At 59.2% G+C, this 48,876-nt stretch carries 46 protein-coding genes (1 of these 46 only partly in view); 28 read left to right on the forward strand and 18 right to left on the reverse strand.

The window, feature by feature from the left end; translation table 11 throughout:
• Together phaeop14_RS17930 and phaeop14_RS17935 are read left to right on the forward strand one after the other, a co-directional pair.
• Positions 1-892: the 3' portion of an AraC family transcriptional regulator gene (locus phaeop14_RS17930; protein WP_096790453.1), read on the forward strand. It extends 116 nt beyond the left edge of the window; the window shows 892 of its 1,008 coding nt (coding positions 117-1,008); the start codon falls outside the window, past its left edge; it ends in the stop codon at positions 890-892.
• A gap of 97 nt (positions 893-989) precedes the next feature.
• Positions 990-1,598, forward strand: a complete 609-nt coding sequence (locus phaeop14_RS17935) for a TetR/AcrR family transcriptional regulator (protein ID WP_096790454.1) — start codon at positions 990-992, stop codon at positions 1,596-1,598.
• Between the two features lie 2 nt (positions 1,599-1,600).
• Here phaeop14_RS17935 and phaeop14_RS17940 read toward each other — a convergent pair whose 3' ends face one another.
• Together phaeop14_RS17940 and nirK are read right to left on the reverse strand one after the other, a co-directional pair.
• Positions 1,601-2,359: a formylglycine-generating enzyme family protein gene (locus phaeop14_RS17940; RefSeq protein ID WP_244905844.1), complete on the reverse strand. Its 759-nt coding sequence runs from the start codon at positions 2,357-2,359 to the stop codon at positions 1,601-1,603.
• A 37-nt stretch (positions 2,360-2,396) separates the two neighbouring features.
• The gene (gene nirK / locus phaeop14_RS17945; RefSeq protein WP_040175728.1) at positions 2,397-3,620 is read right to left on the reverse strand and encodes a copper-containing nitrite reductase; all 1,224 of its coding nucleotides are present in this window, start codon (positions 3,618-3,620) and stop codon (positions 2,397-2,399) included.
• A gap of 212 nt (positions 3,621-3,832) precedes the next feature.
• On the opposite strand from nirK, the gene phaeop14_RS17950 reads away from it, so the two are divergent.
• Positions 3,833-4,522: a Crp/Fnr family transcriptional regulator gene (locus phaeop14_RS17950; protein WP_040175762.1), complete on the forward strand. Its 690-nt coding sequence runs from the start codon at positions 3,833-3,835 to the stop codon at positions 4,520-4,522.
• Positions 4,523-4,596: 74 nt separating this feature from the next.
• Here the strand turns inward: phaeop14_RS17950 and phaeop14_RS17955 are convergent, their stop codons facing one another.
• Positions 4,597-4,824 (reverse strand): DUF1858 domain-containing protein, encoded by a 228-nt coding sequence (locus tag phaeop14_RS17955; RefSeq protein ID WP_040175731.1) that lies wholly within the window; start codon positions 4,822-4,824, stop codon positions 4,597-4,599.
• Between the two features lie 130 nt (positions 4,825-4,954).
• On the opposite strand from phaeop14_RS17955, the gene phaeop14_RS17960 reads away from it, so the two are divergent.
• The 9 genes from phaeop14_RS17960 to phaeop14_RS18000 all read left to right on the forward strand — a co-directional run bounded on the left by phaeop14_RS17960 (position 4,955) and on the right by phaeop14_RS18000 (position 13,119).
• On the forward strand, positions 4,955-5,407 hold the full coding sequence (locus phaeop14_RS17960) for a c-type cytochrome (protein WP_096790456.1): 453 nt from the start codon (positions 4,955-4,957) through the stop codon (positions 5,405-5,407).
• A gap of 12 nt (positions 5,408-5,419) precedes the next feature.
• The gene (locus tag phaeop14_RS17965) at positions 5,420-6,778 is read left to right on the forward strand and encodes a cbb3-type cytochrome c oxidase subunit I (protein WP_040175734.1); all 1,359 of its coding nucleotides are present in this window, start codon (positions 5,420-5,422) and stop codon (positions 6,776-6,778) included.
• Positions 6,779-6,781: 3 nt separating this feature from the next.
• Positions 6,782-7,576 carry a CbbQ/NirQ/NorQ/GpvN family protein gene (locus phaeop14_RS17970; RefSeq protein WP_096790457.1) on the forward strand — a complete coding sequence of 265 codons (795 nt, stop codon included), beginning with the start codon at positions 6,782-6,784 and terminating at the stop codon, positions 7,574-7,576.
• A 4-nt stretch (positions 7,577-7,580) separates the two neighbouring features.
• Positions 7,581-9,512, forward strand: a complete 1,932-nt coding sequence (locus tag phaeop14_RS17975) for a nitric oxide reductase activation protein NorD (RefSeq protein WP_096790458.1) — start codon at positions 7,581-7,583, stop codon at positions 9,510-9,512.
• A 1-nt stretch (position 9,513) separates the two neighbouring features.
• Positions 9,514-9,696 carry a hypothetical protein gene (locus tag phaeop14_RS17980; RefSeq protein ID WP_040175739.1) on the forward strand — a complete coding sequence of 61 codons (183 nt, stop codon included), beginning with the start codon at positions 9,514-9,516 and terminating at the stop codon, positions 9,694-9,696.
• The gene (locus phaeop14_RS17985; RefSeq protein WP_096790459.1) at positions 9,693-9,923 is read left to right on the forward strand and encodes an NnrT protein; all 231 of its coding nucleotides are present in this window, start codon (positions 9,693-9,695) and stop codon (positions 9,921-9,923) included. The genes phaeop14_RS17980 and phaeop14_RS17985 overlap by 4 nt, the downstream gene beginning before the upstream one ends.
• Positions 9,924-9,948: 25 nt before the next feature.
• A complete protein-coding gene (locus phaeop14_RS17990; protein ID WP_096790460.1) occupies positions 9,949-11,172 on the forward strand; it encodes an NnrS family protein in 1,224 nt (407 codons plus the stop codon).
• A gap of 154 nt (positions 11,173-11,326) precedes the next feature.
• Positions 11,327-11,671 carry a hypothetical protein gene (locus tag phaeop14_RS17995; protein ID WP_244905845.1) on the forward strand — a complete coding sequence of 115 codons (345 nt, stop codon included), beginning with the start codon at positions 11,327-11,329 and terminating at the stop codon, positions 11,669-11,671.
• Positions 11,672-11,730: 59 nt separating this feature from the next.
• Positions 11,731-13,119, forward strand: coding sequence for a PepSY-associated TM helix domain-containing protein (locus phaeop14_RS18000; protein WP_096790462.1), 1,389 nt, complete (start codon positions 11,731-11,733; stop codon positions 13,117-13,119).
• 1,221 nt (positions 13,120-14,340) lie between these two features.
• Here the strand turns inward: phaeop14_RS18000 and phaeop14_RS18005 are convergent.
• Genes phaeop14_RS18005 through phaeop14_RS18035 form a run of 7 tightly spaced genes read right to left on the reverse strand, consistent with a single transcriptional unit; the run spans position 14,341 to position 19,231 of the window.
• Positions 14,341-14,685: a hypothetical protein gene (locus phaeop14_RS18005; protein ID WP_052463964.1), complete on the reverse strand. Its 345-nt coding sequence runs from the start codon at positions 14,683-14,685 to the stop codon at positions 14,341-14,343.
• The gene (locus tag phaeop14_RS18010; protein WP_014881835.1) at positions 14,682-15,068 is read right to left on the reverse strand and encodes a response regulator; all 387 of its coding nucleotides are present in this window, start codon (positions 15,066-15,068) and stop codon (positions 14,682-14,684) included. The genes phaeop14_RS18005 and phaeop14_RS18010 overlap by 4 nt, the downstream gene beginning before the upstream one ends.
• Before the next feature lie 35 nt (positions 15,069-15,103).
• Complete coding sequence (locus phaeop14_RS18015; RefSeq protein ID WP_040175746.1) at positions 15,104-15,967, reverse strand: CheR family methyltransferase; 864 nt, start codon at positions 15,965-15,967, stop codon at positions 15,104-15,106.
• Positions 15,964-16,452, reverse strand: coding sequence for a chemotaxis protein CheW (locus phaeop14_RS18020; protein ID WP_040175748.1), 489 nt, complete (start codon positions 16,450-16,452; stop codon positions 15,964-15,966). Before phaeop14_RS18020 ends, phaeop14_RS18015 begins: the two co-directional genes overlap by 4 nt.
• On the reverse strand, positions 16,436-18,571 hold the full coding sequence (locus phaeop14_RS18025) for a chemotaxis protein CheA (RefSeq protein WP_040175750.1): 2,136 nt from the start codon (positions 18,569-18,571) through the stop codon (positions 16,436-16,438). The genes phaeop14_RS18020 and phaeop14_RS18025 overlap by 17 nt, the downstream gene beginning before the upstream one ends.
• Before the next feature lies 1 nt (position 18,572).
• The gene (locus phaeop14_RS18030; RefSeq protein ID WP_014881839.1) at positions 18,573-18,947 is read right to left on the reverse strand and encodes a response regulator; all 375 of its coding nucleotides are present in this window, start codon (positions 18,945-18,947) and stop codon (positions 18,573-18,575) included.
• A complete protein-coding gene (locus phaeop14_RS18035; protein ID WP_096790463.1) occupies positions 18,944-19,231 on the reverse strand; it encodes an STAS domain-containing protein in 288 nt (95 codons plus the stop codon). Before phaeop14_RS18035 ends, phaeop14_RS18030 begins: the two co-directional genes overlap by 4 nt.
• A gap of 391 nt (positions 19,232-19,622) precedes the next feature.
• Between phaeop14_RS18035 and phaeop14_RS18040 the strand changes: the two genes are divergently transcribed.
• The 7 genes from phaeop14_RS18040 to phaeop14_RS18070 all read left to right on the forward strand — a co-directional run bounded on the left by phaeop14_RS18040 (position 19,623) and on the right by phaeop14_RS18070 (position 28,023).
• Positions 19,623-22,040: a methyl-accepting chemotaxis protein gene (locus tag phaeop14_RS18040; RefSeq protein ID WP_096790493.1), complete on the forward strand. Its 2,418-nt coding sequence runs from the start codon at positions 19,623-19,625 to the stop codon at positions 22,038-22,040.
• A 156-nt stretch (positions 22,041-22,196) separates the two neighbouring features.
• A complete protein-coding gene (locus phaeop14_RS18045; protein ID WP_052463820.1) occupies positions 22,197-23,138 on the forward strand; it encodes a CheB methylesterase domain-containing protein in 942 nt (313 codons plus the stop codon).
• A 24-nt stretch (positions 23,139-23,162) separates the two neighbouring features.
• Positions 23,163-23,717, forward strand: a complete 555-nt coding sequence (locus tag phaeop14_RS18050) for a chemotaxis protein CheD (RefSeq protein WP_040182304.1) — start codon at positions 23,163-23,165, stop codon at positions 23,715-23,717.
• Positions 23,718-23,906: 189 nt separating this feature from the next.
• The gene (gene modA, locus phaeop14_RS18055; RefSeq protein WP_096790464.1) at positions 23,907-24,722 is read left to right on the forward strand and encodes a molybdate ABC transporter substrate-binding protein; all 816 of its coding nucleotides are present in this window, start codon (positions 23,907-23,909) and stop codon (positions 24,720-24,722) included.
• A gap of 9 nt (positions 24,723-24,731) precedes the next feature.
• Positions 24,732-25,430 carry a molybdate ABC transporter permease subunit gene (gene modB / locus phaeop14_RS18060; protein ID WP_096790465.1) on the forward strand — a complete coding sequence of 233 codons (699 nt, stop codon included), beginning with the start codon at positions 24,732-24,734 and terminating at the stop codon, positions 25,428-25,430.
• A complete protein-coding gene (gene modC, locus phaeop14_RS18065) occupies positions 25,424-26,515 on the forward strand; it encodes a molybdenum ABC transporter ATP-binding protein (RefSeq protein ID WP_096790466.1) in 1,092 nt (363 codons plus the stop codon). Before modB ends, modC begins: the two co-directional genes overlap by 7 nt.
• A 206-nt stretch (positions 26,516-26,721) precedes the next feature.
• Positions 26,722-28,023, forward strand: a complete 1,302-nt coding sequence (locus phaeop14_RS18070) for an NAD(P)/FAD-dependent oxidoreductase (RefSeq protein ID WP_096790467.1) — start codon at positions 26,722-26,724, stop codon at positions 28,021-28,023.
• On the opposite strand, the gene phaeop14_RS18075 is transcribed toward phaeop14_RS18070, so the two are convergent.
• Positions 28,017-29,063 carry a zinc ABC transporter substrate-binding protein gene (locus phaeop14_RS18075; RefSeq protein ID WP_096790468.1) on the reverse strand — a complete coding sequence of 349 codons (1,047 nt, stop codon included), beginning with the start codon at positions 29,061-29,063 and terminating at the stop codon, positions 28,017-28,019. The two genes, phaeop14_RS18070 and phaeop14_RS18075, sit on opposite strands and share 7 nt — an antisense overlap.
• A gap of 94 nt (positions 29,064-29,157) precedes the next feature.
• Between phaeop14_RS18075 and phaeop14_RS18080 the strand changes: the two genes are divergently transcribed.
• Genes phaeop14_RS18080 through phaeop14_RS18090 form a run of 3 tightly spaced genes read left to right on the forward strand, consistent with a single transcriptional unit; the run spans position 29,158 to position 31,210 of the window.
• On the forward strand, positions 29,158-29,640 hold the full coding sequence (locus phaeop14_RS18080; RefSeq protein WP_040169677.1) for a Fur family transcriptional regulator: 483 nt from the start codon (positions 29,158-29,160) through the stop codon (positions 29,638-29,640).
• Positions 29,637-30,413 carry an ATP-binding cassette domain-containing protein gene (locus phaeop14_RS18085; RefSeq protein ID WP_096790469.1) on the forward strand — a complete coding sequence of 259 codons (777 nt, stop codon included), beginning with the start codon at positions 29,637-29,639 and terminating at the stop codon, positions 30,411-30,413. Before phaeop14_RS18080 ends, phaeop14_RS18085 begins: the two co-directional genes overlap by 4 nt.
• Positions 30,413-31,210 (forward strand): iron chelate uptake ABC transporter family permease subunit, encoded by a 798-nt coding sequence (locus phaeop14_RS18090; protein WP_096790470.1) that lies wholly within the window; start codon positions 30,413-30,415, stop codon positions 31,208-31,210. The genes phaeop14_RS18085 and phaeop14_RS18090 overlap by 1 nt, the downstream gene beginning before the upstream one ends.
• A gap of 131 nt (positions 31,211-31,341) precedes the next feature.
• Here phaeop14_RS18090 and phaeop14_RS18095 read toward each other — a convergent pair whose 3' ends face one another.
• Positions 31,342-33,621, reverse strand: coding sequence for a response regulator (locus phaeop14_RS18095; RefSeq protein ID WP_096790471.1), 2,280 nt, complete (start codon positions 33,619-33,621; stop codon positions 31,342-31,344).
• A 20-nt stretch (positions 33,622-33,641) separates the two neighbouring features.
• The gene (locus tag phaeop14_RS18100; RefSeq protein WP_369808877.1) at positions 33,642-34,574 is read right to left on the reverse strand and encodes a PhnD/SsuA/transferrin family substrate-binding protein; all 933 of its coding nucleotides are present in this window, start codon (positions 34,572-34,574) and stop codon (positions 33,642-33,644) included.
• Positions 34,575-34,915: 341 nt separating this feature from the next.
• On the opposite strand from phaeop14_RS18100, the gene phaeop14_RS18105 reads away from it, so the two are divergent.
• Both phaeop14_RS18105 and phaeop14_RS18110 read left to right on the forward strand, forming a co-directional pair.
• A complete protein-coding gene (locus phaeop14_RS18105; protein WP_416011609.1) occupies positions 34,916-38,776 on the forward strand; it encodes a PEP/pyruvate-binding domain-containing protein in 3,861 nt (1,286 codons plus the stop codon).
• 106 nt (positions 38,777-38,882) lie between these two features.
• Positions 38,883-39,791 (forward strand): MurR/RpiR family transcriptional regulator, encoded by a 909-nt coding sequence (locus phaeop14_RS18110; RefSeq protein ID WP_096790473.1) that lies wholly within the window; start codon positions 38,883-38,885, stop codon positions 39,789-39,791.
• A gap of 25 nt (positions 39,792-39,816) precedes the next feature.
• Here phaeop14_RS18110 and tviB read toward each other — a convergent pair whose 3' ends face one another.
• The 5 genes from tviB to phaeop14_RS18135 all read right to left on the reverse strand — a co-directional run bounded on the left by tviB (position 39,817) and on the right by phaeop14_RS18135 (position 45,488).
• The gene (gene tviB, locus phaeop14_RS18115) at positions 39,817-41,088 is read right to left on the reverse strand and encodes a Vi polysaccharide biosynthesis UDP-N-acetylglucosamine C-6 dehydrogenase TviB (RefSeq protein ID WP_096790474.1); all 1,272 of its coding nucleotides are present in this window, start codon (positions 41,086-41,088) and stop codon (positions 39,817-39,819) included.
• Positions 41,089-41,209: 121 nt separating this feature from the next.
• Entirely contained in the window at positions 41,210-41,992 is a 783-nt protein-coding gene (locus phaeop14_RS18120) for a dimethylarginine dimethylaminohydrolase family protein (protein ID WP_096790475.1), read from the reverse strand.
• A gap of 3 nt (positions 41,993-41,995) precedes the next feature.
• Entirely contained in the window at positions 41,996-43,654 is a 1,659-nt protein-coding gene (locus phaeop14_RS18125; RefSeq protein WP_096790476.1) for a 5-guanidino-2-oxopentanoate decarboxylase, read from the reverse strand.
• A gap of 2 nt (positions 43,655-43,656) precedes the next feature.
• Complete coding sequence (locus phaeop14_RS18130; RefSeq protein WP_096790477.1) at positions 43,657-44,844, reverse strand: pyridoxal phosphate-dependent aminotransferase; 1,188 nt, start codon at positions 44,842-44,844, stop codon at positions 43,657-43,659.
• A complete protein-coding gene (locus phaeop14_RS18135) occupies positions 44,841-45,488 on the reverse strand; it encodes a TetR/AcrR family transcriptional regulator (RefSeq protein ID WP_040169694.1) in 648 nt (215 codons plus the stop codon). Before phaeop14_RS18135 ends, phaeop14_RS18130 begins: the two co-directional genes overlap by 4 nt.
• A gap of 104 nt (positions 45,489-45,592) precedes the next feature.
• Between phaeop14_RS18135 and phaeop14_RS18140 the strand changes: the two genes are divergently transcribed.
• From phaeop14_RS18140 to phaeop14_RS18155, 4 genes are read left to right on the forward strand one after another with little or no spacing between them, the layout of a single operon-like run.
• Positions 45,593-46,438 carry an ABC transporter ATP-binding protein gene (locus phaeop14_RS18140; protein WP_241770507.1) on the forward strand — a complete coding sequence of 282 codons (846 nt, stop codon included), beginning with the start codon at positions 45,593-45,595 and terminating at the stop codon, positions 46,436-46,438.
• A 41-nt stretch (positions 46,439-46,479) separates the two neighbouring features.
• Complete coding sequence (locus phaeop14_RS18145; RefSeq protein ID WP_082035375.1) at positions 46,480-47,259, forward strand: transporter substrate-binding domain-containing protein; 780 nt, start codon at positions 46,480-46,482, stop codon at positions 47,257-47,259.
• Positions 47,260-47,268: 9 nt separating this feature from the next.
• Entirely contained in the window at positions 47,269-48,021 is a 753-nt protein-coding gene (locus tag phaeop14_RS18150) for an ABC transporter permease (RefSeq protein WP_096790478.1), read from the forward strand.
• Positions 48,018-48,794 (forward strand): ABC transporter permease, encoded by a 777-nt coding sequence (locus phaeop14_RS18155; RefSeq protein ID WP_096790479.1) that lies wholly within the window; start codon positions 48,018-48,020, stop codon positions 48,792-48,794. Before phaeop14_RS18150 ends, phaeop14_RS18155 begins: the two co-directional genes overlap by 4 nt.
• Positions 48,795-48,876 lie beyond the last annotated feature (82 nt).

A 48,876-nucleotide genomic window follows, 5' to 3' on the forward strand; every position in this document is an offset into this window, starting at 1 on the left:
ATTAGATATTGCTCAGCGGCATCAAGACCTCGCAGTCCGCCACAACCACGTGGCCGGGCGACACAGTTCAATCAACTACCTGCACTATGGTGCCGATGTGACCATTGATCCGGGCATGTTGGATTCCTTCTATTTGCTGCAGATCCCGCTGTCCGGGCAGGCCAGTGTTCGGCATCGCGGCTCGGATATTGTTGCAAATGAAGGCACCGCGACGCTGCTCAATCCGGACCGGGACACGACAATGCAGTGGGGCGCGGACTGCCGCAAACTGCTGCTACAGATCGACCGGGGCTATTTGGAAACCGTGGCGCGTCAGATCATTCGGGCAGAACTGCCAGGACCAATCCGCTTTGCCAGCCGCGTCGATCTCTATTCCGAGGGTGGGCAGCGCCTGAGGCAGATGGTCTGCGCCTGTGTGCAAGCGGCTGAGGCTGGGGTTCTGTTCCAAGGCGCGCTAAGTGGCTCCGATCTCCGGGTGGAGGAGGATTTGGCACGCGCGCTGCTGACACGGCTTCCCAGCAATATTTCTCATATCATCGAACGCGCTGACCACGGTTCACTGCCACCTGGCATTCGGGCGGCAGTGGAGTACATTCACGCCAACCTGAGCAATCCAATCCAGCTGAGCGATATCGCAGCCCATGTGGATCTGAATATCCGCACGTTGCAAAACGGGTTTCGCCGTGCATTTGGCGAAAGCCCGATGCGGGTGCTCCGCAACGCTCGGTTGGATGCGGCGCATTATCACCTGATGGCACAGACCGACACGCCGGATGTGACCACCGCTGCCTTTTCCAACGGGTTTTCACACCTTGGCCGCTTCGCCCGCGATTACAAGGTCCGCTTTGGCCACTCGCCCAGTCACACCGCCCGCCAGCAGGACTGCGGCTAACGTCCCGGCCTTGCTTGCCTTTGACGGTGGAGCTACATCATGCTGCAGATCGCATGGGTGAGCGCCGATGCGACGGAGACACCAGCCAAGGACACAGATGTCAGACGGCCCGCGCAAACCCACCCGGATCGAGACCACCGCCAAACGACGGCAGCAGATCCTCGAAGCGGCGATCATGTGTTTCCTCGAAACCGGCTACCACCAGACCGGTGTGCGCGACATCGCAAATCGCGCAGGCGTCAGCCTCGGCAATCTTTACAATCATTTCCCCGGCAAACATGATGTGCTGGTGGAGATTGCCGCTCTGGAACGTGCGGAACTTGTCCCCTTTATCGACGGGCTTGCACAATCACGCGCCCCGATGAAGCTGCTCGAGAACTTCGTGAAAGCCTATGCGAAATACCTCGCAGTGCCGGAGAATGTCATTCTGGGGCTGGAAATCACCAGCGAAGCCATCCGCAAACCGGATATCGCCCGCCTCTTTCTCGACAATCGCAACGCATTGGTCACCGCGCTTACCAAGGTTCTGGAACGCGGGACACACGCGGGTGACATGAGGAGCCAGCTGGCCCCCAAAGAAACGGCGCAGATGATTGTCGAACTTATTGAAGGCAGCGCCTATCGCAGCGTGCTGGACAACCTGCCAATGCGACAGCTCCGGGGCAGTCTTCTGGCTTTCATCCTCGCGGCGGTGCGCCCGGACTGAGGCTAAAGCGGAGTATCCCGGACCAGCCTCAGGCCCAGATGTGCTGGCGGCGATCCTACGGCACAGCCACCCCGTGCCGGGTCGCGGACAAGGAATGGTACGGCTGCCAAATGTTCGCCTGCCACAAAATACGCCGGACAGCGGCTGGAACTGGCCCCGGAGGCACCGGCATAGCAATCCTGCGTCCACTCCCAGACGTTGCCGTCGAGATCGACAATCCCATCCGGTGATGTCGTATAACTGCCTTGCGGACGCAGCGCCCGGCTCTTTTGTTCGCCCAAGAGATAGGTCGACGCCCAGGTGAGATCTGGATCTGTGAAGATCGGATCAGGTTCTTCCGGGAGGACGGGTGCTGCGAGATGCTCCCATTCCGCCACGCGCGGCAGGCGATATCCGCCATCGCTGCGGGCGTTGATCCAGGCCAGATACTCGCCCACGTCAAGATAGCTCAGCCCGGTTGCAGGCGTGGTCGCGGCATCCTGATTAGGGCGTGTGCGCAGGTTCAGCGCACACACGCCGTCGGCATGGCAGCGGTTCCACTCGGCTACCGTGACCTCATGTTTCATGACGTAGATAACATGCTGACCGCCATGCTCTGCCACCGCAGGCACCAGCTCTGGCTGAAGGATGTCCTTCCCCGCAGGTCCGACAGACACGCGGGGGAGGAATATGGCGACCAACAGGACCAGCGCCGCCACAAGGGCGCCCAGACCCAACAGGACAATCCGGTCAGCAGGGCGGTGCAATGTGGCAGCAATCATTGTGCTCTCCTATGGTCGTTATACGCAGTGGGTCCGTTCAGGTTTCAAAGCTGCGCGGCGCAACTACCTGTTCCATCAGCGCATTATCCCAGGCGCCATCGACGACGAAGTGGGCAGTGGCCCCCAGCAGAACCGCCTCAATCAGATTGTGGTTCACATAGGCATAAACGCCAGGCTGTTCGAAGGTGTACATCGCTGCCATGGCGCTGCCGCCACGCACGAACCAGCTCTCGATACCTGTGAGCGGCGCATCGGTGAAAGATCCGGTCTCCCAGACATAATTGCCGTGGCCGCCGATCAGGTGCGGACGGGAGTCGCGGTTGGCCTGATTGTGGATCATCAGAACCGTCTCGCCGACCTTCGCGCGCAGTGCATTGTCGCCGGTCAGGGCACCGACAGCGCCGTTGAAAACCGAATGGGTTGGCACCAGCGTCCGCATCGCGTCCATACTGTCAGCATAGTCGTCGCCTGCCAGTTCATAGGTGCGATAGTCGCCGTTTTCGTCCATCGGCAGGTAGTAATCCTGCTCACCGATATAGGCGATGCTGTCATAGCGCAGCGGATTGCCCTCACCGTCTTTGAGGCCATCGCGCGGCAGCACCATGATGGCACCATTCATCCCATGGGTAACGTGATAGGGGATCATCGCGCCGCCAGGCGCGCAGTGATAGGTGAAGCAGCCGGGTTTGGTTGCTTTCCAGCGCAGAACAGTTTCTTCGCCCGGGAAAACATGGGTGAGACCGCCGCCCCCCAGCGCCCCGGTGGAGGCGTGAAAGTCGATGTTGTGTTCCATCTGGCTGTCTGTCGGATTGCGCAGGGTGAGTTCGACATAATCGCCCTCATGCACGATGATCAGCGGGCCGGGAACAGACCCGTTGTAGGTCAGCGCCCAGATCTCGGCGCCGGTGTCCTCATCCACCACCATCAGCCGCTCTTCGGTGATCAGTTCGATCTCGACGATTTTCGGCCCTCCGGATGCTACCTGCTCATGTTTGGGAGCAAACGGCGGCGCCACCAGTTCCTGTTTGACGCGGGTGTATCCCGACAGATCCACCGGGGCTGCCTCCGCCTGTGCCTGCGCTTCGGCTTGAATGAACTGGGGCGCCGCGCCGCGCAATGGCGGCACCGCTGCCCGACGACCGGCCCCGTTGGCCGAGGAAGCCAGCCCACCGGTCATCGCCGCAGCACCGGCCAGAACGGTTCCGCGCAGCACATTGCGACGGCTTGTTTGCGCAAGCCCGGGGTTGAAACGTTTGGTCATTGTCGCTCTCCTTGTCTTAGGCGTGGTCCGCCGTGGGCGAGCCGCGTTTGCTGATGTCGCGATAAATTTAGCTGATCACCACATTCGGGACGTTGCGGCAGCGCAAAGACAGCGGCGGTTTTTTGGCTGACCAACCCGCGGTCAAAGCACCGCGCGGGTGACGCCCCCCCGGTTTTGTTTTAGGATCATGACAACGCTTGTTCGGAGATGCCGTGCGCCACCTACATGAAAGCCTGCTTCGCCCGCTGCCACCATTCTCGCAGCTGGCCGACGCGCAGATCCGCACGATCCTTGATCACGCCAGCAGTCGTGGCGTTGGGCCTGGGCAAACGGTTTTTGCCGAAGGTGATCCTGCGGAGACATTTTACCTGCTGCTAGATGGCACCATTCGGGTCGTACGGATCTCCAGCGACGGTGAACAGGTGACCTCCTTGCATATTCCGCCCGGCCAGTTGTTCGGAATTGCACGGGCACTGGGGCGCGACAGTTATCCAGCCACCGCCGTTGCCGCGAGCGAGGCGCTGATCCTCTCCTGGCCAACCGCGCTGTGGGACAGTTTCATCGCCGACTACCCAGGCTTTGCCACAGAGACCTATAAAACGGTCGGCGCCCGTATTGGCGAGATGAACACCCGCATCATGGAGATGTCGACACAACATGTCGAACAACGGGTTGCCCGGGCTTTGCTGCGATTGATCAATCAATCCGGGATCAAGGTCGCGCAAGGAATCGAGATCGGGTTTCCGATCACCCGTCAGGATGTTTCAGAACTCACCGGCACCACTTTGCACACGGTCAGCCGCCTGCTCAGCGCCTGGGAGAAAGACGGGATGGTCAGCAGCAAGCGCAAGAAAATCACCATCTGTGACCCTCATCGGCTGATGCTCCTCAGCGATCCATAACGGTGCCACCGGCGCGGAGCAGGCGTGGTGTGCCTCCGCTGCACCGAATCTTCTGATCGGATGGAAAACCGGGATCAGCCCCGGTTCTGGCGCGCGAGTTCAACGGCGTCTGCCAGCGCGGCGCGAAACACCTCTTCATCCAAATGATATTCCGCGCAGGCTTCGCTGACGGAATGAAACGGGCTGACCATGCAGCCAACGCACAACATGTCGTGGTCCATGAAGACCCGGACCGTCTCCGGCCAGGTCGTCATAAGGATATCCAGCGGCAGGTCGGGGTCGTCCAGTTTTGGCGGCGGCATGACGGGTCAATCCTCTCTCTGAGGTCAGGCTAGCAGTGGCAATCGCGCCAAACCTTGCGCTTGCACAACCTTTGCCTCTGCTGCCCGGGCTATCACCAAGCGATCAGCAACTGCCGGAAAGGGCCACGCCATGGCTGAATTTCTGACCAAGTCGCGGGCGCGCAATGTGTTCTACGGAGGATCGATTTTCTTCGTTGTGGTGTTCATTGGCATGACCGTGCACAGCCACCGCTATGTGGTGACAACCTCCACCGCAGGAATGCCCCTGACCGAAGCCGTCACACTGGGCAAACGGGTCTGGGAACGACACTCTTGCATCAACTGCCACACGCTACACGGCGAGGGGGCATATTTCGCGCCGGAAGTCGGCAATGTGATGACCAGATGGGGTGTTCAGGATGACCCTGAGGAAGCCTTTGAAATCTTGAACAGCTGGATGGAGAGCCAGCCCAGCGGTGTCGAAGGGCGCCGTCAGATGCCTCATTTCGAGTTGACCGAAGAGGAAACCCGCGGCCTGGCCGAATTCCTGCGATGGGCCGATCAGACCGACACTCAGGGCTGGCCGCCGAATGACGCGGGCTAAGGGAGAGACATCATGAAATATCAATCTCAAAAGGTCGCTCAGGCCTATTTCATCTGCGCGATGGCGCTATTCGCAATTCAGGTCCTCGGCGGGTTATTGGCAGGTTGGGTTTATGTCTCACCCAATTTCCTGTCTGAACTGCTGCCCTTCAATATCATTCGTATGCTGCACACCAACGCGCTGATCGTTTGGTTGTTGCTTGGCTTCTTCGGTGCGGCCTATTTCCTGATCCCGGAGGAATCCGAGCGCGAGATCTACTCGGTCAAACTGGCCTATCTGCAGCTTGCGATCCTGATGATCGGCACACTTGGGGCGGTTGGGTCCTATCTGGTCGGCATCCACGGAGGGCGCGAATTTCTGGAGCAACCACTCTGGGTGAAGTTTGGTATCCTCGTCGCTGCGCTGATCTTCCTCTTCAATGTGTCGATGACAGTGCTGGCGGGGAAGAAAACCGCGATCACCAATGTCTTGTTGATGGGGCTATGGCTGCTGTCGCTGCTGTGGATCTTTGCCTTCATCAACCCGGAAAACCTCTCTCTGGACAAGATGTACTGGTGGTTTGTTGTCCACCTCTGGGTGGAAGCAACCTGGGAACTGGTGATGGCGGCGATCCTTGCCTTCCTGCTGCTGAAGCTGACCGGGGTCGACCGTGAAGTGGTTGAAAAATGGCTGTATGTTATCGTCGCCACCGCTCTTTTCTCGGGCATTTTGGGCACCGGTCACCATTTCTACTGGATTGGTTTGCCCGGCTATTGGCAGTGGGTTGGTTCGATCTTCTCAACGTTTGAGGTGATCCCCTTCTTCCTGATGATGTCCTTTGCCTTTGTGATGGTCTGGAAGGGACGCAAGAACCACCCAAACAAGGCTGCTCTTTTGTGGTCGCTCGGGTCCAGCACCGTTGCCTTCTTCGGTGCGGGTGTCTGGGGATTTCTGCACACGCTGCATGGGGTCAATTTCTACAGCCACGGCACCCAGATCACCGCTGCACATGGGCATCTGTCCTTCTACGGGGCTTATGTGGCGCTGAACCTCGCGATCTTTACCTACGCGATGCCAATGCTGCGTGGACGGGCGCCATATAATCAGGTTCTGAATATGGCCAGCTTCTGGCTGATGACCGGCGGCATGGCGTTCATGACGTTCGTGCTGACCTTTGCCGGAACCATTCAGACCCATATGCAGCGCGTCATCGGGGACTATTACATGGATGTGCAGGACAGCCTGTCGATTTTCTATCTGATGCGGTTTGGGGCCGGCGCTGCGGTTGTGATCGGGGCCTTGCTGTTCATCTACGCGCTTTTGGTGGTGCGCCGGGATGAGGTGATTGCACCCGGACCGGCGCATAAGACCGGCACGGTTGCGGGGGAGTAAGTCATGAACATGCATGCTCCCCGCCCGATCCCGCATTACCATGAAATTGCTCAGGAATGCGCATTGTTCGAAACCGCCCATGCCCAAGGCCTGCCCCTTCTGTTGAAGGGGCCGACCGGCTGCGGCAAGACACGGTTTGTCGAACATATGGCAGCCCGGCTCGATCGGCCGCTGTATACCGTTGCCTGCCATGATGATCTCTCCGCCGCTGACCTGATTGGCCGGTATTTGTTGAAAGGGGGCGATACCCATTGGGTCGATGGTCCACTGACCCGCGCCGTGCGCGAGGGGGGGATCTGCTATCTGGATGAGGTTGTCGAGGCGCGTAAGGACGTCACTGTGGTGCTTCATCCACTGACCGACAACCGCCGCACGCTGATGATTGACCGCACCGGCGAGGAACTGGTGGCGCCGCCCGGCTTCATGTTGGTTGCCTCTTACAATCCCGGCTATCAGAACGTGCTGAAGCGGCTCAAACCTTCGACACGGCAGCGGTTTCTCTCTGCCAGTTTCGATTTTCCCGACCCGCAGTCGGAATGCGCCATCGTCGCTCAGGAAAGCGGGCTGGATGTGTCGAAGGTGCAACCGCTTGTACGGTTGGCCGGTCATATCCGCGCCCTGTCGGGCATGGATCTGGAAGAGGGCGTGTCGACACGGCTGCTGATCTATACCGCCAGTCTGATCCACCGCGGCATGCCAATTGAGCCAGCGCTGGAGGCTGCGATCATCGAACCTCTCACCGATGAAGAGGACATCAAACAAGCGCTGCGCGATCTGATCGCGACGATCTACGGGTAGCGTTATGAAATTGCTCGACCTGATGGAGCCCGAGGAAACTGTTGGCAACCTCTGGCACGATATGGCCAGCAATCTCGCCGGTGAGGTCGCAGAGGATGGCGCGACGCTATCTGCTGCGGCCTGCCGGTTGCAGGACCTGAGGCCCAGCCTTGCAGTGCTGTTTCGCGCCTTGGGCGGGGCAGCGTCGGTCGATCTGGTCGAGGCACCTGCCACGGTGGCACAGCACCGGCGATCCCTGACGCACCGGGTTGCGGCAGATCGGATGCGCGAGTTTATTCCACGTTACGACGGTAGGCGATTGGCCCTGCCCCCGGTGATGGCCTGCTTTCCCCGCTATGAGCTGAACCGGGCTGCCTATTTCTGGCTGGTCGCACAGGCTGCGGTCGCTGATCCCGCAGAGCTGCAACCGCAGCCGCCCAATTCAGCCCGCGCCGCCGATCTGGCCCGGATCCGGGCCACCCTTGCCGCCAGCCACCGTGCCGCCGGGTATTGCCCTGGCCTGCGGCAAACCTACCGACAAATGGCAAGCCTGTGCCTGGAACAGCGCAAGGCGCAGCCAGCCCATGCCGCTGATCGGATGGTCGCAGAACAGGTTCTCGCGGCTTTGTCTCAAGATCCTTGGGAAGTCGCGACCGACCAACCGCTGAGCACAGATTTGCCAACGGAGACGGGGCGCTATCTGCCGTTTGCGCCGGTACCGTTCTGGGTCCGTTTTGAGGCTCCCGGCCACGCCGCAATGGCCGCAGAAGAAGCCGCCGAGCAGGCGACCGCGCTGCCGACTGCGGCAAGTAGCAGTCGCAAGCTGGGCGCGCGCATCGATCAGGATCAGGCGCGTCGTAAGGACAGTTTTATCCTGCATCGGTTTGAATCCATCCTGTCCTGGGTGGAGTCGATGAATATCAACCGCAGTGTTGATGATGATGACCCTGACAATGCCCAAAAGGCCGCAGAGGATCAGGATCTTATCCCGCTTACCAAGCATGACCGTCGGCTGGCGTCCCGGTTGCGGCTGCATCTGGATCTATCGCCCGCAGATGCCGAACACGAACGGCTGAGTGCGGAATACACCTACCCCGAGTGGAACCATCTCAGCCAATGTGAGATGACGGATCACTGCCGCGTGCTTGAGGCGGATGCACAGCCTGACGCGCAGCATCCCTTTCGACCCGACCCCCGCCAGATCCGGATGGTGCGTCGCCAGTTCGAAGCGTTGCGTCCGCGCCGCATCCTGCAGCCACGGCAAGTCGACGGCGCCGAGCTGGATCTGGATGCAGTTATCTCCAACCAAGCCGATCTGGCGGCAACCGGGCGTGGCAGCGATCGGCTTTGGCAGAGCGCACGCCAACAGCAGCGCGACCTCTCGGTTGCCTTTCTGATCGACACCTCGCGGTCCACTGAAGCCGCGATTGCTGACAGCAGTGTGATCGACATTGCCCGCAACGCTATGGCGGCGCTGGCTCTCGGGATTGACGTTGCAGGCGACAGATTGGCGATCTGGGGCTTCTCATCCCTGCGCCGCGACCGGGTGTTCCTAACCCGCTGCAAGGGGTTTGACATGCCGATGTCCGATGCTGTCACCGCCAATATCGGCGCGCTGCAACCGGGCCACTACACCCGTCTTGGGGCCGCGATCCGCCACGTCAGCGCCCAGCTGGCGGCAGAGCCATCCAGCCGTAAACTGCTGATTGTCCTAACAGATGGCAAGCCTAATGATCTCGACCACTACGAAGGCCAGCACGGTATTGAAGACAGCCGCATGGCCGTACGTAGCGCCCGCCGCGCGGGCCAAAGCCTGCATGGCATCATCATCGACGAAGACGGTCAGGACTGGTTCGCCCGGATTTTCGGCCGCGGCGGGTTTTCGCTCCTGCCGAACCCTGCCCGACTGTCACGGGCCTTGCCCGACATCTACCGTAGTCTGACACAGGAGAGCTGACATGCGTTATATCTTATCCGGAATAGTCTGCGCCGCGATCACCGCCCTGCCCGCGCTGGCCACGGGTTTCGACCGCCCGGCCCCGCAGGCGCAGTCCGCAACCGCTGAGTTCTGGTTTGCGCTGGCCTGTATTGCGCTGGTGCTGGCCCTTGCAGCGGTGCATGTATTGGTGGCAAGGCGATGACATCGCAGGCGGGCTGGTCGCGCAGGCGTATCGCAATCGCACTTTATCCTTTTGGTGTAGGCGCGATGGCGGTCAATGTCTTCTTTGCCTCCCTGATCACCAGCTGGCTTGGGTTGCCGGTGTTGGGAACCGGCGCCTCCATCGCGATCGGCGCGCTGATTGCGGTGCCTGCCACTTACGCCTTCGCCGGACATATCCGGCGCCTGATGGACTCAGCGCAGCCCTAAGTATTTTAAGAAACGGATCTGACCTATGACAGTGACAACAGACGCAGGTCGCATGGATATAAACGCGCCAACTTGGCCCCCCGCCATTCTCTCCTACGGCTTCCGGCCATTTTTCTTCCTCGCAGCGCTTTGGGCCGGGCTGGCGATGATCGCCTGGATCGGACTGCTGAGCGGCGCGCTGACGCTCCCGATCATGCTTGATCCGGTCTCCTGGCATGCCAAGGCATTCCTGTTTGGATACCTCAGTGCGGTGCTGGCTGGCTTCCTACTCACGGCGGTTCCAAATTGGACCGGGCGGGCGCCGCTCAAAGGCTGGCCGTTGCTGGGTTTGGTGCTGCTCTGGCTCGCAGGGCGCGTCACCACCCTATTTGCCTCAGATCTGTCTGCTGTCGTTGTGGCCTTTGTCGATCTGAGTTTTCCACTGATCCTCGGATCGGTGATCCTGCGCGAGATCATCGCGGGGCGCAACTGGCGCAACCTTGTTGTTCTGCTGTTGCTGGGGCTGCACACATTGGCGCTGCTGCTGGTACATCTGGAAACAGCAGGAGGCGGATACCCGGCGCAAGGCCTTGGCATGCGTTTAGGATTGGCAACGGTGATTGGCATGATCTGCCTCATCGGTGGTCGCATCATCCCCAGTTTCACGGGCAATTGGCTCATCAAAACGGGCGTTGATGCCCGTCCCGCCAGCCCGATGCAACGGTTAGACAAAGCTGTCTTGGCTATCAGCCTGCCCGCCCTTGGTATCTGGGTGGCGATGCCTGATCATCTTGCGGCGGCGGTCGCATTGACGATCTTCGCAATAGGGCACCTGCTGCGCATGGGGCGCTGGCAGGGACACCGCACGGCGTTAGAACCATTGCTCGCGGTGCTGCATCTGGCCTATGCGATGATCCCTGTCGGCGCGGGTCTCATAGCTATGGCGCAAATACCGCAGGTGCCACTGGACGCAGCCGCAGCACAACACCTCTGGATGGCAGGCGCCATTGGCATGATGACCCTTGCGGTAATGATACGTGCCACGCTGGGCCATACCGGGCGACCGCTGGTGGCTTGCCCTGGCACAAAACTGATCTTGCTGGCGCTCTTGGTGGCAAGCATCGCTCGAGTTGTCGCCGGGATCGGCGTAGGCAGCGCCGATTGGCTCTATCACCTCTCGGCTACGGCCTGGTGCGCCGCATTTTTTGGATATGCGCTGGTCTATGGGGCTGCTCTTTTTTCAGCCAGACGGGCCGCCGGGCAGGCATAGCGCGTTGTCAGACCCCGGGCGCGCCATCGCACAGCGCATGGCCCTTTCGGGTTTCAAAGCCCTGTTTCCACCGCAGAACCACTCGCAATTAAACCTCAGTCACACTACGACACTCTTTATGCGATTCGCGGTTCATATTTTTCCACGACTGGCCATGATTCTGGCGCTCGTGTTGGCCTTGGCCAGCACTGGTTTTGCGCATACGATTGAGCGCGCCGAAGACTCCCCCGACTACGCAGCCTTTGTCGCGGCAGGCGGTGCACTCAGTGATCTATGTGGCGACAGTCAGGATCCGGGGCACGGCACTCTCGCACAATGTGAAGCCTGCCGACTGGTTGCAGCCGCGCTGATACCCGGCCATCCGGCAACACCCGGCGTCGCATGGGTGCAACGACCAACGGCCTCCGCGCCATTGGCAAGGCGACCGGACAGCTCGCTTTGGCGTGATCCGGCCCATGGCAGCCGCGCTCCTCCCGCGCATTTGACAACTCTTCTCTGACGTCAATTGCAACTCAGGTGCTGTGCTAACAACAGCATCCAAAGGCCTGGAGCCAACCCATGAATATGCCCAATTCTACCGCGCAGCCGCAGGGCAGCGCGCAAAAACTCTATTTTGCCGCCTGGCGGTGGCACTTCTACACTGGACTGTTTGTCATTCCGTTTCTCGCTGCACTTGCGGTTACCGGCCTCGCCATGCTTTGGATCGCTTGGATCGATGGCCGCGATGGTGAGCGTACGCCGGTGGTTGCGCAAGAACAGGTTCAGCCGCTCTCAGTGCAGGCCGAAGCCGCGCAAGCACGCCTGCCAAACGGCGAGCTAAGGCAATATGTGGCCCCCCGCGCCGCCGATCGCGCAGCGCTTTTCCGTGTCGATCACGAGGGTGATGCCATCATGATCGCGGTTGATCCCTATACTGCGGAGGTTATCGAGACCTTCCCGCGCCGCAGCGGATGGTATGATTTTGCGGATAATCTGCACAGTGATCTGATGCTTGGCGTCAGTGGTGACCGCATTCTGGAAACCGCGGCCTCATTGGCGTTGGTGCTGATTGCAACCGGCCTTTACATGTGGTGGCCCCGGACGATTGGGTGGCGTCGCGCCTTGCTGCCCAGCCTGGGACGTGGTCGCAGCCTGTGGAAATCACTGCATGGTGTGGTTGGCATCTGGATCTCACTGTTTCTTGTGCTGTTTCTCATTTCCGGCCTAGCCTGGGCTGGCGTTTGGGGGGGCAAAATGGTGCAGGCCTGGAGCCAGTTCCCGGCCGAAAAATGGGACAATGTCCCGCTGTCCGACGATATTCATGCCAGTATGGATCACGCCCGTCGCGAGGTTCCATGGGCGCTGGAACAAACGCCGATGCCCGCGTCGGGCAGCGATGTGGGGCTGGTTGGTGTGACTACTGCTCTCATCAACCTCGACAGCATTGATGCCTTCGCCCGCCGCATCGGGTTTGAGGAGCGATATCAGCTGAGCATTCCGCGCGGCGACACCGGTGTCTGGACCCTCAGCCGGGATTCAATGAGCACAGACAGCACCAACCCCACCTCCGACCGGACCGTTCATATCGACCGCTACACAGGCAAGATACTGGCCGATGTCCGGTTTGCCGATTACTCTTGGGCGGGCAAGGCGATGGCGATTGGCATCGCCCTCCACATGGGGACGTTGGGTCTATGGAGCGTTCTTGCAAACACGCTGGTTTGCCTGTCCGTCCTGTTTCTGTGTCTCAGCGCAATTGTGCTCTGGTGGAAACGCCGCCCGACCAAGGCTGGCCGTCTTTCGGCACCGCCAATGCCAAAGGAGCTGCCCCTCTGGCAGGGCGCAGTCTTGGTTGGCCTGGCCGTGTCCATGGCGTTTCCGATGGCTGGGCTGGCGTTCCTGACGCTGCTTGTTGTTGACTGGATGATCCTGTCCCGCCTCCCGGCTCTGCGCCACAGGCTGACCTAATGTCTCCCTCCCATGTGCGCTGTCGAATTCCGGCGGGCATGGGAGGAAAATATAGCTATGAACCAAATGGTGATTTGAATTTTGCAAACATTTTGTCCAAGCAACCCCAAAGCATCGGCCTTCCCCTTACGGTGATGATTGTGTTGCTCACCCGGTCGTGCCTTGTCTTCTGACGGGTTACGGATCACTCAAAAATTCACTCTGCACAGGCGGCTACGGCGAACCCTCTTTGCAGAATATGCAGAAGAAATCGGCTTGGAAAACCGACTTCGCTGCGTTGAAATATTTAGCGGTCAGATCTAGGAGTCAGAAGGGCATATCCATTCTTTTGTATCCGCAAACAGCTCGACAGTTCCTGCCTGAGAATTGAGGTCGATGGTCGAAGGTGACGACCAACAGCGACATCAGATGAAACGGTACACCGTAGTTCTCGGGCCTCAAATTCGTCTCGGTGAAATCAGAACGTAAGTAGATCAATGGTGTCAGCTACATTTGCGTAACAATGGCAGTCTGTCTCTCAGTGACGCCAGATCCGCGTTCTCTTAGGGTGATGGGTAAGTCAGTGAGCCGTTATAACAAGCGCGATCTAACTTTTTATTCCCCTCGGCCTCCGCGTGGCCCCCGAAAGGCCGCAGCCAATACTGGACCCATGGTGCCAAATAATTCTTTCACAACTGTAAGAAACTTCTGCACCTGCATATCGTCAAGGGATCAACGTGGGGAAAGGACAATATCAGTACATGTCACCTGAACGCTCTTCCATCCATAAGCGCAGAACTGACTTGGTGGCGCGCCTGGGTAAGCCGCTGCGGGAAGAGACAGCAATCAATGACTACATCGATGGGGACTACAAGACGCATCCCAGGTGCGTGGCACCGGGAAAGGAAAGGTAGTGCCAGCAATTAGAAAGTCACAGAGTCGAGCACATCGCGCGGAGCTGGGGCGGGACAGGTTCAATCTCTGCCAAGAAGTCAGCAGCGCAAACAAGCGTTAGCCAACTAGCGTAAGTGTTAACTGCCAGTCGGCGTACTGGTTCTCGCTGACGGTCCGCCCGCCATTCGAAGAACGTGGTGCGTCGACCAATTCACGCAGGCTAGCCAAGAGTTAACGTCTTACTGTCGAAGAGGTAATTCGGCATATCAAAGACGACAGGTGTAGCGACGATCAAACATTGAAGACCTAAGCCAGGCCTGCACCGCCGAGACGACGGTGCAGAATTTTTTAGTGCTGAGCTGCGCTAGCAGGGTCGCGCAGCCGGTCGCGCAGCTTGTGCAATGTCACAACCGCACTGCTATCTTCGAGGTTGATACCACCAGTATCCGCCGCAAGTTTTCTGAGTTCCTCGTAGAACTTCACCATTGCGGCCAGTGTCTGCACAATCAAGTCGAAATCCTGCAGAGACTGCCGTTCTTCGCGGGTCGGAGGCGTTCCGCGTTCAAAGATGGTCAACACAGTATCCTCAAGCAACTGCACCTGCTCTTGCAGCCGCTTCATCTCAGCGCGCGACACATCGCAAAGGTCACTGATTGTGTGGCCTCTCGGCGGTGGTGTCGACTGCATGTTCATAGACGACCAACCACTTGCTCAATCGCCTGCTTCATCGTGGCAACGGTGAAGGGTTTGCGGATAATGTTGTTCATCGCGAGACGGCGACCAACCTCGACGATTTCGGGAGTTGGCTTACCTGTCACCAGGATGAAACCCACCCGTTGTGTCACCCGATGTTCTCGCAGTGCCTTCAGCAGACCAAGCCCATCCATGCCCGGCATGTTGTAGTCTGATAGCACTAGGTGCACCGGATTGGCGACGAGCTTCTGAAACGCGGATTGTCCGTTATTTTCAACCATATAATTACTGACACCTAGCTCATCCAGGCATTGGGTCAAGATACCTCGGCTGGTCGACATATCATCGACAACCATCACGCGCAGGGAGTCTTTCAAGCTCATTTTTTGTTCCTCGTTTTCTTATTGTGCCGGACTGCTCAGGTGTTCCGACCGGCAGGAGAGTTTAAGTAAGTGGTGATTCCAACGGTCTGCAGCGCAGATGCCGCAGGCCCGGACATGCGTTCTGAATGGCCGATAAACAGATAGCCGCCAGGGTTCAGGCTGCGTTGAAAGGCATGCCAGACCTTCTGTTGCGTCGGCGTGTCGAAATAGATCGCCACATTCCGGCAGAAAATCGCATCGAACTTGCCTTTGAAGGGGAAAGGCTCAATCAGGTTGAGCACCCCAAATGTCAGCAGTCCGCGTAGATCATCACGGATCGCCCCATCCTGTCCTTCGATCTTGTAGTATCCGCTGTATTTTTGCGGGATTTGCGACAGCTCGTCAGCGGAATACCTGGCTGCGGATGCCTTGCGTACAACCACAGGATCAATATCCGTGCCAAGGATTTTCACATCCAGCCTTTCCACGTCAGGACAGAGCTCTTTCAACACCATGGCTATGGTGTAGGGCTCCTGCCCATTGGAACATCCTGCAGACCAGATGCGCACACGATCCCCGCGACGTGCTTTCTCCAGCAACGGCGGCAGGACATCATCACGCAACGTATCGAAGTGATGCGGTTCGCGAAAGAACTGCGTCACGTTTGTGGTCAGCAGAGACAGCAACTCGCTGCGTTCTGCATCCGCGTTGGGACCATTCAATTCCTGAAGGTAGGATTTGAAATCAGTGTAATTCAGCTTGCGCAACCGCCGCGCCAAGCGTGAGGAAACCAGAGGTTTCTTGCTGCTCGACATAGCCAGCCCAAAGTGCTTGTGCGCAAAATCGGCGATGGATTCAAAATCCTGATCAGACAGGGTGAAACCATCCGCACGAGTATCAATGGGGTTAGCAAAAGTCACGAGATCACCTGTTCCGGCGCAGTGATGACAGCATCCAGGTTGATGATCCGCACCATCGTCTCATCGTGCGAAATAATACCCTGAATGTAATCCATCGTATTACGGCTATCGACCGGCGGCGTGTCTTGAATATCATCTGGATTGATCGAGATAATCTCAGAAACAGACTCAGCCAGCAGGCCAACTGGCTTGCCATGTACCGAGACGACAATCACGACATTTCGCTCACTCGCTTCGGTCTGCTGGAGCCCGAAGCGCGCTGAAAGGTCATAGATCGGGATCACGGCGCCCCGCAGGTTCATCACGCCTAGGACGTCCGCCGGAGCATGAGGTAGGATCGTAACCGGGGACCAGCGCCGGATTTCCCGGATCTGGGTGATTTTCAGACAGAACGCCTGGCCAGCAACGGTGAAACTGACAAATTCGCTGTGCTCGGCGTGTTTGATTTCCGAGTCGTCATACTTGGCTTCAGCTTGCGATTGCATTGCTTATTCTCCGCTCTGTGTCGAAAGCGGCTGCAGAAGGCGAAGCCGCAAGAATACTTTCTGGATCAAGGATCATGGCAATCTTGCCGTCACCAAGAATGGTTGCTGCCGCAACGCCGGGGATATTTCCGCACACTCCGTCTAGGCTCTTGATGACGACCTGACGCTGGTCATGGATGTCATCCACGGCCAAGGCACTCCGCTGACCGGTCTCTGTCTCGACCAGAAGATAAACCCCGGGAGGCTGATCCTGATCACCCTTGGACAGTCCCAATGCGCCACCAACATCGCAAACAGGTACGAAGTTTCCTCTGATTGACAGCAATGTGCCATCCGCGCCTAGGTTGTTGACCATGTCGTCGCTGCCCCGCATCGTCTCGACGATCGAGGTAATCGGAACCACCATGGTTTGATCTGCGACGGAAACGACCATCCCATCCATGACGGCGAGTGTCAGCGGCAGGATAATGGTGAAAACCGAGCCCTTTCCCGGCGTGGAGGAGATATTGATCCGCCCGCCCAAGGCTGTGACTGCGTTTTTAACCACATCCATTCCGACACCGCGTCCGGAAAGATTTGAGATCTCCTTTGCAGTGGAAAAACCCGGCAGGAACAGCAAGTTGTCGATCTCGCTATCAGTTAGATCCGCGTTCTCCGGAATGAGCCCTTTATCGATAGCGATCTGCTTCACGCGCGGCCGATTGACACCGGCACCGTCGTCTTTGATCTCAATGCAGACGCTGCCGGAGCGATGAGATGCCGATAGCCGGATTTCACCGCTCTTGGTTTTGCCGCCCGCTTCGCGATCTTCGGGCTTTTCGATTCCATGGTCGACTGCGTTGCGCAGGATATGGGTCAACGGATCGGACAGTCGCTCAATGACGGTCTTATCGACTTCGGTGCCCTCACCCTCGGTGATCAGCTTGGCAGTTTTTCCAGTCGCCGCGGAAGCTTCCCGCACGATCCGCGCCATCCGCTGAAACAGCGGTTTAACAGGTTGTGCGCGAATGGACATGACACCTTCCTGGATATCACGGGCCAGATTTTTGAAGCCCTCCAGCTCGGTTTCCACGTCCCGTAGATCTGCGACGTCAAGGTTGGCAATCTGTTGTGCCAACATTGAATGGTTGATGATCAACTCGCCAACAGCATTGATCAACCGATCGACCCGTTCCAGGTCGACCCGCAGCGTCGGGTTTGGCCCACGCTGATCGGATTTCGCGGCCTCAGCTTTTGGTGCCGCCGCCTTGGCGGCCACCGGGGCTGCCACAGCCTCCGGTTCTGGGGCTGAGACCGGCGGTTCAAAAGGGGCAGCCACCTGATCACCACCTTCCTCCGGGGCTGTACCAAATGCAGCCTCCAGCGCAGCCAGGGCATTAGCGTCGTCCTCTTCATCCATATCGGATTCGATTGACAGCTCACACAGCCCTTCTACAAACTCAAAAACTGACTCGATTGCCGACTTTGACTCTGTCGTCGTGAGCGTCAGCGCCCAGATCAAGTAGCTTTCATCGGTATCCAGTGCATCGAAACCGGGCAGCTCACTCTCGTCCAACGTGACCTCAAGCGTGCCGAGGTCGGCCAAGGTCTGGAACAAGAAGTAGGGTTCGTTGCCCGTACCGTACATATCTTTGAGAGGGTGAAAGCGGATGTTGTAGATCCGCTCTTTTTCCACTTCGATCGGCGCCATTTCAAAAGCGCCGCCCAAACCCATCGGCTGAAACACCACCTCTTCTTCGTCCTCGTCAATATACTCCTCAAGAGCTGACACGAGCACGTCGTTATGCGCCTCATCTACACTGCCACCATCACGGGAGGTCGCCACAAGATCGGACAGGTGATCGCTACAGCGCAGCAACAACTGAATTAGCTTAGTATCGAGTCCAAGCCGGTTTGCGCGCACTTCGTCGAAGACGGTTTCAAATTTATGGGCAAACGCGACCAGCTCATCCAAACCGAATGCACCCGCGCCCCCTTTGATCGAGTGAACCGCCCGGAAGACAGCATTGACCACCTCAGGGTCATGATCGCCTCCTTCGATAGCGGTCAAACCCTCATCCATTGCTTCAAGGAGCTCTTCGCACTCCTCGAAGAATGTGTCCTGTATCGACCCCGCCATCTCAGGCCGCAGCCCCAGTAACGCGCTTCAGCGCGAAAATCAGAGACGCATCGTCAAAGGGCTTGGTGATCCAGCCAGTCGCACCAGCGCCACGGGCGCGGGCTTTCAACTCGGGTGCGCTCTCGGTGGTCAGAACCAAAATCGGCACCTTCGAATTGATGCCATCACCGCGCAGCTCTTCAATGACGCCAAAGCCGTCCAGGTTTGGCATGTTGATGTCAGTGATCACCACATCCGGCGCCACATCGGCATACATGTCTACGCCTTCACGGCCATCTACGGCGCAATGATATTCGAAGCCGGCTTCTTCGAGCGCGGCGGCCAGGAGATTCCGGATAGTGCGGGAATCGTCAATTGCCAGAACTTTCGTCTTCATGCTGTTTCCTCGTCTTCAAATCGGTTGGGCTCGAGCCCCAAAAGAGTGAGCGATTTCCGGCACCCTTCGGTGACCTTGGCCACTGAAAAGCCCAGCCCCTCTGACCGCCATTGTTGTTCTGCACTCAGCAGAAGCTGCAGGCAGCGCGACGGCATAACCGCCACATTGCTGCAATCAATCTCCACTGTTTGAGTGCGCGCCCCGCGCAAGAATGCGATCAACGGATCCAGATCCGAGAAGGCATTGGGCAGGTCCAAAGTGTGTGTTTGCGTTTCCGTCGTCATGGTCAGCGATTCGCACCCCCGTATTCGGCGACAGGTTTCAAGTCGATAGGGTAGGAGTAGACCGCGGGCCTTAATATTTGATTGCCGAAACCCACGCTGACCGCCCGCAATCAGCGTGGAATTGGCCGTAAAAACCAGCCGGAATTTCGCTAAATTTTAGCCGTTCGCCAACAGCCGTCACAATTGAAGGCGCATGGATCTCCCGGATGAGCAACCCGCACCAGGAGGTATATATATACGGACTCACTCACCTCCTGAGTTGATGATCTTTACCGAGAAATTACCGTGAAAAACCAACCTCGCGTAAGGTCGAAATTAACTCCTAGCAGGCATCAAAGGATACAAGGAGAGGGCCTCCACCCGCTTCCTGTGCCTGTGAATGGAGTATCCGATGAAAATAATTCCCAACCTGCGCTTGGCATATAAGCTGCCCCTGTTCATCATAGGGTTCAGTGCGCTGGTCACCGCAATGTTTGTGACAATCAGCTCGCTTGCTTTTCAGCGAAATGCGATCGCCCATGCTGAGGAACAATTTCATGCCATGACCGAGGACCGCAGCATGGCGCTGAAGGCGTTGGTAGAGGGAATTCGCGCTGACGCCTCAACCTTGGCCGCAATCCCCTCAACGGCGACGGCGCTGGAATGGTTCACCATGACATGGGAGGGGATCGAGGGCGATCCGGCAAAAACACTTCGCAATGCGTATATCGATGCAAACCCCAATGCAGCAGGCGAAAAACATCTGTTGAACCGCGGCATCGGTGATTCACCCTATCATATGCACCATGCCCGATTTCACCCTTCGCTGACGGCAGTTCTTGAGAATAAAGGATACTATGACGTTTTCCTGATCAATACCGCTGGGGATGTCGTTTATTCCGTCACCAAAGAGGCGGACTACGCCTCAAATCTTGTCGATGGTTTGTTTGCAAGTTCAGGGCTCGGAAAGGCTTTTAGGACAGCCATCGACATGTCAGCAGGTGACGTCGTATTCGCGGACCTTGAAGCATACGCTCCGAGCAACGGCGCCGCCGCTGCCTTTGTGGCAAGTCCGGTTTTTGACGCCGCTGGTGATTTGCAAGGGGTTATCGCCCTTCAGGTACCGGTCAATATGCTGACCAAAATCGTCAATCCGATCACCGACATGAATGAGACGCTAGATGTGTTTATCGTCGGCCAAGATCTGAAAGTACGCACCAACTCGCGGAATGATGACGTGCACCAGGTCTTGGAACAATTGCCAGAGACAGAACAGATTTCGGCCGCCCTTGCCGGTGAAAGCGGCTTTTACGCAAATGCAGTGAATTCGCACGGTACCTCAGTTGTCGCATACTCCGAACCGGTCGGCATGCCGCAGGCCAATTGGGCTATTGTTGCGGAACAGGATCGCGCGGAATTATTCGCTCCTGTTGTGCGGGAACGCAATCTTATGCTGCTGATCTCCCTGATCTGTTCAGCTGTTATGTCGCTTGTTGGCTGGCTCTTCGCCCGCTCAATCACCCGGCCTATCAATCGTATATGCAACCGCATCGAGGAAGTCGCATCAGGCAATCTGGACACAAATGTTCCGGAAGCAGGGCGTAATGATGAAATCGGCGACATCGGCAGACAGCTGATCAGCCTGCAAGATGATCTCAAGCAGGCGCGCTCAGCTGAGCTTGATCGTGCAGAGCTGCAACAGCAACAAGAGGTTGTTGTCGAACAGCTGAGTTCAGGCCTGGTGCGCCTCGCAACCGGGGATTTTTCTCAGCCCATTTCCGATCCTTTCCCGTCGCACCATGAAAAACTCCGCGAGAATTTCAACCGCACAGCCGAGACATTGAGCACGACCGTGACCCAGGTGATCGACACCGCCGAGAGCATTCGCAGTGGCGCAAATGAAATTAGCCAGGCCTCCGACGATCTGTCGAACCGCACCGAAAGCCAGGCCGCCACGCTGGAGGAAACCGCGGCCGCCCTTGACGAGATGACGGCCAGCGTGAAATCCGCCGCCGAAGGCGCGCGCAGCGTCGAAGGCATCATGCAAGAGGCCAAGCAGGAAGCCGAAACCAGCGGTGAAGTGGTTCAGAGCGCAGTCTCTGCCATGACCGAGATCGAGCAATCCTCGACGCATATTTCGCAGATCATCGGGGTGATCGACGATATCGCCTTCCAGACCAACCTTCTGGCGCTCAATGCCGGGGTGGAAGCGGCGCGCGCCGGTGAGGCTGGCAAAGGCTTTGCGGTGGTTGCCAGCGAGGTGCGCGCCCTGGCGCAGCGCTCTTCGGATGCGGCGATGGAGATCAAGACGCTGATCGGTGACAGCACCAAACAGGTGGAGCGCGGCGTGGATCTGGTCGGCAAGACCGGCGATGCACTGCAAAGCATCGTCGAGCGGGTTGGCCATATCTCGAAACTGGTGTCTGGCATTGCGACCGGTGCCAGCGAGCAGTCCACCGGCCTGCATGAGATCAACACCGGCGTGACCCAGTTGGACCAGGTCACCCAGCAGAATGCCGCCATGGTTGAAGAGGCCACTGCCGCCGGGCACATGCTGAATGCGGATGCCAGCAAACTGGCTGAACTGGTCGCGCATTTCCGCGTGGCAGCGGGCGGGCGGCAGGCAGCGGCGCCGGTTCGCAAATCCGCAGCGGCGCCGGCGCCAGCTCAGATCCAGGTTGCCGCGCAAGATACTCCCCCCGCCGCCCCCAGTGCCGCCCCCAGTGCCCATGGCGATGATTGGGACATCGAAGCGGTCACACCCAAGCCGGCACCGGCCGCTGCCAGCAGCAGTGGCAATGCCGCCAAGGACATCTGGCAGGATTTCTGATCCCGCCAAACGCCCCCAGCCCCATTCCAGGGTTGGGGGTCGTACATCTGAAACACTTCGGCCTTTGTCCGAACGCAACAAGCGGAATGAGCATTGTCACAGAGCCTATTGATCATCACCACGGACCGGCGTTTTGCGCAGAACCTACAACAACATATGGAGGCCACTTACCCGGGCCTTCAAGTGCTTTTGGCCAACAATCTGATGATGGCCTACAATCAGGCGGAGGCGGGTCAGCCCACTTTTGCTTTCGTCGAGGATGGGTTTACCAAACTGCCCGAATTCGAAATGATGCTGGCTCTTTTCTCAGCGCTCGATATCCGCTGGGTGTCTGTGATGGACAACCATAGTTCAACACCGGCACGGAGCTCCTCGCCCTTGCTGGATGTTGGTGCCGGCATCTTCGAGCTGACGAAATCCGATAACCCTCGTGATTTTGCAAGCTACTTCGACATGATGGTCAAGGCACCACGCAGAGATCAGCGCTCCCCCTTGCAAAAGCAAACCGCAGGCGCCGCCTCAGGTCCCGGCAGCGACAAAATCATCCTAATCGGTTCCTCCACCGGCGGCGTCGAAGCTCTGAGAAATGTACTGGTTGGATTTCCGCTGAACTGTCCGCCAACCCTGATCGTTCAGCACACCGGCAAGAACTTTGGTCGCGGACTGGTCTCTCTTCTGGACCGCATCTGCCCGGCCAAGGTGCTAACTGCGGATGACAACATGACGCTGTCTCCCGGCCATGTATATGTTGCGGCCGGTCAGCCACGCCACATGGGCATGACGCCCCGAAAGCCCTATCGCACACGGTTCAAGGAAGGCCCGCCAATTTCGGGGCACATGCCATCCGTCGATGCACTGTTTATGTCCGCCGTTCCCATTGCGAAAAGCGTTGTTGCCACAATTTTAACAGGTATGGGACAAGATGGGGCGCAAGGGCTGCTGGAACTGCGCAAGGCCGGGGCAAAAACCTTTGCGCAGGACGAGAAAAGCAGCGTCGTCTACGGGATGCCACGGGTTGCCTGGGAAATGGGCGCCGCGCAGCAACAGGTCTCGCTCGCGCGAATGGCCGGAACATTGATTCAGGCTTGCAAGACCTGACAGATAACTGGGAAGGAAATCACCTTGAGCGTATTTGCTAACTCCACCACGGTGACCGTTCTACAGGGCGAGTATCGCGTATCGACATCCCCGACAGTGGTCTTCTCCACCGTCCTTGGATCCTGTATTGCCGCATGCATCTACGATGACAAAGTAGGTGTCGGCGGCATGAACCACTTTCTGCTGGCGTCCTCAACCGCCAGCGACAGTGTGAATGCGCGCTACGGCATCCATGCCATGGAACTGCTGATCAACGGGATCATGAAAAAAGGGGCGCAGCGCGAAAACCTGAAAGCCAAGGTTTTCGGTGGGGCCAAAATGTCGGCTAACCTCTCAGATATCGGCGCTTCGAACGCCGATTTTGTCCAGCGCTTCCTGCGGGACGAGGGAATCTCGGTGGTATCATCCAGCGTTGGTGGCACCTCTGCGCGGCGTGTCCGTTTTCACGCAGCTTCAGGGGCTGCGCAGCAAACGCAGGTCAAAGATGACCGACGTTTGGGCGAGCAGGAGCGTGTTGCTGCGCGGCCGGCACCCGCGGCCAAACCAGCAGCAGATGTTGGCGCGGTTACTCTGTTCTAAGCACGCTGACACCAGAATCTCTGCCTGAAACATAGGTACAGATACGAAATCAGGTTTTTTTGAGAAGGGTCCGGCGCAGACGGACCCTTCTTACGATACAGACGTCTCGGCATAGCCGCCGAGTTGCACCTTGCCGCCTCTTCACTTGACCCGTTATCATCCTGATTTCATGTGACGACAGGACGTAGCGTGCAGAGCCAACACCAAACGGATTGCCCCATAGGACCGGGACCGCGGATAAGCCGACATCTCGCATGCCTCGCTGTGGTTCTGGCCCTGTTCCTGCCGGGATCCGCACTCGCCGACCGCCTCACCGTTTTTGCTGCAGCAAGTCTCAAAAACTCGCTTGAGGAGATCGCCGACGTCTATAAAGCCGAAACCGATACCACCATTGACTTGTCTCTTGCCGGGTCTTCCCTATTGGCGCGGCAGTTGCAGTACGGCGCGCCAGCGGATGTTTTCATCTCTGCCAACGCCGCTTGGATGGATTGGGCCCAGTCGCGAAACCTGATTGCAGCCGAGACACGCATTGATCTCCTCGGCAATTCCCTCGTTCTGATCGCGCCAACCGTAGCCCCAGCAACCGTGCCCTCCCTCTCCTTGCAAAATGCCTCCGCACTGCATGCTCAGGTACAGAATCGCCCACTGGCGATGGCCCTGGTGGAGGCGGTTCCCGCTGGGATTTATGGCAAGTCTGCGCTGCAAGATATCGGCCTTTGGGATCAACTGCAGCCATATGTTGCGCAGACCGACAATGTGCGCGCTGCTCTTGCACTGGTTGCCCGCGGGGCTGCTGGTCTGGGTGTGGTCTACGGATCCGATGTGATCGGCAACCCCACTGTCACCGTTGTGGACCGGTTCCCGCCGGACAGCCACGCACCAATCATCTACCCCGCCGCCGCAACCCATGACGGGCAGGAGGCCATTGATTTCCTGAACTTCCTCAGCAGTCCGATTGCGAAAGAGATCTTTGTCGGGCAAGGTTTCACCGTGCTAGTGGAGTGACCCAACAGAATGCAGTGGCTTGGCCCCGAAGAATGGCAGGCGGTGGCCTTGTCCCTGAAGGTATCGTTCTGGGCAACCCTTCTGTCGCTGCCGCTGGCGCTGTTGGTGGCGCTGGCGCTGGCGCGCGGGCAGTTTCGGGGCAAGGCATTGCTGAACGGGGTGGTTCATCTGCCATTGATCCTGCCGCCGGTGGTTACTGGCTACATCCTGCTCATCGTCTTCAGCGGCCCCAGCCCGGTTGGGACTGCACTGAACGCAGTCGGTATCGTCTTTGCCTTTCGCTGGACCGGCGCGGCCCTCGCTGCTGCAATCATGGGGTTTCCCTTGATGGTCCGGGCCATACGTCTATCGCTGGAGGCGGTGGACCCCAGGCTGGAACAGGCCGCCGCAACGCTGGGTGCCTCGGAGATCTGGGTGTTCGTGACCATCACCCTGCCCCTGATCCTGCCCGGCGTTCTGGCTGGAGCCGTCCTTGGCTTCGCCAAGGCAATGGGTGAGTTTGGCGCAACCATCACCTTTGTTTCCAATATTCCGGGCCAGACGCGGACGCTCCCCTCAGCAATCTATGCTTTTCTTCAGGTGCCCGGTGGTGAAACCGCGGCGTTGCGGTTGGTGGTCATCTCCGTTGCCCTCGCCATGGCGGCGCTGCTGGCGTCAGAATGGCTGGCACGCCGGGTCGCAGACCGGGTTCGGGGCGCCAGATGTTAGACGTCAGGCTAACGCATCAGCTGGGGCAGTTGGCCTTGGATGTGGATTTTTCGGCCCCTGCCGGAGTGACCGTTTTGTTCGGCCGTTCCGGTGCCGGCAAAACCACTGTCGTCAATGCTGTGGCAGGTCTGCTGAAACCCGGAACCGGCAAAATCTGCCTCAGAAACCGCGTTGTTCTGGACACAGAAGCCGGGGTAGATACCCCCCCGCACCGTCGTCGCATTGGCTACATCTTTCAAGATGCCCGGCTTTTTCCCCATATGAGCGTTTCTAAAAATCTTATGTATGGCCAAAGGTTTATGCCCAGAAACCGAGAAGCAGCGACATTTGACACCGTGGTCGAGATGCTCGGATTGGGCGCCTTGCTGAACTGCCACCCAGCCACTCTTTCGGGTGGTGAAAAACAGCGTGTCGCAATTGGCCGCGCCTTGCTGTCGGCACCGGATATGATCCTGGCGGACGAACCGCTGGCCGCCCTGGACGAGGCACGGAAGGCCGAAATTCTGCCCTATCTGGAACGGCTGCGCGACGAAATCACGCTTCCTATTCTCTATGTCACCCATTCAGTTGCTGAGGTCGCCCGGCTGGCAACCACCGTGGTTGTTCTGCAAGACGGCCGCTGTATCCGCAGCGGCCCTGCTGATCTGGTGCTGGCCGATCCGACCATCATGCCAACCGGCGTGCGTGGTGCCGGTGCTATTTTGCAGGCAACAGTACAGCAGCATCACGCAGATGGGCTGAGTGAATTGAACGCCGGTGGCCTCGCCCTGTTCCTTCCCCGGGTGCCCCATCCGCCGGGCCATGCCGTGCGTGTCCGCATCTCCGCCCATGAGGTGATCCTGTCACGCCAGCGCCCCGTTGGCCTCTCTGCATTGAACATTCTGCCGGGCCGCGTCACCGCACTACGCAGTGGCGAGGGGCCGGGCATTATGATCTCTTTGCAGACCCCTGCAGGAGCTTTGCTGGCGCGTGTCACCCGGCGATCTGCCGCCGCATTGGATCTGGCCATTGGCACGGACTGCCATGCGATTGTGAAATCCGTATCGATCGCGCCAGAAGATGTGGGCGGAACCCGCACAGGCTGAGCCGCTGCACCCCGTATCGTACTAGAAACCACCATCAAACGGCTGATTTCTCTCGGCAACTGCGGCCCTCTGCGGTATGCCAAAATCAATCATCAGGCGGATCACAGCACCACAGGTCCGGATGAGAACCAGCGAACTGCGGAGGGGCATATGCGGCAACACCAGATTTTGAGGCGATGTGCTCCCTTCACAGAGGACACCTGGATATGACGCCTGACCGGAACCGCAGCCTCTGGCAGGCGACCTGCCGTGAGGGCCTCTCCGCTACGGCCCTGCAAGATGATGTTTCAGCAGATTTGGTTGTTGTCGGCGGCGGGTATACCGGTTGTTCGGCGGCTTTGCGCGCGGCGGAGCTGGGGGCTGATGTGCGCTTGCTGGAGGCGGAGACCTTTGGCGCGGGCGGATCCGGACGGAATGTCGGATTGGTCAATGCAGGGCTGTGGTTGCCGCCTGAGGAGATCAACGCCACCCTCGGAGAGGTCAACGGCGCCCGGCTGTCCACTCTCCTTGCAGCCGCGCCCGCAGCGGTCTTTGAAGTGATCAAGACCCATCAGATCGATTGCGAACCGGTGCAGACCGGAACCCTGCATTGCGCCCATGCGCATTCGGGGCTGAAAGATCTGCAAAAGCGGTACCGCCAACTGACGGCGATAGGTGCGCCGGTCACGCTCCTGTCTCGTGGCGCTGCCATCGCGCGTGTTGGCAGCGATGCCGTTCATGGCGCCCTGTTCGACCCCCGCGCCGGAACCATCCAGCCGCTGGCCTATGCCATCGGACTGGCGCGCGCCGCAGCTGCGCAAGGCGCCAAACTGCATGCAAACTCACCCGTTGTCGGGATCACACGCGAAACAGATGGCTGGCGGGTCAGCACACCCGGTGGCACAGTCCGCGCCCGTCACTTGATCATGGCCACAAACGCCTACACGCTGCCCATCACGGGATATGCCACCCCCGCCACCATCCCCGTCAGCTATTTTCAGGCCGCAACCGCGCCGCTTCCTGCCGATCTCGCGGGGCAGATCCTGCCTCAGGCAGAAGGCTGCTGGGATACAGGCCTGATCATGTCGTCCTGGCGACGCGACCGCGCCGGACGGTTGATCATCGGCGGTATGGGCGCCTTGTCCCACCCGGCGCGCAGCATTCATAGAAACTGGCTGCGGCGGAAGCTGGCAGTCATGTTCCCTGCCCTCACAGATCATCCGTTTGAAGCCGAGTGGGCCGGTAAGATCGCGATGACAACCGAACACATCCCAAAAATTATTGATTTGGGTCAGGGATTTGCCTGTTTTGGATACTCAGGGCGCGGTATCGGCCCCGGCACGGTTTTCGGCCGACGCATGGCCGAGGCCCTGATCCATGGAGACAGATCGCTCCTTCCCATTCCGGTGAGCGACGACCACAGGTTGCCCTTTGCCGGGGTGCGCGGCGCCTATTATGAGACCGGCGCCACACTGGTTCATTTCCTGTCGGAACGGGTCGGCCAGACGCCGACCACCACCGATCAGTAACAGCCCGCGATCGCCTCACCGACTGAGGTCAGAAGCTGCGGATAGAACTGTGGTCCCGGCTCCAGCTTGACGCCAAGCGGATCAACAACCGCCGTGCCTGCATCGGTTCCATCCAGTACCGTTGCAACCAGACCGGAGTTGAACTGTGGCTCGGACAGAACACAACGCACCTTCATCTCCTGAACGATTGCGCGGACCTCAGCGATGCGGGCCGGGCTGGGATCCGATGCATCACTTAGCGAAATTGCCGCTGCAGCCTCAATCCCGAACCCGGTTTCAAAATACTGATACGCATCGTGAAAAACGACAAAGGGCTTGCCTGCTACAACGTCCAGTTTGGTTGCAATCTCGGCAGCGGCTGTCGCAATCTCGGCCTGCCCCTCTGCGGCGTTGCGCATGTAGAGCGCGGCATTCTCCGGATCAGCAGCCGCCAGAGCCTCGGCTATGACCTGCAGCCAGGCGCTGCCGTTTTCCGCCATCAACCACGCGTGGGGATCAAGACTACCGGCCTCGTGGCTGTGCCCATGCTCATCTGCATGCGCTGTTTCGGCGTCGTGATCCTTATCATGTTCGCCTGCGTGATCTCCGTCGTGATCATCATCGTGATGGGCGTCGTGATGCTCCTCATCATGCCCGTCGTGATGATCATCAGCGTGATCGTCGTCATGCCCCTGCCCGAACTGAACGCTCTCCCGCACCATCAGCTGCTGTGTCGCCTCGGCGTCGAGCAGAGCAATCACCGTGGCATCAGACGCAAGCGTCGCAATAGGCCCCTCCAGCCACGGTGTCAGCATCGGCCCAACCCAGAAGACAAAATCCGCCTGATCCAGCGCCCGCGCTTCCGAAGGGCGCATCGAATGGCTGTGCGGCGACGCGCCGGGCGGAACCACCAGGTCAGGCGTGCCAACACCCTGCATCACACGCGATACGAGGCCGTGGACCGGGGTAATGTCGGCAGCGACGGCTGGCACCTCGGCAAAGGCAGCCGTCGCTGCGGTCCAAACTGTTGCGGCAGTTGCTAAAAAGCGGATTTGTCCCATGACGGCCCCATGTAATTGTATAACATTACGGCGGTTGATAAACGTCATAACATAACATATCAACCCCGAAAGAGATCGCCCAACGGAGCCTCAGATGGACCCCATCGGATTTCACGCACACGACCACAGCCACTGTATCAGCGATGGGATCGCCGTCGCTGATGCACATTGTCGTGCGAATGGCCTGCAATTTACGCCAGTGCGGCGCCGGGTGCTGGAAATCTTGCTTCAGGCCCATCGCGCTATGGGCGCTTATGATCTTCTGGACATTCTGCGCAGCGAAGGTTTGGGATCGCAGCCTCCGATTGCCTATCGGGCGCTGGATTTTCTGGTGAAGAACGGCTTCGCGCACAAGATTGAACGGCTGAACGCTTTTGTGGCCTGCAGCCACCCCGGTGACGATCACGCCCCGGTCTTTATGATCTGCCGCACCTGCAATGCGGTTGCAGAGGCACCGTCCCAAACCTCAAACGGCCGCCTTGGGGCCGCCGCCCGTGAAGCGGGGTTTCTGATTGAACGCACGGTCATGGAGGCGGAGGGTCTTTGTCCTAAATGTCAGGCGGACGACGCGTCATGAGCTTGGTCAAACTTACCGGTGTCAGCGTAAGGCACAACGCCAACCCCGTGCTGCACAATGTTAATTTTGCGATTGATCGCGGAGAAATCGTGACCATCGTCGGCCCCAATGGCTCGGGGAAATCCACCTTTCTGCGGACGATCATCGGCGCGTTGCGGCCAACGCTTGGCGCTGTGTCCCGGGCGCAGGGGCTGCGCATCGGCTATGTTCCGCAGAAGCTGCATATCGATCCAACCTTGCCTCTCAATGTGCGCCGGTTCCTGAGCCTGCCGCATTCCGTGTCGGATGCCGCTGCGCAGAAGGCGCTGGAGCAAGCTGGCGCCGGACAGTTGATGAAACGCCAGATGACCAAATTGTCAGGAGGTCAGTTCCAGCGTGTTCTGCTGGCGCGCGCGTTGCTTTGTAATCCGCAGCTGCTGATTTTGGATGAGGCCACGCAGGGGCTGGACCAGCCCGGGTCCGCCGCTTTCTATCAGCAAATCGAACAGCTGCGCCGCGATTTGGGCTGTGCCATTCTGATGGTCAGCCATGAATTGCACGTGGTTATGGCCGCCTCCGACCGTGTGATTTGCCTCAATGGTCACATCTGTTGCGAAGGCGCCCCCGAACATGTGGCCTCCGCCCCGGAGTATCGCGCCCTTTTCGGAACCGGGACGCAGGGCGCCCTGGCTCTCTATCGACACGAACACAACCACTCGCACGATCACCGCTGCGGTCACGACCACGCGCATGATGCGCAGACCGCCAATGCCGATATGACCGGACCCCACTGATGATGATTTTGGACAGCTTTCTGATCCGCGCCGCGCTTGCAGGCGTCGGCGTCGCAATTGCCGCGGCCCCCCTTGGGTGTTTTGTGGTCTGGCGCCGGATGGCCTATTTCGGCGATGCAACCGCACATGCGTCGATCCTGGGGATCGCGCTCGCCCTCAGTTTCGACACCTCGATTTTCGTCGGCGTGCTCGCGATGGCCCTGATCATGGCCACGGTTGTCTCGACACTCAGCGGCAGAGGCTACGCGGTTGACACGCTTCTGGGCGTACTGGCCCATTCGTCTCTGGCGTTCGGCCTCGTGGCGGTGTCCTTTCTGCAAGGCGTGCGGCTTGACCTGATGGCCTATCTGTTTGGTGATATCCTCGCGGTAAATGCCAACGATCTTATGGTGATCTGGGGCGGCGCCGTCTTGGTTGTGGGGCTGCTGTGGTGGCGGTGGTCAGCGCTGTTGACCGCGACGCTGAACCCTGACCTTGCGCATGCAGCGGGGATTGATCCCCGACGTGAGCAGCTGGTCCTGACCCTGGCGCTGGCGGTTGTGGTGGCCGTTGCGATCAAGGTTGTCGGCGTGTTGCTGATCGCGGCCCTGCTGATCATCCCGGCGGCAACCGCTCGGCCTTTTGCTGCAACGCCCGAACGCATGACCATCATCGCAGCCGTCACCGGTGCAGTCTCAGCACTGGGAGGTTTGCAACTGGCCTTCATGTTCGACACACCAACCGGACCAACAATTGTCTGTCTTGCGGCCGGTCTCTTCGCCCTGTCGAGCCTCAAGCAGCTGCTGAGCAAGACATGAGCCAAGGCTGACGCATCACGAAATCACATCCCTATGGCTGGCAGGATACTATAGCCACCAGAGGGACCTTAGATCGCGCGCAGAAGATTGAGAATGGCGAGCTGCCTGATCTCTCCGCCAGCTTGGGGGTGTCAGGTTCCGGTTTTCAGCAAAGGTCCGCAATCAACCCATTTGCCGACCGCCCCAAGCAGCGCCTTCTTGTTAATCGGCTTGCTCAGAAAATCATCCATGCCCGCCGCAAGACATTCCTCACGATGCGATTGCAGCGCGTTTGCCGTCAACGCAACCACGGGGCAGCGACCTAGACCGTTGTCCTTCTCCAGCTGACGTATCTCAGCTGTGGCGTCGAGCCCGTCCTTCACCGGCATCATCATATCCATCAGCACGATATCCGGATGGTGTTCCTGAAACATCGTCACCGCCTCTTCCCCGTTGGCTGCGATCAAAACTTCGATCGGAGCGGCCTTCAACATGCGCGAGACAACCAGCTGATTGGTTCTGTTGTCCTCTGCGAGCAGCAATTTCACCTCTGGAGCTGCGGGGGAGTCGACGCTCCGCGTCGGCATGGTTTGGACAGGACTTTCAGAGGACGTCTCCAGCACGCGGGCCATAACCGATCGCAGCTGCGCAGCCCGCAATGGTTTCAGGGCGACCTCACAGCGCCCCAGATGTTCGCGGGCCTCCCGGTCAATGGTATTTTCAACGGAGGATAGGATCACGATTGGCAAATCGCAGTATTCCGGGATCTCCCGTATGCGTTCCGCCAGCTCCTTGCCGTCCATACCCGGCATCTGGAAGTCTTGCAAAATAACGTCGTAGTGAGTGCCATCGTGACGTGAATCCAGCAGCAACTCCAGCGCCTGATGGGCTGAGCCGGCGGTGACGCTTTGCACGCCCCATGTTGCCAGCCGTTCAGTCAGAATAATTCGGTTGAGCTCAAGATCATCAACCACCAAGGCTCTGAGACCGTTGAAATCGCGGACATCCTGCGCCCGTTTCGGCTGGCTCGGCCGAATCCGAAGCGGCAGTTCAATGGTGAACACAGACCCCTTTCCAAGAACCGACTGAACAGAGATCCGCCCTCCCATCAACTCCAACAACCGGGTCGAGATCGCCAGGCCCAAACCGGTGCCTTCGTAGTTACGCGTGGCGGCGCCATCAGCTTGCTCAAACGCGTTGAAAATTCGATCCAGACGGTCACCCGGTATGCCAGCGCCAGTATCGGTCACCGAGATGCGCAGAGCTGTCCGATCATCGTCAGTCTCTCCGGAAACCTCGATATAAACATACCCCTTGCCGGTAAATTTGACCGCATTGCCTGCAACATTGGTCAAAATCTGGCGAATACGCCCAACATCGCCTTCGTAGCACTCTGGCAAACTGGGATCATAGCGAAGAGTCACCTCGACGTTTTTCTCGGCTGCTTTCGGTGAAAGCAGCGTCACCACATCCTCAATCGCGGTCTGCAAATTGAAGGGCGCGCGCTCCAACTCCATCTTTCCAGCTTCGATTTTGGAGAAGTTCAGGATATCGTTGATAATGGTCAGCAGCGCCGATCCCGATTTTGAGATCGTCTCGGCATACATTGTCTGATCTTCATCCAGATCGGTTTCAAGGATCAGCTCAGCCATGCCGATAACCCCGTTCATCGGCGTCCGGATCTCATGAGACATATTTGCTAGGAATTCAGACTTCGCCCGGTTCGCGATATCGGCGGCCTTGCGGGCCTCATCCAATGCGTATTCGCGTTCATCCCGCTCGAAGAATGTGTCTTCGAGCACGCCAACGGAGAAATTCAGCGCCCGAAACTCGCGCGAACCAAACCACGGCAGGCGGGCCGGCTGTCTCGAAAGGCCGGAAATTGCATCCGACATCCGCTGATGGATGATATGCAAAGGGCGCAATGCCAGGACGCTTACCAGAAGCAACACCAGCAGCGACAGCACCGCCACCGCAACCACTGTCCACATGATGGTCTGACTGACCTTGTGCTGAACCATCGCCTGGCCTTCACGTGTAGACCAATGGACAACCATGCGGCCGAAGTCGAATCCATCCAAGGTAATGGGGCGGTCATACATAACAAAGTCCCCCACCCCGACCTGATCAACCTGGCCCGCCTCGGCAATCGGAGTACCCGCACTATTCTGAATCTGGATCTTCAAGAGTTTGGGATTACGAGCAATCGCCTCGAACAATCCGGTTTCAAGAACCGGCACATCTTCAACGATGATCGACTCTAGCATCAGCCCGCTCAGCAGCGAAATCGTCAGCTCAGCCTGTTCTTTTAATTGTGCCTGGAGATTTCCGGTCTCGTAGCGGCGCGCGACATCACCGATTGCAGCCGCGACCAGCAACGCCGCCAGCGACAAAGACAACACGATCTGAAAGAGTATGCCCGTGCGTTTCATAAGGATCCCCGGTGAAGGCACTAAAATGCCTGGCTCTGCTCCATCGCATCGCGGATCAGGTCGTAATCGGAATCAGAACCCTGAAGAAAGCCGTTTTTGGACACCCGTCGAACGATCTCCTCGTTTTCCGAGGATAACATGACCTCACGCATGGCCAGCAGCACATCCTCCGGCAGATCCGATGCGGCAAGCCAGGGTTTGGTCACGTTGTCAAAACTGGTCAGCACCCGAATCGGCACACCTTTAGCGATTAGCTTTTTATAAGTACTCTCTTTCAATGCACCTGCAGTAAACTTGCCAGCTCCGACCGCTTCCCCCACCAAATCGTGACGACCAAGGTAATCGTAGGTATGCAGATCACCGCTGTCGATTCCGGCCTCCAGAAGATGGCTTTGCGCCAAGTAGCGGCCAATCGTCGACAGCTCATCACCAAAGGCAAAGCTCAGGCCCGCCAGATCCGACAATTCGTTGATAGCGCTGTCACGGTGGACAACAATCACGCCTTTGAAACGCTTACGTCCTTTTTTCGATTCCATGGCCACAATCTGAATGTCGGGGTTCTGCTTCATGACATGGACATAGGAGGCTGGGCCAAAGCGCGCGAAATCAACCTCCCCGCTGGCAAGTTGATCGATACCCTCTTGATATTCCTTGGCAACCGTCATCCGAATGATAACTTTTTCGCCTAAAGCCTCCCCCAAACGATTGGACAGAAACGTCAAAAACGGGCGGTATTTCTTCACCGTCACCGTGGGTTTATCTGCAGCATAGGTGCCAAATGTCAGCGTGATATCGGCGCGCGCCGGCATTGACGTCATCAACATCAACAGACAGACGCAAAAAATCGTATACAGGCGCAGGACGCCCCCGGTCTCACTATGATTTTTAGAAGCGGTTCGCATCATCGTCTCCAGACTGAACCCGGGTTTCGCCGGATCGGTGAATTCGCACATCTGTTTACCCTGAATAGTGAGAAAATTTGGTTAAGTGACCCTGAAATTGTATAAATAATTTTCCGGCTCACTCCGACGTGTGTCATAGATATTAACGTTTCAGTAACGATTTCAGCGCTCTTGTATAAAATTCGTCACAAATTTGAAGATCGGGCACAAGCTCGGCAGGACCTCCCGTGATACCACAATGCATTCACACCCGCTCATCCGTTTCTCGCCTGTTACTGGCGGTGCTTTTCTCGTCGGCGCTGGCGCCCGCAGCGGCTTGGGCCATTCCCTCACCGGAGCTGGTGATTGGCTCGGTCTCTTCTCTGTCGCAGGTGTTGGCGGTGGGGGTCGCAATGGTGTCCGGTCTTGGTGCGGTGGTCGCAGCCAAGCTCGGCTTGCAACCAAAGGGCAAGACCGAATCGAAGCGATACCCGGTCAAACTGATCACCGGCTTGGTGCTGGCAGCGCTGGCCCTGGCGATGCTGAACTACTGGCAGTTCACGACCCAACGCGCCGTTGAACAGGCCCGTTTGCAGGCCACCCTGGTGCGACCTGCGCAATTCGACGGCACCAAGATCAAGGATGCGACACTCAAGGAAACCAGTTTCTCGCGCCAATCAGATCACCCGTTGGCTATGTCCACCGCTGATGCCGCTACCGCGCTCGACGATGGTCAAACACTGTTCTACGACATCCGTGAAACCGGTGAGAACGCCATGGGCACCCTGCCTGGCGCAACCCATATCCGCTTCCCCGACTTCCTGCAGTCGCGCCCGGTGCAGCCAGGTCAGAAGGTCGTGTTGTTTTGTCACAATGGCAACCGCAGTTCCGAAACCTGCGCCAAACTGGCGGCGATGGGCATTGATTGCAGCTTTATCGCGGGTGGTATCGAAAAATGGATCGTCGAAGGGCGGGATTTCTCCGACAAGGATGTGAAAACCCTTTCCGATCTGCGTGCGATCCCGGACTATCCCGGCCGCGATGTGCTCCTCAGCACAGCCGATTTCACCACCTTGATGACCACCGAAGATCTGCAAATCGTCGATACCCGCTATCCCGGAGATTTTGACGCGGGCCATCTGCCAGGAGCGGTCAACATTCCGATCCGCAAGATGACCACCGCCGATCTGATGCAACGGATCAGTGAGCTGGATCCCAGCAAACCAACGCTGGCCGCCTGCTATGATCGACGCAGTTGTTTCATGAGCCAGGTTCTGGGTCTGGAATTGGCGCAAAAGGGCTTTGATTTCCGGGGACGGTACACGTTGCCATGGGAGTATTTTATCGCACCGGCGCCCAAACCGCATGTTCAGGCCTGGCTTGCCGACCAGCAGAGCGGCCTATGGGACAAGGCGATCTCCGGCCTCGCGACCGCCCTCCTCTGGGTGCATGAACGCAGTCACATTCTGCTGGGCCTACTGGCGTTGTCGCTGATCACCCGGATCATGATCCTGCCGGTCGCGCTGAAATCCGAGCGTGACCAGATCACCACTGCCGAAACCGCGGATGAGATGAAGGCGCTGAAAGAACGACTGGCCGATGATCCCGTACGCAAGGCCCGTGCAGTGCAGGCATTTTACGCCGACAAAGGCCTTACACCGATGAAAAACCTCAGCGCGTTGTTGTTCCTGCCGGTGATGATGCTGGGCGTCTCCGCCGCACAAGAGGCCAGCGCCAGCCTGCAGACGCCATTCCTGTGGATGGCAGACCTCGGCCTGCCCGATCCGCTGTTCATCATGCCGGTGCTTTTCTGCGCGCTTGCTGCGGTTTACCTGTTGTGGGCCGTCGCCAAAACCAAGCGCCAGAAACTGCTGTGGATGGTGCTGGGCATGCCTGCGCTCTTTGCCATGGTGTTCAGCCTGTCGGGTGCGGCCAATACCTATCTCTGCTTCAGCCTGACGCTGTTGCTGGTGCAGCGCGCCTATGTGACAGGCATGCACCGCCAGCTTGGCGACGCCATCGCCTTGCGCGCCCACAAACGCCGCCTCGCCAAACTGCCGCGCGGCGTGATCCCGATGGGTTACACAGAGGAGCTGGAACACGCCGGCAACAAGGCCCTGCGCCTGTCGATTCTGCGCAACGCAGGCCTGCCGGTGCCCGGCGGCGTGATCGTGCGCTCTGATGCGATCCACGACTACCGCGACATGTCCGACGCCCAGAAAGACGCCTTTGCGGCCAAGGTCTTCGGCCTAGCTGGCGGCAAACCGGTCGCTGTACGCTCCTCTGCCAGCAATGAGGACGGCGCCGATCAGAGTTTTGCCGGGGTTTTCGAATCCGTCCTCGATGTGACCGCCGACAGCATGCGCGCAGCCCTTGATGAGGTGGTGACCAGCTTCTCCTCAGACCGCGCCGCCAGCTACGCAGGAGATGGCGACAGCACCGATCAGGGTAATATCGTGGTTCAGGAAATGGTGCAGGCTGAATATGCCGGTGTCCTGTTCACACAGGATCCCATGGCGCCGGGCATGTGCATGATCGAATGGGTCGAAGGCTGCGGAGAGGATCTGGTCTCCGGCCGCGTCACCCCCACCAGCCTGCGGTTTGGCCGCTACACAGGATTGCCTGCATCCGAGGATCAGGACCAGACGCTGGACATGGCACCGCTTCTGGCGCTTGGGCAACACATCGAAGAGACCTTCGGCGCCCCGCAGGATGTCGAATGGGCCTATGCCAACGGTCAGTTTCAGATTGTGCAAAGCCGCGACATCACCACGCTATCGCTCGGCACCGAACAGGAGCAAACCCGTCTGGCCGAATGGCGTGATCTGCTGGACCACTACGCGGACGCTGATCCGGACCAGACCATTCTGGAACAGGACGAAATGTCGGAGGTTCTGCCGCGCCCGACACCCTTGTCATTCTCGCTGATGGGCAGTCTCTGGTCACCGGGGGGCAGTGTTGATCTGGCTTGCCGCGCCCTGTCGGTGCCCTACAATCTGCCCGAAGGCCGCGCCGGTCACCTGGTGAACCTCTTTGGCAAGACCTACGTCGATGTCGACCTCAAGGAGCAGATGACGCTGAAGTTGACCGCAACCAAGGCCAAGCAGCTGCGCAAACAGGCCCGTCCGATGATCGACCGCTTCCACGCGGAGGTTCTGCCCCGGCTCAGCGATCAACTGGCGTTCTGGCAGGCCGTGGACTACGCCGCCCTGCCGCTGCCCAAGCAACTGGAGGCGATTGCGACTCTGCGCGACCTCTTTGTCACGGACATCTATGTCGAAGCTGAGAAGGTGAATATTCTTGCAGGCTTCACCATGGGCGAGGCCAGCGCCGCCGCATCAGGTGACTCTGCGCTGCGTGCCCATCTGATGCATGCCGAACTGCCCAATGCACCGTCCAGCCTGCTGGCATCCTGCACCGGGCCGATGGCCGAAAGCCGCGCACAGGTTCTGATGGGGCATCGGTCAATCTTTGACTATGAGCTGTCGGCACCACGCTACAAGGAAGCCCCCAGCCTGCTCGCGTCGCTGCTCGACAGTTCGGTAGAGCCGATCAGTGGCACCGTCACTCCCCCGGCAAACCTGCCCGAGGATCTGCGTGACACGCTGGATCTGGCGATTGCCTATCAGGATCTGAAGGAGCAGGCCAAGCACGAGGCCCTGCGGGTTCTGGCAGAGTTGCGCCGGGCGTTGCTGGCACTTGGTAGCCGCTCCGGTCTGGGTGACTTGGTATTTTATCTGGACATGGATGAGATCATGATCGGCAACTGGGACCAGCCCACAGCGCTGAAAGATCAGGCCACAGCCCGCAAGCACCGTGAGGAGCTGCGCAAGCCATCCGCGCCGACCGCAGTCAGTCTCACGCTGCGCGACTGTGAACTGCTGTCACTTGGGGCGCAGGCGGGATCCGGTGATGGCAGCCTCGGAGGCACCTGTGTCGCGGGCAGCGGCAGTGTTGAGGCCCGCGTGTTCTGGATCGAGGATGAAACCGCCATTGGCCCTGATGTCTTTGACGGTTTTCAGGATGGCGATATCCTCGCCTGCCGCATGATCAACCCCGCTTGGCTGCCCTATGTGCAGCGGTCGGGAGCCGTCCTCAGCGAGGTTGGCGGCTGGCTCAGCCATATGGCGATTGTCGCGCGTGAGAAGGACATTCTGATGCTGGTGGCCTGCAAGGGGCTCGACCAGCTGGCCCATGGTGAACGGATCACCGTGGCAGAGGATGGATCAATCACGCAAAGCAACGCGTCAGACCTGCAAGTGGTATCCGCTTAACAGATCAACGCATCTGCCCCCGCCGGACCGACCAACGGTCCCCCGGCGGGGGCAAAACATATGTTCCGCCTTGCACTCTATCACACAAATGGTCTGAACTGCCGGTATGGACCCGCACCTTGATCCCCGACAGACCCATCGCCTGCTCGATCAGCTAAGAACCCAGATCGACAGCCTGCCCCCGGCCCTCTCGGCGGCGGCGAAATACATCATCGACACGCCCGGAGACTTCGGGCTTGATCCGATCCGTGTCTCCGCGAGCAAGGCCGGCGTCAGTGCCAATTCACTTGTCCGGCTGGCCGCACATCTTGGTTTTGACAGTTTCGAAGCCCTGCGCGCTCCCTTTCGTGCCGCACTGACCACCGAACGCGAGGGCGGTCTGGGTCTTGGTTGGCTGGATCGGTTGGAACAGACCGCCGACACCGCCCGTCACGGTCGCATTGCCCGCAATGAGGTAAACATCGTGGCCAGGTCCCTGCGGCTGATGACCCCGGACCGGACCGCCGCCATTGTCACCGCACTCAGCTCGGCGCGGCGCTGCTATGTGACCGCGACCCGCGCCAGCTACGCCCTGGCCTATTATTTTCACTACGTCGGGCGCATGGCCTTGCCCAGTCTGGATCTGGTGCCCCGTCACATGGGTGCTGCGGTTGACGAACTGATGGAGATCGACGCAGAGGATTGCCTGATCGCCATGACCTTCGCCCCCTATTCCTCTGAAACGTTGCAAGCCCTGCGGCTGGCCCGCAGCAAGGGGGCGACGCTGATCCTGATCTCCGACAGCGAAGTTATCGCGCCGGGACTACAGCCGGACCACCTGTTACTGGTCGCGGATAACGCGTTGCACCCCTTTGGCGGCTACGCCGGCGCGATGGCTGTTCTGGATTGTCTGCTGACCCATCTCGTCGATGCCGGAGGCCGGGATGCACAGGACAGGATCCGCACCTATGAGGCGCTGCGCGAAGACACCGGCGCCTATTGGCGCGGGGGCAAGCTGCCGAAGGTTCCAAAATAGTCTGTATTAGAGACTATGCCGCCGTTCAGAGCCGCAGGTCTGACTGATCCGGCATCAGCACATACTTCAGATCATAGAGCAGCGCATCAGCCCGGCCCAAGGCCCGGATCTGCGCAGCGCCCATGTCGCGAAACTCCTGATGGGCCACCGCCAGGACCATGCCATCATAACTGCCCGCCTGCGGCTCAGCGACGAGATCCACGCCGTATTCAGCCCGTGCTTCATCAGGGTCCGCGTGGGGATCATAGACATCCACTGTCAGGCCAAACTCCTCAAGGCAACGCACGACGTCGATCACCCGTGTATTGCGCAAATCAGGGCAGTTTTCCTTGAAGGTCAGCCCCATCACCAGCACCCGCGCATCAGCAACCGCCATCTTGCGTTTCAGCATGGACTTGACCATCTGGCTGGCAACATAGGACCCCATTCCGTCATTCAGACGCCGCCCTGCCAACAGGATTTCGGGGTGATAGCCCAGCTTTTCTGCCTTGTGGGTCAGGTAATAGGGGTCAACGCCGATGCAGTGTCCGCCCACCAAACCCGGGCGAAAATTAAGAAAATTCCACTTCGTCCCCGCCGCGCGCAGAACCGCTTCGGTATCGATATCCATGCGATTGAAGATCTTGGCCAGCTCATTGATCAGCGCGATGTTGATATCACGTTGGCTGTTCTCGATCACTTTGGCGGCCTCGGCCACGCGAATGCTCTCAGCCTTGTGGGTGCCCGCCGTCACAATCTCACGGTATAGCGCGTCCACCCGATCCGCTGTCTCCGGGGTCGAACCGGAGGTGACTTTGACGATATCCGGCAGGCGGCGCGTCTTGTCACCGGGATTGATCCGTTCCGGGCTATAGCCCGCATAGAAATCACGGTTGAAGGTCAGTCCGGACAAGTGTTCCAGAACGGGCACGCAGTCCTCTTCGGTGGCGCCGGGGTAGACCGTCGATTCATAGATCACCAGATCGCCGGGTTTCAGCACTCGCCCAACCGTTTCAGACGCGCGCAGCAGCGGCGTCAGATCCGGCCGGCGGCTGTCGTCGATCGGGGTCGGGACGGTCACAATGAAGATCGTGCAGTCGGCGATCTCCGCAGGGTCAGCGGTCAGTGTCAGATGCTCAGCGCTGGACAAGGCCTCGGCACTGATCTCGCGGGTGCTGTCCTGACCGGCCCGCAACGCGTCAATACGCTCGGCGCTGATATCAAACCCGACCACCGGACGGGATTTGCCAAACTCAACCGCCAGCGGCAGCCCGACATAGCCAAGCCCGATCACGCAAATCCGTTCTGTCCCGCTCATGCCGCTGCCTCAATGGTCTTTGTCCGCCCGATTGCCTTTCATAAGGGGCCTCAGCGCCAAGTTTCAACCATATGCGGGCAGATCCCTCCCGAAACCGGGAGAGATCCACGTTTGGGCTGCTTCAGAAGCGCAGCGACAGGCAGGACATGCCGCCGTCAAGCTTGGCACATTCCGTGTTGCTGATCTGAACGACCTCAAACCCCTCCCGGTCCAGCATCTCTGCCGTGCGTGGGAAATCCGCCGCCATCAGCACCAGATTGTTGTAGCGGATGGCGTTGGCAGCTGCTTCTTCACCCTCAGCCACATGCAGCACCCGGTAGCCCTCAAAACAACCGGACGCATCCAGCCGTTTGGTGGACAAAATGGTCTCACCGTCCATCAACGAACAATCTGTCTTGAAGTGCAGCACCTCCTCTGGTGTGAAAACTTCGCGCAGGCTGTGGCCCCAGTCGGCGACAATCTCCGCCAGCTCCGCAACGCCCGCCGCATCAGTCCTAGCCGAGCGACCGACAAGGATTTCGCGCTCCGTGACCAGAATATCGCCGCCTTCGATAAATCCAGGGCCTTTGATCTCGCGCACCTCATCATAGCACTGGCGCAGGGTTGGCGCCATTTCGGCCACCTCTCCCAGTCGCGACGGCGCGCCGGGACGCATCAGCACCGCGCCTTTCGGCAGGCAAAGCGCTGTGTCCTCCACAAAAACCGCATCCGGGAAGGCTTCCAGCGGCGGCAGTTCGATCACCTCGGCACCCGTGCTTTTCAGGGCGGCGACATAATCGGCATGGGCGGCCAGCATCTTGTCCAGATCGGGGGTGCCGATGTCCTCCGCGCGCAGCCCATCCGTGATGCTGGAGGCCGGGCGGCGGGTGATGGCGCGGGTGAATTCATAGGTAGGGTTGGTCATATCTCAGTCCTTTGTCGCCAGTGTTGGCAGGAATTTGGGGGTGGTGATTTCGATCATTCGGGGGCCGGTTTCCATCGCCGCGCTCTTCACTGCGGCGGCAACCTCCTGCGGATCCGCCGAAACTGAACGATGCGAGATCCCGAAGGAGCGTGCCGTTGCTGCAAAATCCGGTGGTGTCGGATCGCAGCCAACCACCGGCACGCCGACATCCTGCATGGACCGGGCAATTTCCTGATAACCGTGGTTGTTCCAGACGATGAACGTGATCGGCAAAGCCTCATCAACCGCCGTCATAATCTCGGGCAGCGAAAACTGCGCGCCGCCATCGCCGGTGATACAGATGACAGGTGTCTCAGGTGCGGCAACGGCCGCACCAATGGCCGCAGGTATACCATAGCCAAGCGCGCCATAGCCGGTTGCTGCATTGAACCAGCCGCCGGGCCGGTCGTGGTCATAGTAAAGGTTCCCCGCATAGATCGGCTGGGCGGAATCGCCAACGACAATTGCCCCCGGCACCGCCGCGCGCAGCGCGTTCAGCACCGTAACCTGAGCGCGATAACTCTCGCCGATTTCGTCCCAGGCAGCCGTCCGGGTCTGTTCAGCCGATCCGATGCCCCAATCGGTTGGGCTATGCACATCCGGTTTCCACTCAGCCAGCACCGCCGACAAAACAGCCGCAACATCATCCTGGATCGCTAGCTCCGCCCTGTGGCGCGCCAGCTGATCCGCACAAAGGTCGACCCGGATCAACCCTGGCATCTGCGGCATGGTTCCGGTGGCATACATATCGTAATCTGTCGGTCCCAGCTCAGTGCCAAGTGCCAACACCATATCCGCCGCCTCGATCAATTCGCGTACCGAGCCGAGGCTCGGGCTGGCAGGCATCGACAACGGGTGGTCAAACATCACACCGCGGGCATTAACGGTCTGGACCACGGGCGCGCCCAGATATTCTGCCAGCTGACGCACTTGATCAGCACAGAACCGCGCGCCGCCCCCGGCCAGGATCACGGGACGTTCCGCTGCGGTCAGGCGCTGCATCAGCGCCGCCAGATCTGCCGGGGATACACGCCCCCTGCCCTGCTCATCAGTTGGGATAGTTTCTTGCCCAGTGTCCTCCTCGGCGGCAACCCCTGCGATATCCAGCGGGATCTGCACATGGGTGGGACCGGGCCGAGACAGCGCAGCGCCCGAAATTGGTGCAAATGCCTGATCCAAAGCGGGCGTCAGCTGCTGCGGTGCCGCAACATGCTCTGACCTCAGCGCAACCATCTTCGCAAGGGCATGCTGATCCGGCAACTCATGCAGATGGCCCATTCCTTGCCCCAGAGAGCCGCTCTCGTTCACACCCGACACCACCAGCATCGGCACCGAATCCGCCCGCGCCTGCGCCATTGGGGTCAGCGTGTTGGTCAGCCCCGGCCCCGTGATGACAAAGGCAACGCCAGGCCGACCGGACACCCGTGCATATCCATCCGCCATAAACCCGGCCCCCTGTTCATGGCGCGGCGTGATATGGCGAAGATCAGATTTCCCGAGCCCACGGTAAAGCTCGACCGTATGCACTCCCGGTATGCCAAAGACATGTTGCACACCGCGTGCGGCCAGTTCCTCAACCAGCGCCTCACCAACTGTGGGTGTAGCGGTTTTGTGATCCCCCATGGTCATGCGACCTCCGCTGATGTGCGGCTGGCATGATCCACGATACGCGTCAGCGCGCGATCAAATGCGTCATCCTCAATCGTGAGTGCCACCCGCACCCAGCCCCGCAAGCTCTCGCCGAAGGATGATCCCGGCATCACAGCAACCCCGGCGCTGTGCAACAGGTCCTGCGCATAGGCGTCACCGTCCAGACCGGTTGCTGCCACATCAATCATGGCAAACATGCCAGCCTCCGGGCTTTGCACCCGCAAAGCCGTGTCGCGGTGCAACCGCTCTGCCAGCTTTGCCGCACGCGCTGCAAATCGTCTGCGCATCCCCTCCGCCACGGGCGAACCTTCGCGCACCGCCTGCTCCGTCATATCCGCGATGAAAGGCTGATTGCCGAACAGCATCGTCTCCGACAGCGGCAGCAACCCGTCACAGAAGGCCGTGCTGGCAATACACCAGCCACTGCGGAACCCCGGCGCCGCATGTGATTTGGAGATCGACGACACCACAATCACCCGATCGGCAAAGGCCGCGCGCGCCAGCGGCGACACAAATTCCGCCGCGTCAAACACCAGCTGCTCGTAAACCTCATCTGAGATGATCCACAGGTCGTGCACCTCCGCCAGCCGTCCAATGGCGTCGAGATCCTCAACCGTCAGAATGGACCCCGTAGGATTGTGCGGTGTGGTCAGCAGAATGACGCGGCTGCGGGGTGTGATTTTCTCTGCGATATCATCGGCCTGCATCCGAAACCCATGCTCGGGCCGCAACGGAACCGGCACCATGTCGGCGCCACTTGCCCGGATCACGCCTTCATAGGTGGCGTACATGGGATCGCCCACCAGAACCTCGTCCCCGTGCTCGGCGACCCCCATCAGGACCGCATAAAGCGCGGTCTGTGTGCCCGGAAAGCACAGCACGTTGTTCGGCCCCAAAGCCCGCCCGGTGCTGGCGCTGTAGCGTGTTGCAAGGGCCTGGCGCAGGTTGGCCTCGCCGCGCCCGTCCGAATAGCCGGTGCGCCCGGCCATCATCGCGGCGCCGGCGGTCTGCATCAGCGCCCCAGGTGTGGGCACATCCGGTTCGCCAATGGTCATCTCGATGATATCCGCACCGGCGGCGATCATCTCGCGCGCGGTCAGATGCACCTCCCACTTGGCCCCGCCAAGCCCCGCCAGCCGCCTGGTCACATCGGTCATTCTCATGGCTGTTCTGCCTTATGCTGCAAGTTCAATCCCAGAATTGCGCCCACGGATTCCAATCCGATCATCGGCAATTCGCCCTCTTCAAACGCCTCCGGCAAGGCACCGCCTTCCATCCAGAGCCCGTCGATCACCGCGTTACAGGCCACCGCCAAATGATGCAGCCGCGCCGCGTCGACGGGGGTCCCCGCCTCGTCCAGCGCGGCAGCGATCAACTCGCCCAGCTTGTCGCGAAAATAGTCATAGGTGCGTTGGTGGATCTGCCGCATCTGCGGATCCTGCTGCACTTTGTTCAAAAACCCGGCCCAAAGCGCCACCGCCGTCGGCTCCACCACCGGTGGCAGCAAAGACGCCTCGACAAACCCCGCCAGACGGGCGCGGGCGGTTCCTTCCATCCCGGCAACCGGGGCAAAGGTCAGATCACTGATAAAGACCATGTGATGCTCATAGGCGGCGGTCATCAGGTCTTCCTTGGAGGAAAAATAATGCCGGATCAGCCCCTGTGTCACATCCGCCCGCTCAGCAATATCGCGCACGGTTGCGCCGCGCACACCTTTCTCGGCCACCAACTCCAAAGTTGCGAGGATCAGCGCCTCTTTCCGCTCCTGTGCGGTCGCGCGCTTAAATTTCCGGCGTTCACCTGACACGGGGCTCTCCAATGTGCTGCGCAGTCACGCTGTCAGTAATTATACACTTGCATAATTACTCCAAGTCAGCCTTACTACAAGCCGAAATATGAGGACATCAGAAAATGCCCGATCCGGCTGCCGCAGACCCTGCCCCGCTTTCGACAGCATCTGCCCCTGCACAGGCGCGTGCTGAGACGCCGGTGGAACCCCACACGCAGGCCGAGGCGATCCGTGTTAGCGATCTGCACAAATCCTTCGGGTCGCTGGAGGTGTTGAAGGGCGTATCCCTCACCGCGAAACAGGGCGATGTGGTGGCAATCATCGGCGGCAGCGGCTCCGGCAAATCGACCATGTTGCGCTGCATCAATTTTCTGGAGACACCCAACTCAGGCGAAATCGTCATCGCAGGTGAAACCGTGGCGATGCGCCCGGATGGCAGCCCCGCCGACCGCCGCCAGATCGAACGCATTCGCACCCGTCTCGCGATGGTGTTTCAACAGTTCAACCTCTGGACCCACCGTACCCTGTTGGAAAATGTCATCGAGGTGCCGGTTCATGTGCTGAAGATGCCCCGTTCCGAGGCGATCCACCGTGCCCATGAACTCCTGGCCCGCGTGGGCCTCGGCGACAAGGCCGATGCCTTTCCGGCCTTCCTCTCCGGCGGTCAGCAACAGAGGGCCGCAATTGCTCGGGCACTGGCCGTGGATCCCAATGTCATGCTGTTTGACGAACCGACATCGGCGCTTGATCCTGAACTTGTAGGGGAGGTCCTGACGGTGATCCGCGATCTGGCGGCAGAAGGGCGCACCATGCTGCTGGTCACCCATGAGATGAAATTCGCGCGCGAGGTCGCAAACCACGTCGTCTATCTCTTCGAAGGTCGGATCGAAGAGCAAGGCCCCCCGTCTGAGGTCTTTGGCAATCCAAAATCAGAGCGCCTGAAACAGTTCCTCAGTTCGGTCGCCTAACGCATAACAACACGTACAAATAACAAAACAGGGAGACAGTTATGTCCATGATATCAAATCTCAAATCCACAGTCCTCGCTGCCGCGACCGTGGCTGCAACCTGTGCCGTCGCGCAGGCAGAGCCGGTCAAGATTGGTGTGGCCGCAGAACCCTATCCGCCCTTTGCATCACTGGATTCCTCCGGTCAGTGGGTGGGCTGGGAGATCGACGTGATCAATGCAGTCTGCGCCGCGGCTGAGATGGAGTGTGTCATTACTCCTGTGGCCTGGGACGGCATCATTCCCTCCCTCACCGGCCAGCAGATCGACGCCATCATGGCCTCCATGTCGATCACCGAAGAGCGGCTGAAAACCATTGATTTCTCGGACCCCTACTACAACACCCCGGCGGTGATCGTGGCGGATAAGTCGATGGACATCGAACCGACACCGGAATCGCTGGCGGGCAAAGTTGTTGGCATCCAGGCCTCCACCATTCACCAGACCTATGCACAGGAATACTTCAAAGATTCCGAGTTGCGCGTCTATCAGACCCAGGATGAGGCCAATCAGGATCTCTTTGCCGGTCGCATCGACGCCACCCAGGCCGACAGTATCGCAATGGCGGACTTTGTCGGCTCCGATGCCGGTGGCTGCTGCGAGATCAAGGGCCCCGTCGCCAATGACGAGGCGATCCTCGGCAAAGGTGTCGGCGCCGGCGTGCGTAAGGGCGACAGCGATGTTCTGGCAGCGCTCAACAAGGGGATCGCGGCAATCCTGGCCGACGGCACCCATGCCGAGATCACCTCGAAGTATTTCACGACCAGCATCTACTCCGAGTAAGGACATAACGTGACCGGACTCCTCGACCTGTTTGGTCTGGCCGAGAGCGCGCAGCTGTTGTCGCTCTCGCCGCCGGGATGGGGGGGCAACCTGTTGCGGGGCCTCGCCAATTCGCTCCAGATCGCCCTTGGGGCTTTTGGTATGGGGCTGATCATCGGGCTTTTCGGGGCCTACGGAAAACTTTATGGCGGGCCGATCCTTCGCGATCTGCTCGCCATTTACACCACTGTGATCCGTGCCGTGCCTGAACTGGTGCTGATCCTGATCCTCTATTACGTCGGCACCAATCTGATCAACAAAGTCGCCGGCAGTTTCGGCTACGGTCGGGTGGAAATCAGCGGGATTGTGGCGGGTATCTGGGTGCTCGGCATTGTGCAGGGGGCTTATGCCACTGAGGTGCTGCGCGGTGCCATCAAGGCGGTGCCCCCCGGTCAAATTGAGGCGGCGCGGTCATACGGGATGCCACCGTTCATGACCATGCGCCGGGTGACCATCCCTGCGATGATGAGCTTTGCAACACCGGGGTTGGCCAATCTTTGGCTTATTGCCACCAAGGACACCGCCCTGCTGGCCATCGTCGGCTTTGCCGAGCTGACCCTGGAAACCCGACAGGCCGCCAGCAGTACGCGCGCCTATTTCACGTTCTTCCTCGCGGCCGGAGCGCTATACCTGATGGTAACGCTCTGTTCCGGCGTGATTTTCGGCTGGATCGAACGCTGGGCAAGGCGCGGCCAGCCCTCGCTCCGGGAGGGTCGCCAATGACCGCCTTGAAATCTCTGATGAAGCCTCATCGGCTGGTTCTGATGGCCCTCTTCGCTGCCTTGGTGGTCTGGTGTGCGATGTCGTTGCGCTGGGATTGGATTCCGGCCTATGCGCCGCTGGCACTGGAAGGGTTGTGGACCACTATCTGGATCCTTGTGGTCACCAGCATTCTTGGCTTTGCACTGGCGGTGCCTCTTGGCCTCGCCCAGGCCGTTGGACCGTGGTATCTCTCAACGCCCGCGCGCATTTTCTGCACGGTCATCCGCGGCACGCCGTTGTTGTTGCAGATCTGGCTGCTTTACTACGGGCTAGGCTCGCTGTTTCCACAATTCCCCTGGATCCGCTCCAGCGAGCTGTGGCCTTACCTGCGACAGGCCTGGCCTTATGCCGTTCTGGCGCTCACACTCTCCTACGCCGGTTACGAGGGCGAAGTAATGCGTGGCGCCTTCTCTGGTGTGGCCAAGGGGCAGCTGGAGGCAGCCAAGGCTTACGGGATGCCTCGTCTGACCATGTTCCGCCGCATCTGGCTGCCGCAGGCTGTCCGCAACGTTCTGCCTACGCTTGGCGGTGAAACCATACTGCAGCTGAAGGCAACGCCGCTGGTGGCAACCATCACCGTTCTGGACATCTACGCGGTCTCCTCTCGGGTGCGGTCGGATACATTCATTGTCTATGAGCCGCTATTGCTGCTGGCGTTGGTCTATATGGCCATCGCAGGGGTGATCACACTGGCCTTCAAACGATTTGAGGATCGGGTGCCACAGCGCCGCTGAGAACCCCCACGCCGTTAATCTCACAGCCTCCGAGCCGCCGCTTGGGGGCTGTTTTTCGTCGCGGAGCCTCGTGCCCACATTA

This window comes from Phaeobacter piscinae (assembly GCF_002407245.1).
In the GTDB taxonomy this organism is placed as follows: Bacteria; Pseudomonadota; Alphaproteobacteria; order Rhodobacterales; family Rhodobacteraceae; genus Phaeobacter; species Phaeobacter piscinae.

Excerpts from the sequence above, each read along its gene's own strand:
- phaeop14_RS17970 (WP_096790457.1), top strand. The coding sequence starts at position 6,782 with ATGAACATGCATGCTCCCCGCCCGATCCCGCATTACCATGAAATTGCT.
- phaeop14_RS18110 (WP_096790473.1), top strand. The coding sequence starts at position 38,883 with ATGGACCCGCACCTTGATCCCCGACAGACCCATCGCCTGCTCGATCAG.
- phaeop14_RS17935 (WP_096790454.1), top strand. The coding sequence starts at position 990 with ATGTCAGACGGCCCGCGCAAACCCACCCGGATCGAGACCACCGCCAAA.
- phaeop14_RS18105 (WP_416011609.1), top strand. The coding sequence starts at position 34,916 with ATGGTGTCCGGTCTTGGTGCGGTGGTCGCAGCCAAGCTCGGCTTGCAA.
- phaeop14_RS17995 (WP_244905845.1), top strand. The coding sequence starts at position 11,327 with ATGATTCTGGCGCTCGTGTTGGCCTTGGCCAGCACTGGTTTTGCGCAT.
- phaeop14_RS17940 (WP_244905844.1), bottom strand. The coding sequence starts at position 2,359 with ATGATTGCTGCCACATTGCACCGCCCTGCTGACCGGATTGTCCTGTTG.
- phaeop14_RS18030 (WP_014881839.1), bottom strand. The coding sequence starts at position 18,947 with ATGAAGACGAAAGTTCTGGCAATTGACGATTCCCGCACTATCCGGAAT.
- phaeop14_RS18130 (WP_096790477.1), bottom strand. The coding sequence starts at position 44,844 with ATGAGAATGACCGATGTGACCAGGCGGCTGGCGGGGCTTGGCGGGGCC.
- phaeop14_RS18075 (WP_096790468.1), bottom strand. The coding sequence starts at position 29,063 with ATGGGACAAATCCGCTTTTTAGCAACTGCCGCAACAGTTTGGACCGCA.
- phaeop14_RS17975 (WP_096790458.1), top strand. The coding sequence starts at position 7,581 with ATGAAATTGCTCGACCTGATGGAGCCCGAGGAAACTGTTGGCAACCTC.
- phaeop14_RS18000 (WP_096790462.1), top strand. The coding sequence starts at position 11,731 with ATGAATATGCCCAATTCTACCGCGCAGCCGCAGGGCAGCGCGCAAAAA.
- phaeop14_RS17960 (WP_096790456.1), top strand. The coding sequence starts at position 4,955 with ATGGCTGAATTTCTGACCAAGTCGCGGGCGCGCAATGTGTTCTACGGA.
- phaeop14_RS18140 (WP_241770507.1), top strand. The coding sequence starts at position 45,593 with ATGCCCGATCCGGCTGCCGCAGACCCTGCCCCGCTTTCGACAGCATCT.
- phaeop14_RS18095 (WP_096790471.1), bottom strand. The coding sequence starts at position 33,621 with ATGAAACGCACGGGCATACTCTTTCAGATCGTGTTGTCTTTGTCGCTG.
- phaeop14_RS18120 (WP_096790475.1), bottom strand. The coding sequence starts at position 41,992 with ATGACCAACCCTACCTATGAATTCACCCGCGCCATCACCCGCCGCCCG.
- modB (WP_096790465.1), top strand. The coding sequence starts at position 24,732 with ATGCAGTGGCTTGGCCCCGAAGAATGGCAGGCGGTGGCCTTGTCCCTG.
- phaeop14_RS17965 (WP_040175734.1), top strand. The coding sequence starts at position 5,420 with ATGAAATATCAATCTCAAAAGGTCGCTCAGGCCTATTTCATCTGCGCG.
- phaeop14_RS18145 (WP_082035375.1), top strand. The coding sequence starts at position 46,480 with ATGTCCATGATATCAAATCTCAAATCCACAGTCCTCGCTGCCGCGACC.
- phaeop14_RS18020 (WP_040175748.1), bottom strand. The coding sequence starts at position 16,452 with ATGCAATCGCAAGCTGAAGCCAAGTATGACGACTCGGAAATCAAACAC.
- phaeop14_RS18100 (WP_369808877.1), bottom strand. The coding sequence starts at position 34,574 with ATGTGCGAATTCACCGATCCGGCGAAACCCGGGTTCAGTCTGGAGACG.
- nirK (WP_040175728.1), bottom strand. The coding sequence starts at position 3,620 with ATGACCAAACGTTTCAACCCCGGGCTTGCGCAAACAAGCCGTCGCAAT.
- phaeop14_RS17955 (WP_040175731.1), bottom strand. The coding sequence starts at position 4,824 with ATGCCGCCGCCAAAACTGGACGACCCCGACCTGCCGCTGGATATCCTT.
- phaeop14_RS18005 (WP_052463964.1), bottom strand. The coding sequence starts at position 14,685 with ATGAACATGCAGTCGACACCACCGCCGAGAGGCCACACAATCAGTGAC.
- phaeop14_RS18080 (WP_040169677.1), top strand. The coding sequence starts at position 29,158 with ATGGACCCCATCGGATTTCACGCACACGACCACAGCCACTGTATCAGC.
- phaeop14_RS17985 (WP_096790459.1), top strand. The coding sequence starts at position 9,693 with ATGACATCGCAGGCGGGCTGGTCGCGCAGGCGTATCGCAATCGCACTT.
- modC (WP_096790466.1), top strand. The coding sequence starts at position 25,424 with ATGTTAGACGTCAGGCTAACGCATCAGCTGGGGCAGTTGGCCTTGGAT.
- phaeop14_RS18010 (WP_014881835.1), bottom strand. The coding sequence starts at position 15,068 with ATGAGCTTGAAAGACTCCCTGCGCGTGATGGTTGTCGATGATATGTCG.
- tviB (WP_096790474.1), bottom strand. The coding sequence starts at position 41,088 with ATGAGCGGGACAGAACGGATTTGCGTGATCGGGCTTGGCTATGTCGGG.
- phaeop14_RS18085 (WP_096790469.1), top strand. The coding sequence starts at position 29,637 with ATGAGCTTGGTCAAACTTACCGGTGTCAGCGTAAGGCACAACGCCAAC.
- phaeop14_RS17980 (WP_040175739.1), top strand. The coding sequence starts at position 9,514 with ATGCGTTATATCTTATCCGGAATAGTCTGCGCCGCGATCACCGCCCTG.
- phaeop14_RS18025 (WP_040175750.1), bottom strand. The coding sequence starts at position 18,571 with ATGGCGGGGTCGATACAGGACACATTCTTCGAGGAGTGCGAAGAGCTC.
- phaeop14_RS18155 (WP_096790479.1), top strand. The coding sequence starts at position 48,018 with ATGACCGCCTTGAAATCTCTGATGAAGCCTCATCGGCTGGTTCTGATG.
- phaeop14_RS18125 (WP_096790476.1), bottom strand. The coding sequence starts at position 43,654 with ATGGGGGATCACAAAACCGCTACACCCACAGTTGGTGAGGCGCTGGTT.
- phaeop14_RS17990 (WP_096790460.1), top strand. The coding sequence starts at position 9,949 with ATGACAGTGACAACAGACGCAGGTCGCATGGATATAAACGCGCCAACT.
- phaeop14_RS18045 (WP_052463820.1), top strand. The coding sequence starts at position 22,197 with ATGGAGGCCACTTACCCGGGCCTTCAAGTGCTTTTGGCCAACAATCTG.
- phaeop14_RS18035 (WP_096790463.1), bottom strand. The coding sequence starts at position 19,231 with ATGACGACGGAAACGCAAACACACACTTTGGACCTGCCCAATGCCTTC.
- phaeop14_RS18070 (WP_096790467.1), top strand. The coding sequence starts at position 26,722 with ATGACGCCTGACCGGAACCGCAGCCTCTGGCAGGCGACCTGCCGTGAG.
- phaeop14_RS18090 (WP_096790470.1), top strand. The coding sequence starts at position 30,413 with ATGATGATTTTGGACAGCTTTCTGATCCGCGCCGCGCTTGCAGGCGTC.
- phaeop14_RS18040 (WP_096790493.1), top strand. The coding sequence starts at position 19,623 with ATGAAAATAATTCCCAACCTGCGCTTGGCATATAAGCTGCCCCTGTTC.